Raw genomic sequence first — 57671 nt, 5'->3', positions numbered from 1 at the left:
TAGGCCCACCACAGCACGTCCACGCGCTCGGTGTCGGGCACGGAGAGCCGGGCGCGCCCCGCGGCCGGGTACGACAGCCGCCCGTCGAGCGAGGACTCCAGGCCGGGGCCGAGTCCGTCGTACGCCACGTAGGCCCCGTAGGGGCCGGTGTCCTCGCCTCCGGGCAGGGCGCCGGAGACGGGCAGCAGATCGACGGCGGGCCGGCCGAGCGCGTCCTCCCTGGGGATGCCGAATAACCTTCGCGCACCCCGGCTCCAGTGCGAGACCAGCCCCTCGCGGTCCACCACGACCACGGCCAGCGGGATACGGCCGGCCGTGGCGTACTCCACCGCGCCGTGCCCGGCCGAGGCGCCCGTCTCGGTGCCATGGTCCATGGCCCAGGCCCTTTCTCCCCGCTTGCAAGATCTGTGCCGCCACCAACACGGTAGGGCCCCGGCTGGTTGGGATGTGCAGCATTACGCGAATTGGTCCCATGGGGGCGCAGAGGCGCGCCCCGAGGGGCGCGGGGCGGTGACATTCCACGGCTCCGCCGCGCGGGCCCGACCGGCCACGAACAGCCCGCAGCCGACGGACCTGTGAGCCGCCGGCCCCTCAGTCCTCATGCCCCAACTGCAGGTCACGCTCGGTCCGACCGCCCCCGGCTACCTGCAACACCGTGGCCACCGGCGGGTACCCGGCCGCGATCACCGTGTACTCTCCCGACGACAGATCGACGAATCGATAGGTCCCGTCGGCCCCGGTGGTCAGCGTGTCGACGACGTTGCCCGCGGCGTCCAGCAGTGTCACCCGCGCGTCCTCGACCGGCCGTCCGTCCCCCGCACGGACAGTGCCCCGCAGCACCGCACCGCCCGCGAGTTCGACGTCCTGCCGGGTCTCGCGCGAGGCCTGCACGGTGACGGGGAGCGCGGCAGGGCGGAATGCGGGGGCGCTGGCGGCGAGGGTGTACTCACCGGCCACCAACTCGGAGATGACGTAGCTCCCCTCGCGCCCGCTGCGGGTGGTCGCGACCACCTCCCCGTGCACGTTGGTGAGCGTGACGGCGGCGTCGCGCACCGGGGTGCCGTCGGCCGTGACCACGCTGCCCGCCAGCCGCCCGCGCCGCCGAGCACGACGTCCAGTTCGACCGGGCGCTCCCCGACGGTCACCGAGACGGCCTGCGGCTGGTGGCCGCCGGCCGCGGCGATGAGGACGTAGGACCCGGAGCCGGGCGTGGACAGCGCGTACCGCCCGTCCTCGCCGCTGGCGCCCCGCCCGATCTGCACGCCCGCGACGTCGATGAGGGTGAGCGCCGCACGGGGGACGACGGTGCCGTCGGGGTGCTGGACCGTGCCGCAGACGGGCACGCCGGCGGCGTACGGCGCGCGTGCCTGCGGGACCTGGGCGGAGGGCGGGCAGTCGGCTGGGGCGTTGTGGGACACCAGTGGTTTCTCCTTGAGGAAGAAGGCGATGAGCAGGCCGAGGACGATGACCGGGACGAGGTAGAGAAAGATCCGCGGCATGGCCTCGGCGTACGCCTCGATGTACGCGTTCCGCAGCGTCGGCGGCAGTGCGTGGACGAGTTGCGGCGTGATGGACTCGGGGTCGGGCAGACGGGCGCCCGCGCTCGCCGGGAGGCGTTCGCGCAGAGCGTCCGAGAGCCGGTGGGCGAACAGGGTCCCGAAGACGGCGGCGCCGACGCTGCCGCCGATCTGCCGGAAGTAGTTGTTGGCGCTGGTCGCGGTGCCGAGGTCGGCCGGGCGGACGGAGTTCTGCACGGCGAGGATCAGCACCGGCATCACCAAGCCGATACCTGCGCCGAGGACGGCCATCCAGACGCTGTACTCCAGCCGGGGCGTGTCCACGTCGAGCCTGGACAGCAGCCACATGCCGATCGCGGCGAGGACGCTGCCGAGGAGCGGGAAGGCCTTGTAGCGGCCGGTGTGGCTGATGAGCTGGCCGCTGATGATCGAGGCGCCGACGATTCCGGCCATCATCGGCAGCATCAGCAGCCCGGACTCGGTGGCGCTCGCGCCGTCGACCATCTGCAGGAAGGTGGGCAGGTAGCTGGCGGCGCCGAACAGGGCGACGCCGATGACGAGACCCACGAGGGCGGTGACGTTGAAGACGGGGTCCCTCAGCAGCCGCAGCGGGATGAGGGGTTCGACGGCGAACCGCTCGACGACCAGGAAGAGGACGCATCCGAGGGCCGCACCCGCGCCGAGCCCCAGGATGACCCGCGAGTCCCAGGCGTACTCGGTGCCGCCCCAACTGGTCAGCAGCACCAGGCAGGTCGACGTCGCGGCCAGCAGCAGGGTGCCGAGGACGTCGAGGCGGGCCTTGACGGTGGGCTTCGGCAGTTTCAGCACCGCCGTGACGACGGCGAAGGTGACCAGGCCGAAGGGCACGTTGACGTAGAAGCACCACCGCCAGGAGAGGTGGTCCGTGAAGTAGCCGCCCAGCAGGGGCCCGGCGACGGAGGCGAGACCGAAGGCGGCGCCGATGATGCCCATGTAGCGGCCGCGTTCACGGGGCGGGACGATGTCCGCGATGATCGCCTGCACACCGATCATGAGGCCGCCGGCGCCGATGCCCTGGATCGCGCGGAAGGCGATCAGCTGGTCCATGGTCGACGCCCGGCCCGCGAGCGCCGAGCCGACGACGAAGACGCCGATCGCGAACTGGAAGACGCCCTTGCGGCCGAAGAGGTCACCGCACTTGCCGTAGACCGGAAGGCCGACGGTGGAGGTCAGCAGGTAGGCGGTGATCGCCCAGGACATCCGGTCCAGGCCGTGCAGCTCGCCGACGACTTTCGGGAGCGCGGTGGCCACGATCATCTGGTCGAGGGCGGCGAGCAGCAGCGCCAGCATGAGCCCGACGAACACCAGCCGGATCCGGCGGGGGCCGAGCGCCACGGGCGGTTCGGGCGGCTCGACGCCGACCGGCTCCCTGTGCGTGTCCGGGACCACGGACAGCACGGCCCGCTCGTCGTCCACGTCCACCGCAGTCGTCCCGCCCACGTACCGCTCCCCTCGTCGCGTCTGCGTCGCACATTTCTCGCATTGCGCGACAACGGGGATCAAGCGCGACGAGTCGCCCGTGAAACGGACCGCGGAAGGTATGCGCCGGTCGGAGCGCTACGGCGCACCACCGCGCCCCGCGGAAAACCACTCGAAACGGTGAGCGCGAGAATCAGCCCGTCGACTGACGGCGCGCGCCCCGGGGAGCGGAACACCGGTTCCGAGCCCCCGGAGCGCACAGGGAGTCATGGCGGCGCGAACGGACTCCCGCCGCTCGCGCCCGACGTCGTACGCCCCGTCACTTCTCCACGTCGGCGGCGAGCTTCGCGAGGATCGCGTCGTAGATCCGGGCGAGGCCCTTGGGCGCGAAGGTCTTCTCGAAGAAGCCGCCGATGCCGCCGGCGCCCTTCCAGGTGGTGGTCACGACGACCCGGGACCTGCCCTCGCCGGCCGGGGTGACCCGCCAGGTGGTGACCATGGAGGAGTTGCGGTCCTTCTCGACGAGTTCGCCGTCGGTCGGCTCGCTGACCTCCAGCAGGCAGTCACGGACGCGCTTGCTGGTGGCCTGGAGCTTCCAGTGCACGAGGGTGCCCTCGCCGTCGCCTCCCTCGCGCACCTCGTACTCGCTGAACTGTTCGGGCAGCAGCCGCGCGCGGGTGCCGCTGTAGTCGGCGAGCGCGTCGAACACCGTCTCCGCGTCCGCCGCGATGGTCCGCTCCGTGGTGGCCTCGACCTGCGCCATGACCTTCCTCTTCCTGTACGTGTGATGGGGTGTGCGCCATCCCATCACACCCGGGGTGCGGCCCCGGACCGCACCCGTGCCGTCAACTGCCGCTCATCCTCTGCGGACACCGACAGGCGCTCTTCGAAGAACGCGAGCGCGCGCAGGTGGTACGCGCGCGCCGCCCAGCCCAGGCTGATGTTGTGGCCCGCCGCGGGCTGGCGTTCGACGCGGACCATCGGCGCCGCGGCGAGGCGCGCGGTGAGGTCGGCGAGGTCCCGTTCCCCGTGCAGCCACCACGCCTCGTGCTCGGCGAAGGTCAGCCTCACAGGGATCCGGACCCGCGGCGCCAGGTCCTCGAACAGCGCGGGCCAGCGGGCGACTTCAGCGGCCTCGCGGGCCGGCATGGGTGCGATGAGCGAGCCGATCGAGCGGAACGTCCCCGGCGGATACAGCCACAGGGGACCCCAGTTGCGCCCCCGGTGCGCGCCGCGCCCGATCTCGAGCAGTTCGGCGGGCTCGACGCCGTAGCGGTGGCCGCAGCCGGAGACGTCCAGTGCGAGCAGCCCGTCGGCGCGCGCGGCCGTCACGAAGGCGAGTTTGCCGCCGTAGGAGTGCGCGAGCAGGAAGAAGCCCGCTCCGGTGGCATACCGCGCCGCGAACGCCTCCAGGGCGGCCTGGAGCACCTCGGCCTGCTCTGCGAGGGTCTGCCCGTCGGGCAGCCGGCCGGCGGACAGCGCGTAGCCGGGCCGGTCCACCGCGAGCACCGTGAAGCCGAGGCGCGCGCCGAGGGTGAGGAGGGACAGGTCGGGGTGGGCCTGCCCGTCGAAGTAGCCCGCCGTCATGCCGCCGCCGTGCAGGGCGACCACGGTGGCGCGCGGCTCGCCGTCCGGCACCTCGGCGAGCAGGCAGGACAGGGTGACGCCCGCGGCTTCCAGGGTGAGGTGACGTACGCCCCTGGAGAGGCTCCCCGGCGGTCTCGACTGCTGCATCTCTCTGTTATGACGCAGACAGGGCCGCGGGGGTGAGGGGCGCGCCGACGTGGCACGCGCCGACGCGCGACTGTCTGCCCCGGAAAGCCGCAGGTCGGGGGTGACCTCCCCTTAATTCGAACCTGCGACCGAATCCACATCGCGATCAAGGGAACGCGTGTTCTATTCTGTGGCGCAGTGCTATCGAGGAGGCGCCCATGCGCTGGGATCATCTGGCCGAGAACCCCGCCGCGGCCCGGGGCGCCGCGCTGTTCGACGCGGACGCGGTGACCACCCGCACCTTCGACACCCCGGAGTTCCGCGGCATCACCTTCCACGAGGTGCGGGGGCGTTCGATCGTGAACCGGGTGCCGGGCGCCTCCCGCATGCCCTTCGAGTGGACGGTCAACCCCTACCGGGGGTGCACGCACGCGTGCGTGTACTGCTTCGCCCGCAAGACGCACAGCTACCTCGACCTCGACACGGGGCTCGGCTTCGACACCCAGATCGTGGTGAAGGTCAACGCCCCCGAACTGCTGCGGGCCCACCTCGGCTCCCCCCGCTGGCACGGCGAGCACATCGCGATGGGCACCAACGTCGACTGCTACCAGCGGGCCGAGGGCCGCTACCGGTTGATGCCGGGCATCATCGCGGCACTACGCGACCACGCGAACCCCTTCTCGATCCTCACCAAGGGCACCCTGATCCTGCGCGACCTCGACCTGCTGAAGCAGGCCGCCGAGGTCACCGACGTCGGCATCTCCGTCTCCGTCGGCTTCACCGACCAGGAGCTGTGGCGCACCGTCGAACCGGGCACCCCCGCCCCGGAACGTCGGCTGGACGTCGTGCGCACGCTCGGCGAGCACGGCATCGGCTGCGGTGTCCTGATGGCCCCCGTGATCCCCTTCCTGAGCGACCACCCGGCCCAGCTCCGCGCCACCGTACGGGCGATCGCCGCCTCCGGGGCGACCTCGGTGACCCCGCTGGTGCTGCATCTGCGTCCGGGCGCGCGCGAATGGTTCATGGCCTGGCTGGAGCGCCGGCATCCGTACCTCGTACGCCGTTACGAGCGGCTGTACGCGGACGGCGCCTACGCCCCGAAGTGGTACCAGCGCCGGATCACCGGCCAGGTGCACGAACTGGCCCAGGAGTACGGCATCGGCCCGACGCGACCCGGGATGCCGCGCAGGATCCGCCGGCCCGAGCCCGAACCGGTTGCGGCGGAGCCGACGGTGACGGGGCCGACGCAGCTCTCGCTCCTGTGATCGACGCGGATACGAGCGCCTCTTGATTCATACCGGTCCGGCGAACTTTTCGGGGCCCGTTCCCGGCGCCGCGTGGCGCCGGGAACGGGCCCCGTCCGACGTGCGTCACGTCAGTGCAGGTTCTGCACCGCCGGGTCGGTGAAGCCGACGGCGAAGACCGTGCGCAGGGACGAGGTCGTCGAGCCGTTGTAGCCGTAGCAGGCGTCCAGCGTGCTCGTCGGCGTGTGCTCGTCGTACCTCGGGTCGCTCGGGCTGTAGCAGATGCCCTCGGTCAGCCCCCACAGCTCGTCGACCTGGGTCGCATCGAGCTTCGGCCAGTAGCTCAGGGCCTGCGGCGGCCCGGCCGCCCAGTTGCCGCCGGCCGCGCAGGTCGTTCCGGCCCGGGTGTCGCCGATCCACGTGTGGGAGTACACGCCGGGCTGGGTGCCGCAGCCCTTGTGGAAGGCGAAGTTCAGCACACCCTGGTCGTCGGTCCAGGTCATGCCGCCCTGGAGGCCCCGGTAGCGGGAGGCTGCGTAGGCGTCCTGGATGACGGTCTTGCCGCCGGACATGTTGAGGAGCCCGGGGTAGGTCGAGGAACTCGACGGGTTGAGCTGGTAGCGCACCACACGGCCGCCGTCGACCCCGCCGTACCACTCGCCGGTGACCAGCTTGTACGGGCTGCCGCCGGTCTTGTCGAGGGAGAGCCACGAGTAGCAGAGGTGGTCGGGGTCAAGGGTGCCGGCGTTCGCGTCGGAGTCGCACGCGGTGGGTGTGCCCGACTGCTGGTAGTAGTGCACCTCGGGCAGCACGTACGGGTAGCCGCACGCGCTGGAGCGGCCGCCGTTGATGCCGTAGGTGCTGACGCCGGAGCCGTAGTCGTCGACCTTGGCGAGCTTGTTGATGTCGAACACCCGGATGCCGTGCGCGGTGTCCGTGACGTAGATGTAGTTCGAGTACCAGACGATGCCACCGCCATGGCCCGTGACGAACTTGAAGTTCGACGCGCTCGACGACGTGCTGGTCGGCTCGGCGAGCAGGACGTGGCGGTACTTGCCCGTGTCGCGGTCGATGAGGGTGAGTTTCAGCAGGTTGTCCGTCTTGCAGCCGCTGGAGGTCTCCCCGGACAGCGTCTCGTAGTGCCAGGAGACCGCGGCGACGTGGTCGCCCTGGATCGCGCCGTCGCCGCCGTCGGCCGTTCCGGTGGTGCTCAGGCCCTGCGGGTACCAGTGCTGGGTGGTGTCGTCGCCGTGCGCCGACGACCAGCACCAGGCGACCTTGGTGGTCACCGACGGCAGCGCCTTGGTCTCGTTGCCCGAGCAGGTCCGCATCGAGCGCAGGTTCAGCCAGGAGTCGGTGGCACCCGACGAGTTCGTGGTGTAGTTCGTGGTGATGACGTCCGTCAGACTGGCGTGGTCCGTCAGGTAGTTGTTGTAAAGGTTGTTCGTCGCAGCGACGTAACTGGTGTCCGTCATCTTGAACTGGTCGCCGCTGAGCGTCAGCGGGGTCACCGTGGGTGTGTCCGCCGCCGTCGCCGGCTGTCCCGCCAGTCCGGCGAACAGGGCTGCCGCGGCCGCGACCACGGCCAGCTGTCTGAATCTTCCTATGGGCGCCACGCGCACCTTCCGTGAAGCGAACCGAGGCATGTCTCGTCTGGGGCATGCCAAACATGCAAAGCGCATAGAGCATAGGCGAGGCGACCGGAAGAGCACGGCACGCATGGGGCATTGAACTCGGAATCGGTGGTGGCTCACCGGAGCCCGCGGTATGGCCTGTTTGACACTCGTTGCACTCACATCACTTCCCCTATACCTCGTCATGACCAATGACCAGAAGGGGGAACACTCATGAAATCGATCAATACGACTGGGAGAGTCGGCAGGATCCGCGCGGCGACAGCCGTACTGGCGGCGACGGGGGCGCTGTTGGCGGGCGGAACCGTCACAGCTCGGGCAGCGGATCAGAGTGCCATGGCGACCTGCTCCTACCCGTACGTCTGCTTCATCAAGAACGGAACCGTCATCGGCCGGTTCAAGGACGTGACGTCGGGGTGGCAGGCCCTGCCGTCGAAGCCGAGTGCACCGCTCAGCGTGGTGAACACCCGTCATGACGACGTGGCGTACATCCGCTGGGTGGGCGGCACCACCGCGTGCCTCCCGCCGCAGAGCACGTTCAGCGTCTCCGGCGGACAGCTCGACGCCGTCCGCATCTCCAGCTCGGCGACCTGCTGACGGACTTGGGGCCGGGGCAGCATGCCGTCTGCCCTGGGCCCTTGGCGGTCGGGTGAGCTGCCGGGTCGGCCCGAGCCCGTGCCGGGGGACCCCACGGTGACCGGTCCGCCGCAGCTGTCGCTCCTGTGATCGACGCGCATACGAGCGGCTTGCACGGCCCAATCGGGTCAACCGCGGCCTGAACAGCGCTCTTCCGGACGGCCTTTCCGGGACGATGCGGCGAGGACCCGGCACTCGCGGTCCGAACCCCTCCGTCCTGGGAGGTCCGACATGACACACCGCGCAGCCGTGCTGTGCGGCGCCGCCCTGGTGGTGGCCGGGATGCTCACCACGGTCCCGGCCGACGCGAGCACACCGCGCACCACGGACACCGCACCGGCGGCGCCCCTCACCTGGAAGAAGTGCGGCACCACCAAGTATCCGACGCTCCAGTGCGCGACCGTCACGGTGCCGCTGGACCACGCCACCCCCCGCGGACAGCAGATCACACTGGCGCTGTCCCGCGTCCCCCACACCGCGAAGACGTATCAGGGACCGCTGCTGGTCAACCCCGGCGGGCCCGGAGGCAGCGGTCTGGCCCTCGCCGGATACGTCGCCTCCTCGCTGCCCAAGGCGGTGGCGGCGCAGTACGACGTCATCGGCTTCGACCCGCGGGGCGTGGGAAAGAGCAAGCCGGCCCTGAACTGCACGCCCGGCTACTTCACCCCGGTCCGCCCGGACACGATTCCCCTCACCCCTTCCCGGGAGAAGGAGAACCTGGCCCGCGTCGCCTCGTTCGCCCGGGCGTGCGCCACCAAGTACGCGGACGTACTGCCGTACATCGACACGGTGAGCACCGCGCGCGACCTGGACGCGATCCGGCAGGCGCTGGGGGCCGAGAAGATCAGCTACTTCGGCTACTCGTACGGGACCTACCTGGGCGCCGTCTACGCGAAGCTCTTCCCCCAACGGGTGCGCCGTCTGGTGCTCGACTCCATTGTCGACCCCGAGGGGGTTTGGTATGAGAACAACATCCGGCAGGACTACGCCTTCAACGACCGTCACCGGGCGTTCCTGGCGTGGGTGGCGCGACACGACGAGGTGTACGGGCTCGGCACCGATCCGGTCGTCGTCGAAGTCAAGTGGAAGGCGATGCGGTCGGCGCTGGCCATGAATCCGGCCGAGCAGAAGGTGGGTGCCTCGGAGTTGGAGGACACCTTCATGCCGGGCGGCTACTACGACGGCTACTGGCCGCACCTGGCCGAGGCGTTCGCGGCCTACGTGAACGACAAGGACCCCCGTCCGCTGGTCGAGGCGTACAAACGCTACGGCGCGGTCAACGCCTCCGGGGACAACAACTACTCCGTCTATGCCGCGGTGCAGTGCCGTGACGCCTCCTGGCCGCGCGACTGGTCGCGGTGGCGCGCGGACACATGGGCGGTGTACGCCAAGGCGCCGTTCATGAGCTGGAGCAACGCCTGGTACAACGCGCCGTGCGCGTTCTGGCCGACGGGATCACTGCGGCCGGTGGACGTGTCCAACGACGCGCTGCCGCCGACGCTGCTGTTCCAGGCGACCGACGACGCCGCGACGCCGTACCAGGGTGGGCTGACGGTGCATCACCTGCTGCGCGACTCCCGCCTGGTGGTCGAACAGGGCGGCGGCAACCACGGCGTCACCCTGAGCGGGAACACCTGCCTCGACAGATATCTGGCGGCTTACCTCGCCACCGGTGCGGTGCCGCGCGGCACCGGCGGCATCGACGCGGTGTGCCAGAAGCTCCCCGACCCCAAGCCGCTGACCGGCAAGTCCGCGTCCCCGGAGGCGTCCGGCGCGGGGCACGGTTCGACGCTGCACGGGCTGCTGGGCTTCCACGGCTGAGCGGCCGGGGGGTCGGCGCCCGTCGGGGACGTTGGAGGTCACTGTCAGACCCGTGGTCCACCATGGGACCCATGAGCGAGCTGACCAGGATTCCCGCGCCCGACGGGGTCGCCCCCGCGGCCCCCTACTCCCACGTCGTCATGGGCACCGGACGCTTCGTCGCGATCTCCGGCCAACTGGCCCTGGACGAGGGCGGCAGGCCCGTCGGCGAGGGCGACCCGGCGGCACAGGCCCGGCAGGTCTTCGAGAACCTGCGCCGCTGCCTGGCGTCCGCCGGAGCCACCTTCGACGACGTCGTCAAACTCACCTGTTTCGTCACCGACATGGCATACATGCCTGCGATCCGCGAGGCCCGCGCCGCGCACATACCCGACGACCGGCTGCCCGCGTCGTCGGCGGTGCAGGTGGCGGCCCTGGTGCGCCCGGAGTTCCTGATGGAGATCGAGGCGTACGCGATCGTGCCGGATTGATCCGTGGCCGGTGATCCCGCGCGGTGGTCACCGCCCGCCGGGGATGCGGGCCAGGGCGTGGACCGCCGCCTCCGCCAGGACCGGATGGGCGAGGGCCTCGTTCAGAACGGGCTTGGCGCGGGGGTCGCCGAGCGCGCCCAGCCCCTCCACACAGGCGAGCGCCACCTTGCGGTAGGGATCGTGCGGGCGGAGCCGGCGCTGCAACGTGGTGATCAGCGCGGGCACGGCCTCGGGGGCGGCCAGCTCGACGAGCAGGCGTACCGGGTGGAGGGCGTAGGCGACGCGCAGCTCGTTGGTGGCGAGGGCGGCCGCCGCGCGGGCGGTGCGCGGGTCGCCGAGCCGGGCCAGGGCGTGGGCGGCCGACGCGCAGCGCTGCGGGTCGCGGTGGTTGAGCAGCAGGACCAGCGTCTCGAAGGACCGCCGGTCGCCCATGACGCCGAGCCGGAAGGCGGCCAGTTCCCGGGCCCACAGCGGCTGCCCAGGCTCGGTCAGCACGGCGGCCAGCTCGTCCGGATCACCGGTCGCCACCAGCCGCTCGCAGGCCGGGGACCCGCCGCTCTCGGCCCGCACACGCTCCGTGAGTGATCGCAACGCTTCGTCCATGCTCCCGAGCCTAGGGGCGCGGCCGGTGCGGCGGGACCCAGATCACAAACCCGAGGGCTGGCGCGCTCGTTACCCGCGGGTTAAGCTCAGACGAGCGAGTTACCCACTCGCGAGACTCGCGGCGGCCTGGTGACGCAGCCGTCGTGAGTGCTGGTCGGTTCGGTACATCACGTACCTCAGTACGACCCGGCTCCGGGACAGGGCCGGTCGGTTTCGCCGTACCGGGCGTGTGCACGTCCGTGACACGGCTCCGGGCGTGTGCGCTCGTCAGCCCGGCAAGCACCCGCACTCTCCGCCCTGCGGTGCGCCCTCGGCGCACCCAGGAGCGCTCCCTCAGTCGTCACCCTCATCTGGAGTCCCGCGATGGCCACTCCCTTCTCCGACACCCCTCTGTCCCCGCTCAAGACCGTTGCCGTCGTCGGCCTCGGCACCATGGGCACCGGCATCGCCGAGGTGCTCACCCGGGCCGGCCGCGAGGTCGTCGGCATCGACATCGACGAGGCCGCAGCCTCGAAGGCCGTCGCCACCCTGGAGACCGCCACCGCCCGCGCCGTCAGCCGCGGCCGCATGACCGAGCGGGAACGCGAGGACGCCCTCGCCCGCTTCCGCACCTTCACCGACCTGCGTGCCGCCGCCGACGCCGACCTGGTGATCGAGGTGGTCCCGGAGTCGTACGAGATCAAGCAGCAGGTCCTCCGCGCCCTCGACGACATCGTGCGCCCGGACACCATCCTCGCCACCGGCACCAACGCCCTCTCCGTGACCCGGCTCGCCGCCGACTCGGCCCGCCCCGAGCGCGTCCTCGGGCTGCACTTCTTCAACCCGGCCCCGGCGATGCGGCTGGTGGAGATCGTCTCGTCCGTGCTGACCGCGCCCGCGGTCGTCACCGCGGTCACCAACCTCGCCCTCGACCTCGGCAAGGAGCCCGTCGCGGTGGGCGACCGGCCCGGTTTCGTCGCCGACGGCCTGCTGTTCGGCTATCTGAACCAGGCCGCCGCGATGTACGAGTCCAAGTACGCCTCGCGCGAGGACATCGACGCCGCGATGAAGCTGGGCTGCGGGCTGCCCATGGGCCCGCTCGCCCTGCTCGACCTGATCGGCATCGACACCGCCCGCACGGTCCTGGAGGCCATGTACGCCGCCTCCCACGACCGTCTGCACGCGCCCGCGCCGATCCTCAAGCAGCTCAGCGAGGCTGGCCTGACCGGCCGCAAGGCCGGACGCGGCTTCTACACCTACGAGGCGCCGAACAGCCCGGTCGTCGTCCGCGACGCGCTGACCCCGCTGGAGGGCGACTCCCTCGCGCCGGGTCGCACGGTGCGCTCGGTCGGTGTCGCGGGCTCGGGCACGATGGCGTCCGGGATCGCCGAGGTCTTCGCCAAGGCCGGGTACGAGGTCGTGCTCGCGGCCCGCACCGAGGAGAAGGCCCGGGCCGCGAAGGCCCGCATCGGCAAGTCGCTGGCGCGCTCGGTCGACAAGGGCCGGATGACCACGGAGGCGGCCGCGCAGACGCTGGACCGGATCCGGCCGGCGGGCTCCTACGACGACTTCGCGGACGTCGACCTGGCCCTGGAGGCCGTCGCCGAGGACCTGGAGGTCAAGCGGCAGCTGTTCGCCACGTTCGACAAGGTCTGCAAGCCCGGCGCGATCCTCGCCACCACCACCTCCTCGCTGCCCGTCGTCGCCTGTGCCCGCGCCACCTCGCGCCCGCAGGACGTGATCGGCATGCACTTCTTCAACCCGGCGCCGGCCATGAAGCTGGTCGAGGTCGTCCGCACGGTCCTGACGGCGGAAGACGTCCACGCGACGGTGCGCGCGCTGTGCGGCTCGATCAGGAAGCACCCGGTCGACTGCGGCGACCGCGCCGGATTCATCGTCAACGCGCTGCTGTTCCCGTATCTGAACAACGCCGTGAAGATGGTGCAGGAGCACTACGCGTCCCTGGACGACATCGACGCGGCGATGAAGCTGGGCGGCGGCTACCCGATGGGCCCGTTCGAACTGCTGGACGTGGTCGGACTGGACGTCTCGCTCGCCATCGAGAAGGTGCTGCACCGGGAGTTCCGCGACCCCGGCCTGGCCCCCGCGCCGCTTCTGGAACACCTGGTGGCCGCGGGCTGCCTCGGCCGCAAGACCGGCCGCGGCTTCCGCGAATATGCCAAGCGCTGACCGGCGCGGCGACCGGCTCCACGGCGGCGCCGACTGGGGCGGACTGCTCGACCCGGCCGGTCACCCCCGCCCGCGCGGGGCGGGGGGAACCCGGGACATGCGCACCATCCTGCGCAGATGCAGTACGTTCGGGTCATGCCCCAGCCCGCCAAGTCCTCACGTACACCAGCTACGCCCGACGCGCCGGAGAGTGCCGCAGGCTCTCGCGCCGCCGCCCAGCGGCTCAAGATGCGCCGGGAACTGGCGGCCGCGGCGATGGAGCTGTTCGCCACCAAGGGGTACGAAGCGACCACCGTCGACGAGATCGCGGCAGCCGCGGGGGTCGCCCGGCGCACCTTCTTCCGCCACTTCCGCTCCAAGGAAGAGGCGATCTTCCCGGACCACGACGACACCCTGATCCGGGCGGAGGCGGTGCTCAACGCCGCGCCCGCGCACGAGCACCCGCTCGACACCGTGTGCCGCGGCATCAAGGAAGTCATGAAGATGTACGCGGCCCGGCCGGAGATCTCCGTGCAGCGCTACAAGCTGACGCGCGAGGTGCCGACGCTGCGCGAGGCGGAGATCGCCTCGGTCGCCCGCTACGAGCGCCTCTTCACCCGCTACCTCCTCGGCCACTTCGACGAGCACGCGCACGACGACGACGCGAACGACGACCCGCTGCTCGCCGAGGTCGCCGCCTCGGCGGTGGTCACCGCGCACAACCACGTCCTGCGGCGCTGGCTGCGGGCGGGCGGCCAGGGAGACGTGGAGGCACAGCTGGACCACGCCTTCGCGATCGTCCGCAAGACGTTCGGAACGGGGATCGGGGCCGGCCGGGACACCGCCCCCCGGACTGCGAAGGCCTCGACGACCACGCACGGGGAGGTGCTGGTCACGGTGGCCAGGACGGACGCGCCCCTGGACGAGGTCATGCGCACCATCGAGCAGGCGCTCAAGGAGCGCTCGTAGTCCCAGCTCAGTCCATGGGCCGGCCGCGACGCCCGGCCCCGACGCCCGGCCCCACGCCCGGCCGCGACGCAGCGAACGGCTCGGAGCGAAGCGCGCCGCCGACTCGGGTCCGGTCCCCCGGTCGCCGTCTGCACCACCGGGCGCCCTGTCGCCGGGCCCGGCACGTCGTGCCCCGCTGGGGACGTCAGGAGCCACCGGGGCACGGGTCCGTCCACTCCTGCTCCTTCTCGTCCCGGGGCTGCGCCCCAGACCCCGGCTGTCCGCCTGACGGCCTCGTCCTCGAACTGCCGGGGCCCGGCCCTCGGACGCCGTCCGGGGGCCGGGCCCCGCGAGCGGCGCACGGACGCAACCCCCACTGAGGGCCCGGCGAGGAGCCGGCGATCCCAGTAGGCCCCGGCGGACACGCGTCTACTCGGCGGTAGCTTTGATCGATCATCGCTCATTTGTTACGTAAAGATTTCATCTGAGTGGACTTTCTGGCACCCAGTGCCTTGCGGGGTGACACGGGGTGCCATACGGTGATGGTGTCCGGGCGGCCGGCGTGCAGAGACCTTTCGTACGTCGGCTGTCCCCGCAAGCCCTTGGGCGAGCGCGCCCGGACGCCTGCGTCACAGGCAACTTCCGCGCCACAAAGCGCTGCCCAGCACCACCTCCGCCGAACCGACGGCACCCCTCTCACCAGCAGCAGCACACCGACGTAACCCTCAGCGTCTCCCCTCAAGACGCCATTCGCCGGAGGCACCACCGTGAAGGACATCCTGGACGCCATTCAGTCGGGGACCGCCACGTCCGCCGACTTCGCCGCCCTCCCCCTCCCCGAGTCCTACCGCGCGGTCACCGTGCACAAGGACGAGACGGAGATGTTCGCGGGCATGCCCACCCGCGACAAGGACCCCCGCAAGTCACTGCACGTGGACGAGGTCCCGCTGCCCGAGCTCGGCCCGGGCGAGGCCCTGGTGGCCGTCATGGCCTCCTCGGTCAACTACAACTCGGTGTGGACCTCGATCTTCGAGCCGCTGTCGACGTTCGGCTTCCTCGAGCGCTACGGCAAGCTCTCGCCGCTGACCAAGCGGCACGACCTGCCGTACCACATCATCGGCTCCGACCTCGCGGGCGTCGTCCTGCGCACCGGCCCCGGCGTGAACGCCTGGAAGCCCGGTGACGAGGTCGTCGCGCACTGCCTGAGCGTCGAGCTGGAGTCGCCCGACGGGCACGACGACACCATGCTCGACCCGGAGCAGCGCATCTGGGGCTTCGAGACGAACTTCGGCGGCCTCGCGGAGATCGCCCTGGTCAAGTCCAACCAGCTGATGCCGAAGCCGGACCACCTGAGCTGGGAGGAGGCCGCGGCCCCCGGCCTGGTCAACTCCACCGCGTACCGGCAGCTGGTCTCCCGCAACGGCGCCCAGATGAAGCAGGGCGACAACGTCCTGATCTGGGGCGCGAGCGGCGGCCTGGGCTCCTACGCCACGCAGTTCGCGCTCGCGGGCGGCGCCACCCCGATCTGCGTCGTCTCCTCGCCGCAGAAGGCGGAGATCTGCCGCAAGATGGGCGCCGAGCTGATCATCGACCGCAACGCCGAGGACTACCGGTTCTGGAAGGACGAGAACACCCAGGACCCCAAGGAGTGGAAGCGCTTCGGCAAGCGCATCCGTGAGCTCACGGGTGGCGAGGACGTCGACATCGTCTTCGAACACCCCGGCCGCGAGACCTTCGGCGCCTCGGTGTACGTCACCCGCAAGGGCGGCACGATCGTCACCTGCGCCTCCACGTCCGGCTACATGCACCAGTACGACAACCGCTACCTGTGGATGTCGTTGAAGCGGATCGTCGGCTCGCACTTCGCCAACTACCGCGAGGCGTACGAGGCCAACCGGCTCATCGCCAAGGGCAAGATCCACCCGACGCTGTCGAAGGTGTACTCCCTGGAGGACACCGGCCAGGCCGCCTACGACGTGCACCGCAACCTCCACCAGGGCAAGGTCGGCGTCCTGTGCCTGGCGCCCGAGGAGGGCCTGGGCGTGCGCGACCACGAGCTGCGCGCCAAGCACATCGACGCGATCAACCGCTTCCGGAACGTCTGAGGCGAGCGGAGGTCATCCATGACTGAGCGTCAGCCCGCCGACGGCAGGCGAGAGAAGGACCGGCCGTGGCTCATGCGCACGTACGCCGGTCACTCCACGGCCGAGGCGTCCAACGAGCTGTACCGGCGCAACCTCGCCAAGGGGCAGACGGGTCTGTCGGTGGCGTTCGACCTGCCGACGCAGACCGGCTACGACCCCGACCACATCCTCGCCCGTGGCGAGGTCGGCCGGGTCGGGGTCCCCGTCTCGCACCTCGGTGACATGCGCCGGCTGTTCCAGGACATCCCCCTGGAGCAGATGAACACCTCGATGACCATCAACGCCACGGCCATGTGGCTGCTGGCGCTCTACCAGGTCGTCGCGGAGGAGCAGGGCGCGGACATCACCAAGCTCCAGGGGACGACCCAGAACGACATCGTCAAGGAGTACCTGTCCCGCGGGACGCACGTCTTCCCGCCGGGACCGTCCCTCCGCCTGACGACGGACATGATCGCGTACACGGTCTCCCACATCCCGAAGTGGAACCCGATCAACATCTGCAGCTACCACCTGCAGGAGGCGGGCGCCACGCCGGTCCAGGAGATCGCGTACGCGATGTCCACCGCGATCGCCGTCCTCGACGCGGTGCGCGACAGCGGCCAGGTGCCGCAGGAGCACATGGGCGACGTCGTCGGCCGTATCTCCTTCTTCGTGAACGCTGGCGTCCGCTTCATCGAGGAGATGTGCAAGATGCGGGCGTTCGGCCGCATCTGGGACAGGATCACGCGCGAACGGTACGGCATCGAGGACCCCAAGCACCGCCGCTTCCGCTACGGCGTCCAGGTCAACTCGCTCGGACTGACCGAGGCGCAGCCGGAGAACAACGTCCAGCGGATCGTGCTGGAGATGCTGGCCGTCACCCTCTCCAAGGACGCACGCGCGCGTGCCGTGCAGCTTCCCGCCTGGAACGAGGCGCTGGGCCTGCCCCGCCCCTGGGACCAGCAGTGGTCGCTGCGCATCCAGCAGGTGCTCGCCTACGAGAGCGACCTGCTGGAGTACGACGACATCTTCGAGGGCTCGAAGGTGATCGAGGCGAAGGTGGACGAGCTGGTCGAGGCGGCGCTCGCCGAGATCGAGCACATCCAGGAGATGGGCGGCGCGATGGCCGCCGTCGAGTCCGGCTACCTCAAGTCGCAGCTGGTCGCCTCGCACGCGGCACGCCGGGCCCGTATCGAGTCGGGCCAGGAGAAGATCGTCGGCGTCAACATATTCGAGGGGACCGAGCCGAACCCCCTGACCGCCGACCTGGACACCGCGATCCAGACGGTCGACCCGGCGGTGGAGGCACGCGTCGTCGAGTCCCTCCAGCGCTGGCGCGACACCCGCTACCAGCCGCCCTTCAACCACCCGCGCCCCTGCAAGGCGCTGGAGCGGCTGAAGGAGGCCGCCAAGGGCACCGACAACCTCATGGAGGCCACCCTGGAGTGCGCCCGCGCCGGGGTCACGACCGGCGAGTGGGCCGGGGCCCTGCGCGAGGTGTTCGGCGAGTTCCGGGCCCCGACCGGCGTCTCGTCCGCGCCCGTCGCGGTGGCCGCCGAGGACGGCACCAAGCTGGCGGAGGTCCGCCGCAGGGTGGACGCCACCGCCCGCGACCTCGGCGTCGGCAAGCTCCGCTTCCTCGTCGGCAAGCCGGGCCTGGACGGGCACTCCAACGGCGCCGAGCAGATCGCCGTGCGGGCCCGTGACGCCGGGTTCGAGGTGGTCTACCAGGGCATCCGGCTGACGCCCGAGCAGATCGTGGACGCGGCCCTCGCCGAGGACGTGCACGCGGTCGGCCTGTCCATCCTGTCCGGATCGCACGCCCAGCTGGTGCCCGACGTGCTGGAGCGGCTGCGCGAGGCCGGCGCGGCCGACATCCCGGTGATCGCCGGCGGGATCATCCCGAACGGCGACGCCGAGCAGCTCAGGGCCGCTGGAGTGGCCGCGGTCTTCACCCCGAAGGACTTCGACATCACCGGGATCATCGGCCGTATCGTCGACGAGATCCGGAAAGCGAACAAGCTCGACCCCCTGGAGGTCCCCGCATGACCACCCCCGTCAACCGCCTTCGCCCCCGGCGCTCCTGCCTGGCGGTACCGGGCTCGAACCCCCGCTTCCTGGAGAAGGCGCAGGGCCTCCCCGCCGACCAGGTCTTCCTGGACCTGGAGGACGCGTGCGCACCGCTCGCCAAGCCGGAGGCGCGGCACACCATCGTCAAGTTCCTCAACGAGGGCGACTGGACGGGCAAGACCAGGGTGGTCCGGGTCAACGACTGGACGACCGAGTGGACGTACCGGGACGTCGTGACCGTGGTCGAGGGCGCGGGGCCGAACCTCGACTGCATCATGCTGCCGAAGGTGCAGAGCGCCGAGCAGATCGTCGCCCTGGACCTGCTGCTTACGCAGATCGAGAAGACCATGGGCTTCGAGGTCGGCCGGATCGGCATCGAGGCGCAGATCGAGAACGCCCAGGGCCTCAACAACGTCAACGCCATCGCGCAGGCGTCCCCGCGCATCGAGACGATCATCTTCGGCCCGGCCGACTTCATGGCGTCGATCAACATGAAGTCGCTGGTCGTGGGCGAGCAGCCGCCCGGCTACCCGGCGGACGCCTACCACTACATCCTGATGAAGATCCTGATGGCCGCCCGCGCCAACAACCTCCAGGCGATCGACGGTCCCTACCTCCAGATCCGCAACGTCGACGGCTTCCGTGAGGTCGCCGGCCGCGCCGCCGCCCTCGGCTTCGACGGCAAGTGGGTGCTCCACCCGGGTCAGGTGGACGCCGCCAACGAGGTGTTCTCGCCGTCCCAGGAGGACTACGACCACGCCGAGCTGATCCTGGACGCGTACGAGTACTACACGTCGGAGGCGGGCGGCAAGAAGGGCTCCGCGATGCTCGGCGACGAGATGATCGACGAGGCCAGCCGCAAGATGGCGCTGGTCGTCGCGGGCAAGGGACGCGCCGCCGGCATGCAGCGCACCAGCAAGTTCGACATCCCGGAGGCGTGAGCGGCATGCAGTTCGGACGGACCTACGAGGAGTTCGAGGTCGGGGCGACGTACAAGCACTGGCCGGGCAAGACGGTCACGGAGTACGACGACCACCTGTTCTGTCTCCTCACCATGAACCACCACCCGCTCCACATGGACACGAACTATGCGGAGAAGACGACGGACTTCGGCAGGAACGTCGTCGTGGGCAACTACATCTACTCGCTGCTGCTCGGCATGTCCGTCCCGGACATCTCCGGCAAGGCGATCGCCAACCTGGAGATCGAGTCGCTCAAGCACGTGGCGCCGACCTTCCACGGCGACACGATCTACGGCGAGACGACCGTGCTCGACAAGTGGCCCTCGAAGTCGAAGAACGACCGCGGCATCGTCCACGTCGAGACGAAGGGCTACAAGCAGGACGGCACCCTCGTGTGCGTGTTCCGCCGCAAGGTGATGGTGCCGACCGAGACGTACATCAAGGAGCGCGGCGGCGAGCAGCCGGGCCGCCCGACAGCGTCCAATTAACTACGTGAAGCAGCAGGAGAAGTAGGCCATGGCCCGACTCGCCCAGACCGCCGGTCTGACGGACATCCAGCAGGAGATCCTCTCCACCGTCCGGGACTTTGTCGACAAAGAGATCATTCCGGTCGCGACCGAGCTCGAGCACCGCGACGAGTACCCGCAGCAGATCGTCGACGGCCTCAAGGAGCTGGGCCTGTTCGGTCTGATGATCCCCGAGGAGTACGGGGGTCTGGGCGAGTCGCTCCTGACCTACGCGCTGTGCGTGGAGGAGATCGCCCGCGGCTGGATGTCGGTGTCCGGCATCATCAACACGCACTTCATCGTGGCGTACATGCTCAAGCAGCACGGCACGCAGGAGCAGAAGGACTACTTCCTGCCGAAGATGGCGCTCGGCGAGATCCGGGGCGCCTTCTCGATGTCGGAGCCGGGACTGGGCTCCGATGTGTCCGCGATCACGTCGAAGGCGGTCAAGGACGGCGACGAGTACGTCCTGACCGGCCAGAAGATGTGGCTGACCAACGGCGGCACGTCCTCGCTCGTCGCCGTCCTCGTACGAAGTGATGAAGGACACCCCGAGGGCACCGCGCCCCACAAGTCGATGACGACCTTCCTGGTGGAGAAGGAGCCCGGCTTCGGCGAGGTCCGCCCCGGCCTCACCATCCCCGGGAAGATCGACAAGATGGGCTACAAGGGGGTCGACACCACCGAGCTCATCATGGACGGCCTGCGCATTCCGGCCAATCGGGTGCTCGGCGGGGTCACCGGCCGGGGCTTCTACCAGATGATGGACGGCGTCGAGGTCGGCCGGGTGAACGTAGCGGCCCGTGGCTGCGGGGTCGCTCAGCGTGCCTTCGAGCTCGGCGTGTCGTACGCGCAGCAGCGGCACACCTTCGGCAAGCCGATCGCCCAGCACCAGGCCATCCAGTTCAAACTGGCGGAAATGGCCACCAAGGTCGAGGCGGCGCATGCCATGATGGTGAACGCGGCACGCAAAAAGGACTCCGGTGAACGAAACGACCTCGAAGCGGGGATGGCGAAGTACCTCGCCTCCGAGTACTGCAAGGAGGTCGTGGAGGACGCCTTCCGGATCCACGGCGGCTACGGCTTCTCCAAGGAGTACGAGATCGAGCGCCTCTACCGCGAGGCCCCGATGCTGCTGATCGGTGAAGGTACCGCCGAAATCCAGAAAATGATCATCGGTCGCCGACTGCTCGAAGAGTATCGACTCCAGGGTTAGATATGCCGATACGGGGTGTTTTCTTCGCGAAGAAGATCACACCCCGTCAACACTCTTCGGCCGTCGACTCGGCCTTCTGGCTTGCCCAGTTGTGGTCCGTGACCGGTACGATCGGCCGGAAAGCCGCCGTCCCCCATTGAAGCGCGGCATCACTCGCTACGAAGGTCATCCATGCCCCACAGCCAAACCTCTGCACCACGCGGCCGGGTCCGCCTCGCGCGCGGAGCATCGCCGTGGCTTCTCCCGACCGTTGCCACCGCAGCCCTCAGCCTGGCCCGCGCGCGCCGCCCGGCGCCGCGAAGGCCGTGGCCGTGCCCGCCACCGCACTCGCGGCGGGCATGCTGTGGTTCTTCCGCGACCCGGAGCGCGAGATCACCCAGGGCCGGGTCATCTCGCCCGCCGACGGTGTGGTGCAGAGCATCATGCCGTGGAAGGACGGCCGCACCCGCGTCGCGATCTTCATGAGCCCCCTGAACGTCCACGTCAACCGTGCGCCGCTGGCCGGCACGGTGACGTCGGTCGAGCACATCCCGGGCGGTTTCGTTCCCGCTTTCAACAAGGAGAGCGAGAACAACGAGCGCGTCGTCTGGCACTTCGACACCGAACTCGGTGACATCGAGATGATCCAGATCGCCGGCGCGGTGGCCCGCCGCATCGTCCCCTACCTCCCCCAGGGCACGAAGGTGGAGCAGGGCGACCGTATCGGCCTGATCCGTTTCGGCTCGCGTGTCGACATCTACCTCCCCGAGGGTGTCGAGATCGCGGTGGAGGTCGGCCAGAAGACCGTGGCTGGGGTGACGCGCCTTGACCGTGATTGATCCCGATACCCAGTCCGGCTGGGTGCCGGAGGCCGCCGAGGTGGACGACGAGGAGGAGATGCCCCTCTCGCTCCGCCTCTCAATAGCGGACACGCTCACCCTCGGCAACGCCACGTGCGGGTTCATGGCGGTGTACTTCACCACCACCGGGATCCTCATCCCGCACCTGACGGGCAACGACGAGTCGGCGGGCATGGCCCGGCACAGCGCGGCCACGGCGGTCATCCTGATGCTGTGCGCGGCGGTCTTCGACCTGTTCGACGGCCTGGTGGCGAGGAAGCTGCGGTCGTCGCCGATGGGCGCCGAGCTGGACAACCTCTCGGACCTGATCAGCTTCGGCCTGGCGCCGGCGTACTTCGTGCTGGTCTACGGCATGGTGGCGGACGACGCGCACCAGAGGGTGGCCGCGGTCGGTGCGATCGTGGTGCTGCTGGCGGTGGTGCTTCGCCTTGCGCGCTTCTCGTGCGTGACGATGAAGGACGGGATGTTCCAGGGGATGCCGTCGCCGTTCGGCGCGCTGACGGTCGTCTCGATCGTCCTGCTGGAGCTGCCGTTCTTCGCCACGCTGCTGGCGATCCTGGGGACGGCGTGGCTGATGGTGAGCCGGGTGGAGTACCCGAAGCCGCGGGGCCGGCTCGCGGTGGCGATGCTGTCGTGGATCGTCCTGTCGATGGGACTGCTGGCGGCGTGGGCCTTCGACGCGCCGAGCGGTCAGCTGCTGCTTCAGACGGGCTGCGCGCTGCAGCTGGTCATGGGCGCGGTGATCCCGCTGTTCGCCACGGCACGCCGGGTGAACAACTTCCGTGGCAATCGCCGGGAGGCGCGGGCGGCGCAGTTGCCGTAGCGGTCGCGTACGCAAGCAAGGGAAGGGCCCCGAACCCGGTTGGGTTCGGGGCCCTTCCCTTTGGTGCCGGACACCGGTGCCGCTACCGTCCGCGCTCCTCCCACGCCCCGGTATCGGCCTGGCGAAAAACCCCGCGCACGACTCTTGACCAACCATACCTACCGGTCAGTACGCTCACGTCACCCCTCGACGACACCGGTGTCCTCCCCCATGCGGCTGCGGCGAGCGTCCCCTCCGCGCGCCCCCCGCGTGCCCTCAGTACGGCTCCCGAGACCCGGGAAACGCCCAGCGCAGTCCCCGTCAGAACGCGCCGTCGAGCGCATCTCCCCTCATTGTGAGGCTCCCCCGTGAAGAGACCCCTCGTGGCCGCGGCAGTCGCCGCGGCCGGTGTCCTCCTCGCCGTCCAGGCGTCGGGTCCCGCCCAGGCGTCAAGCAGTTCCACCTTCGACTCCACCAGCGATCCCATCCTCTTCGTGCACGGCTACACCGGTGACGGCAGCAACTGGAACACGATGGCCGGCCGCTTCAACGCGGACGGCTGGCCGTCCTCCTACCTCGACCAGTGGTCCTATGACTGGCACCAGTCGAACTCCACGACCGCCCAGCAGCTGTCCACCGAGGTCGACCGTCTCCTCGCGGCAACCGGCGCCACCAAGGTCGACATCGTCAGCCACTCCATGGGAGGGCTCTCCTCGCGCTACTACCTGAAGAACCTCGGCGGGACCTCGAAGGTCGACGCCTGGGTGTCACTGGGCGGCCCTAACCACGGGACGGACACCGCCAACAGCTGCTTCGACACCTCTTGCACCGAGATGCGCATCGGCTCCAGCTTCCTCACCGCCCTGAACTCCGGCGACGAGACACCGGGCTCGCCCCGTTACGCAACCTGGTGGTCGCCCTGCGACACGGTGATCAACCCGGACAGTTCCGTGTCCCTGTCCGGCGCGGCCAACAGCGAGACCGCCTGCCTCAGCCACACCGACCTGCTCACAGACACCACGGTCTACGCCCAGACCCGGGACATGATCAACCGCTGACCGCCCCGAGCAGCCGGCAGGGACCGCCCACCAGCCGCCACCGCGGTCCCTGCCGGCACCGCAGCCGCACAGCCCCTGCCACCAGCGAGGAGCCCTGCCTCAGCCCAGGTGGTCCCGGGCGATCCGTTCCGCCACACGTTCCAGGATCGGGCCCGCCTCAGCGATGCACTTCGCCACGTCCGGTTCCGCCTCCGTCAGCGGGTACGCCCGGCGGATGCCGACCTGGGCCAAGGCCTCCCCCGGCAGGGCCAGGCGGCCGCAGACCGCCACGACCTCCTTGCCCGCCGCGCGCGCGCGCCGCCGCGACCCCGGCCGGGGCCTTCCCGTGCAGCGTCTGCTCGTCCAGCGAGCCCTCGCCCGTGATCACCAGCGAGGCCCGCTCGAGCGCCGGTGCGAAGCCCAGGACGTCCAGCATCACCTCGATGCCGGGGCGGAACCGCGCCCCGAGGAGCAGGGCCCCGTACCCGATGCCGCCCGCGGCCCCGGCCCCCGGCGCCACCGCGTACTCCGCTGCTCGCGCCCCGATCGCCTCCTCCAGTACCTTCGCGAAGTGCGCGAGCGCCGCGTCCAGCGTCGCCACGTCGTCCGGCGAAGCCCCCTTCTGCGGTCCGTACACCGCCGGGGCACCCTTCGGCCCCGTCAGCGGATTGTCCACATCGCTCGCGAGGACCAGGTCGACCGAGGCCAGCCGCGGGTCCAGGCCGGACAGGTCGGCACGGGCCAGCTCCGCCAGTCCCCCGCCCCCGGGCGTCACCGGCTCGCCCTCCGCGTCCAGGAACCGCGCCCCGAGCGCCGTCAGCATCCCCGCGCCCCCGTCCGTCGTCGCGCTCCCGCCGACCCCGAACACGATCGTCCGCGCCCCCGCGTCCAGCGCGGCCCGCAGCAGCTCACCGGACCCGTACGTGGACGCCGTCAGCGGTGCGAAGACCCCGGCGGGCAGCCGCTGCAGCCCGCTCGCCTCCGCCATCTCCACGACCGCCGTGTCGCCGCGCAGCGCGAACGCCGCCGTCACCTCGTGCCCGAGCGGCCCCGCGACCCGCACCTCACGTCGTTCGAACCCGGCCGCGACCGCCGCGGCCACCGTCCCGTCGCCCCCGTCGGCCACGGGCAGCGCCTCCACCTCGAGGTCCGGCACGACTCTGCGCAGCCCCGCGGTCACCCGCTCCGCGACCTGGACGGCCGTCAGCGACCCCTTGAACTTGTCCGCGGCGATGAGCACCCGCTGTACCGTTCGCGTGTCGTTCACTGCAGCGTCCGCCACCTGCAATCCCCTCGCTCTCCGAGCCCCGCACACATCGAACACGGCAGGGCAGCCGCGCCGCTGTGACCCTAACCGCACCGCACCTGCGCCGTCATGCCCCGTCCGGCCCCCGGAACCCGCGCGAGCGCGCCCGGAATCGGGTAGACCTTCAGCCATGACCCCTGTGGGCACCGATCTCGCGGACCGCGTCCTCGGCGGCTGGCTGGGCCGGATCGCCGGCAACATGCTCGGCAAGCCGGTCGAGCGGGGCGATGTGTGGACGAGGGAGCGCATCGACCGCTATCTGCGGCAGGCCTCGGCACTGCCGCTCACCGACTACCTGCCCGAGCCCGCCACCGAGAGCGACGCCCTCGACCTGCGCCCCGAGTGGCGTCAGTGCGTACGCGGTCGCATCCACGGCAGCTGCCGCGACGACGACGTCGACTACGCCGTCCTGGGCCTGGACCTGCTGGAGACGCACGGCTTCGGCTTCAGCACCGAGCAGGTCGGCGACCAGTGGCTGCTCAGGCTGCCGTATCTGCAGACGTTCACGGCCGAGCGGGCCGCCTACCGCAATCTCGCGGGCGGCCTCAAACCCCCGCTGACGGCCACCTACGACAACCCCTACCAGGAGTGGATCGGCGCCCTGATCCGCGCCGACGTCTACGGCTGGACCAGCCCGGGCGTCCCGCGCCGCGCCGCCTCGCTGGCCCGCCGGGACGCGGTCCTGTCGCACACCGGGAACGGGGTGTACGGGGCGATGTGGGCGGCCGCGCTGATCTCGGCGGCGTTCACCGCGCCCACCGTCCGGCACGCGCTCGACACCGCGCTGACGGTGATCCCCGCGAGCAGCCGCCTCGCCCGCACCGTACGCCGGGTGATCTCGCTCCACGAGACCCGGCTGAGCTGGGAGGAGACGCTGGACGCGGTCTCGGAGGAGACCGCCGGGCTCGGCTGGATCCACACCGTTCCGAACGCGGGTGTCATCACGGCCGGGCTGTTGTACGGCGACGGCGACTTCACCCGCACGATCGCGCTGACTGTGCGCGGCGGCCTGGACACCGACTCCAACGGCGCGACCGCGGGCTCGGTCGCGGGCGTCCTCACCGGCGCGGAAGCGATCCCCGCGCGGTGGAAGGACCCCTTGGAGGACACGGTCCGCAGCGCCGTCTTCGGCTTCGACGGTGTCCGCATCAGCGAGCTGGCGGAACGGACCCTGCGGCTCGCGGAAGCCGAGGCCGCCTGAGCGAGTCGGAGCCCGTCCGAAAAACGTTCGACTTCCGCGCGACGGACGGCCCCCACTTCCCCGTAGAGCAGACGAAGGCACCACCCGTACCGCCCCGCACCACCGCCCTTCGTCCGACTCGCGAACCCTCGAGGTACTTGTGGCTCTCTTCTCCGTGCTCCGTCGTCACCGCCACCCGCGGTCGCGGTGGTCTGTCGCCGTAGGGTTGGTGGCTCTCGTGGCCGGCGCCCTGCCCGGTGTGTCGGCCGACGCCGCCACTCCAGCCTCCGGATCGGTCAGCGACACCGCGCCCACCACCACATGGAGCGGCGGACCCTTCGCCGTCCCGAACGTCTCCGGCACCACGGGCACCGTCAGCTGCGGCGACCCGCAACTGTGCGACGACTATGCGCTGAAGGTGACGGTGCCCACCGGCTACGACACCGGTCACAGCCTGCGCATCGACATCAAGTGGCCTGACAGCGCCGCCGACTTCGACCTGTACGTCCTCGACTCCAGCGGTCACGTCGTGGCCGCCTCGGCCTCCAGCAGCGACCCCGAGACCGTGCTGCTCCCGGCGGTGACGGCGTCGTACACCGTGCGCGTGGTGCCGTACGCACCGCTCGGCGACGGCTTCACCGGCACCGCGGGCCTGGTCACCGACCCGGCCGATCCGCCGCCGAGTACGGCGACCCCGCCGACGTACGCCGACTCCTCGGCACCGGACAGCATCGCGGACGCGCACAACGCCGGTGAACCCTCGATCGGTGTCGACCGCGCGACCGGCGCCGCGATGTTCCAGGCCTACACCTCGACGCTCAAGGTCACCTACGACGGCGCGGGCACCGCCACCTGGCAGGACAAGAGCGCGAACGCGGCGGGCGGCTGCCCCCAGGGCAGCCTCACCAGCCTCGACCCGATCCTGTTCACCGACCCGGCCACCCATCGCACCTTCGAGTCGCAGCTCGCCGGGAAGACCGCCCTGACCTGCTACACCGACGACGACGGCGAGACGTGGACACCGACGGGCGGCTCGGGCATCAACTCGGGAGTCGACCACCAGACGATCGGCGGCGGCCCCTTCGCGCCGGGCGGTCCTGGTGCCCTCACCTCCTACCCCGACGCCGTCTACTACTGCTCCCAGGACATCGCCGACGCCTCCTGCGCGGTCAGCCGGGACGGCGGTCTGACGTACGGGCCGGCCGTCCCGATGTACTCCCTGCTGGACTGCGGCGGACTGCACGGGCATGTGAAGGTCGCCCCGGACGGCACGGTCTACGTGCCCAACAAGGGCTGCGGCGGCAACCAGGCCGTGGCCGTGTCCGAGGACAACGGGCTGACGTGGACCGTCCGCAAGAACCCCTCCAGCACCCCCGGTGACTCCGACCCGAGCGTGGGGGTCGGCGCCGGCGGGACCGTCTACATGGGCTACCAGAGCAGCGACGGCACCGCGCGGATCGCCGTCAGCCACGACAAGGGCAGGACGTGGCTGTACGACCAGAACGTCGGCGCGGCCCTCGGCATCAAGAACATCGTCTTCCCGGCCGTGACCGCGGGTGACGACAACCGCGCCGCCTTCGCCTTCCTGGGCACCACCACCGGGGGCGACTACCAGGACACGGCCGGCTTCAAGGGCGTCTGGCACCTGTACGTGGCCACCACCTATGACGGCGGGCAGTCCTGGGTCACCGTCGACGCCACCCCCACCGACCCGGTCCAGAGGGGGTCCATCTGCACCGGCGGCACCACCTGCGGCCAGGACCGCAACCTTCTGGACTTCATCGACGTCACCCTCGACGCCCAGGGCCGCGTGCTCGTCGCCTACGCCGACGGCTGCACCGGTGCCTGCGCCACCGGGGGCGCGCAGAACTACGACGCGCTGGCCTCCATCGCCCGCCAGTCCTCCGGCAACACGCTGTACGGCGCGTACGACGCCATGGTCGCCGGCAAGCACAAGAAGACCGAGGGAGGCCGATAGGTGAAGCCGTTCCCGCCCGCCGCCGCGCTGGCCGGCTGCGTCCTCACCCTGGCGGCCGTCACCGGGTGCTCGGCCGCGAGTGAGCCGTCGGAGCGGCCGGCCGTGGAGGCCGCCTCCGCACCGCCGCCCGGCGGCTGCCCCACCGCCGCCTCACTTCCGCTGCCCAAGGACTTCCCGGCCGACCTGCCGGTGCCCGAGGGCGCGGTCGTGACCTCGGTGGAGCACCGCACCGGCGACCGGCTGGTCGTGTCCACCGTCGTCCGCGGCGGCTTCGACTCAGCGCTCGCCTTCCTGCAGAAACACCTCCCCAAGGCCGGATACGCGCTGAAGGAGGGCGAGGTGGAGGAGGACGACGCCGAGTCGAACTTCTCCTCCCGGACGGTGGAAGGCCGCTGGACTCTTCGGACGATGCCCGACTGCGCGGGAGGTGTGTACCTGACGTACCTGACGTCCGCCGTCTCCTGACCCGGCAGTGGTTACCCTTCCTGGATGACGACTCCAGACTTCGCTGCGTACATCGCGTCCCTCCCCCGTGTCCTGTCGGGCGCGGCCGCCCTCTTCCGCGACGCCGAAGGCCGGGTGCTGCTCGTCGAGCCGAACTACCGTGAGGGCTGGGCGCTCCCGGGCGGCACCATCGAGTCGGACGACGGCGAGACCCCGCGTCAGGGTGCGCGCCGCGAGACGCTGGAGGAGATCGGCCTCGACCGCGAGCTGGGCCGGCTGCTCGCGGTCGACTGGGTGCACGGGGCGGGACGCCCGCCCCTGGTCGCCTACCTGTACGACGGCGGGATCCTCGGTAAGGACGACCTCAAGGCGATCCGGCTGCAGGAGGAGGAACTGCTCTCCTGGCGTCTGGTGCCCCGCGAGGAGCTCACCGACCACCTGCCCGGCTCCCTCGGCCGCCGCGTGCTCGCCGCCCTCGACGTGCTCGCGGACGGCGCGGGCACGGCGGAGCTGGAGAACGGCCACCGGGTCGGCTGACGCCGGCCGCGTCATCCGTTCGCCCCACCGAGATCAGCCGTCCTACTCTCGGTGACATGACCAGGCCTCTCGTCGCCGTCCTCAGCGGCGCCGGTATCTCCACCGACTCCGGCATCCCCGACTATCGCGGACCGAACGGGCTGTGGCGACGGGACCCCGAGGCCGAGAAGCTCGTGACGTACGCGTCCTACATGAGCGATCCGGAGATCCGGCGGCGCTCGTGGCAGATGCGGCGGCAGAACCAGGCCCTGAACGCCGAGCCGAACGCCGCGCACCGGGCCGTGGCCGGGCTGGAGCGGTCCGGGGTGCCCGTGCGGGTGATCACGCAGAACGTGGACGGGCTGCACCAGCTCGCCGGGATGCCCGCCCGCAAGGTGCTCGAACTGCACGGCACCGCCCGCAGCGTGGTCTGCACGCGGTGCCATGCACGCGGCCCGATGGAGGACGCGCTGGCCCGGGTCGAGGCCCGGGAGGACGACCCGCCGTGCCTGGAGTGCGGCGGGATCCTGAAGTCGGCGACCGTGATGTTCGGCGAGCGGCTGGACCCGGAGGTGCTGGGCGAGGCCGTCGCGATCACCAAGGTGTGCACGGTGTTCATCGCGGTCGGCAGCAGCCTCCAGGTCCATCCCGCCGCCGCTCTCGCCGGCCTGGCCGCCGACCACGGGGCCCGGCTGATCATCGTCAACGCCGAGCCGACGCCGTACGACGACCGGGCCGACGAGGTCGTACGGGAGCCGATCGGCACCGCACTCCCCAAGCTGCTGGGCTTGTTCAGTGAGCAGTGGGGCGCTGCCCCGGGGTGATGCTGCCGAGGGTGTCCCCGGGCTGCACCGTGGAGGTGCCGGTCCGCTTGCCGGTGGGCGGATCGGCTGCCGTGATCCGGTAGGTGCAGGGGGTGGGGGTGACTGAGGAGGGTCGCGTCGGGACGGGGGTGAGCGGTGTGCAGACCGGGGTGGCGAGTCCGATCAGTTCCACCAGCCCTGTGCCGCCGGCGGGTGGGAGGATGTGCGACCAGTTGTCGGCCAGCCAGACGTTGCCGGACTGATCGATCTGGACTGCGGTGAGGTGCTGCATCGCCTTGTTCCTGAAGCCCTGCGAGGGTGACAGGACGGTGCCGGTGGTGCTGCCGGGTGGACAGGCACTGGTGGTGGCGCCGCACAGCGTCCACACCCCCGGGGTGAGGAAGCCGGCGACCCACACGCGGTCGGATCCGTCGACGGCTACCGACCAGGGAAGAGTCGTCTCGGGCAGTTTGTACACGCCTGCGACGCTCCCGTCGGGCGCGAGTCGGGTGACCGCGTTGCTCAAGTAGCTGTTGAGCCAGGCGTTGTTCTTGGAATCGATGGCGATGCCGAGGGGCCACTTGAATGAGCTGCTCTCGATGGGCGAGGTCGTCGTGGGCTTGAAGTCAGGCCCGATCACGGTGACGCTGCCGCCGAACTTGCCGATGAGAGGCGCCAGGGGCGTGTTCACCAGCCGGGCGCCGCCGAGGCCGGCATTGCTGACCCAGGCCCGCCCGAAGCCGTCGATCTGAACGGCGAAGGGGTGGTTGAGACCGCCGCCGGTGATCTTGATCGCCTTGGACGGGTCACCGTGCGGGTAGACGACCACGTCGCCCTGGCCCGGTGCGGTTTCCAGGCCGTAGTTGTTCGCGATCCACACATTGCCCCGCTGGTCCACCGCGATTCCCTGCGGGTGGATGAGACCGCCGTTACTCCACCCCGCGGCAGGCGACAGCGGCTTGCCGGTGGCCGAGTAATGCGCCACCGAGTTGCCTCCATAGCTGCTCATCCAGACGGTGCCGTCGGGGGCGACCGCGGCACCCCAGTCACCGCCCTTCATGCCGCCACCTTGGATCGGGCTGCCCAGGACCGGGCGACCCGTCGGGTCGAGCACGCTGACATAAGGGCTCGGCTTCCGGGTGCCGGGCAGCCAGTTGTTGGACGCCCAGACGTTGCCCTTGGCGTCGAAGGCGATACGACCGGGGGCGTACAGGTCGGTGTCGGTGTAGCGCAGCGCCAGTATCCAGGCCGTGGGCGGCGCGGTGAGCGCCGGGGCGTAATGGTTCACGGCACGCGCCAGGTCGTAGAGCCCTGTCGGGGACAGTGTGGGGTTGCGGACCAGGTTCAGCACCGCCTGTGCGGTGTCCGGGGGAGCCGCGCCGCCGGGGGGTGTCGCCAGCCGGAGCAGGCTCTCGCACCGCGTCGTTTCCGACGCGCAGAGGGAGACCAGGTTGGCGAGCGTGTTGAGTGTGGCCAGGGTTTCGTTGGTGTTGCCGTTGTTGGCGTCCGTGACCACCCCGCCGGGCTTGCCGGTGACCGGGTCGACGAGGTTGAACGTTGTCGCTGCGGCGTTCTGCAGCCCTGGGCTTGGCCCGTCGATACCGTGTGGGCCGGTGAACTGGGCCAGGGCGTAGGTGGCGGCGACCGTGGTGAGTTCGTTGACCCGTATCCGGCTCGCCGTCCGTGCGGGAACTCCACCGCCCTCACCGACCGCTACCACGGAGCGTAGTCGTAGGCGCCGTGCATGGGCCGGTGTGGCCTCCACGTACAACACCCCGGCAGCGGGTCGAGCGTACGGGACCTCGAAGGAACCGGCGGCGTCGGTCGTCGCACGGCCCAACTCCCTGACCCCTGACCGGGAGCCGGCGAAGAGTGTGACCTGGGCGCCCTGAAGCGGCTTGCCCGCGCCTGTGACGGTGCCGTGCAACGGGCCGGGACCGGCACTCGGTGCCGCCGGCGGGACGTTCGCCGCGCCCAGAAGCATGGCCGCCGAGGCTGCTGCAGCGGCTGAAGCCCTCAGCGATGGCCCCTTCCTCCTTCGCCTCCGGCGGAAGCGACCTGCGGGCGCTGGTCTGCGGACGGACATGCCAGAAGAGCTCATCGCTGGTGAACCTTTCACTGGAGTGGTCGGCTCGGACGGCCGGGCGAAGGGCAGGGTCCACGTCCGCGAAGCTCCTCCCGAGGCCGCCTCCAAGGCCGGCTCGCCGCCACCTTTCGAGGCGGGCGCGGACAAGTCGGGTACGGGGCGGGCCCACCGCTGCGGCTACCCGGCTGCGGCTCCCCCGGCCCCCGGAAGTGTGCGGTCGACCTCCGGCACCCTGAGGGCGAACCAGCCGACCCTGAGCCCGAACAGCCAGACCACACCGAGGTACAGCCCCTGGCCGACCTGGCGCATCTCGTCGCGTACCCCGCGGGCGACGAGGGACATCCTGGAGTAGTCGATGACGATGCACTCCTGCTCGTCCATCAGGCTCGGCCCCTTGTAGACCTGAGCCACCACGGCGAGCACGTCGAACGGGGTCATCCGGTTACTCAGGTAGCCCTCAGAGACGAAGACCTTGCCTCGCCATACGGCCATGCGCACCAGCCAGGCCAGGGGACGTGCGAGCCAACCGCCTCCCCACCGCACGATGCCGGTGCCCTGCAGCGGACCCTTGGGAATGTCACCCGCCGGGCTCGCACCGAACACTTCCACGAGGCGGTCGTCACCGGCGTCGAGCAGATCACTCTCAGTGAGTGCCACCATGGTCCTCCTCGCGGTCGCGCGAGCCGTTGCGTGTGCCGAACTGTGGCCGTATCGCCCGGGCGTGAATCCGGTGTTCGTACGACGCGGGCTGCGGTGCACAGGCCCGGGTGAGGTCACGACGAGGCCGCGGCCGCCGGGATGCCGGTGGGCAAACCCACCGAGTTCCATGCCCACAAACCGTGGGGTCGCTATACGAGCTTGGACGCAGTCGGCTGCACATCACCATCGCTGCTAGGCCAACGGGGTACCGATCTGCCGACGCCCTCGGCCTCTCCTACAAGCAGGATGTCTCACATCCACGTACGCCTTGCGACGCACGCAGTGCCCTGCACGTGGCCCGATGGAGGACGCGTCGGCCCGCGTCGACGCCGGGGACGACGACCCGCCGTGCCTGGAGTGCGGCGGGATCCTGAAGTCGGCGACCGTGATGTCCGGCGAGCGGCTGGACCCGGAGGTGCTGGACAAAGCCGTGGCGGAGAGTCTCCGGGAAGGGTGGGCAGTTCTAGAACAACGCCGATCCCCGTTCGAACTCCAGCAGTCGGCGCTTGCGGTCCAGTCCGCCGCCGTAGCCCGTCAGGCCGCCGCTCGCACCGATGACCCGGTGGCAGGGGACGATGATGCCGATGGGGTTCCTGCCGTTGGCCAGGCCCACCGCGCGGGAGGCGCCGGGCTTGCCGAGGGCGTCGGCCAGTTGGCCGTAGGAGCGGGTCTCGCCGTAGGGGATGCGGCGCAGCTGCTCCCAGACGTCGCGCTGGAACGGGGTGCCGTTCATGCGCAGTTCGAGGGTGAAGTCCTTCAACTCGCCTGAGAAGTAGGCCTCCAGCTGCTCCTCCGCTTCGGCGAAGGCACCCTCCTTCCGCTCACCGAAGGTCTCCTCCGATGGGCGGTGGCGCTGGTCGGTCATGTAGAGGCCGCACAGGACGCCGTCGTCGGCGACCAGGGTGAGGGGGCCGTAGGGGCTGTCGATGATCGTGTGCTGCTTCACTGTGTGTCCTTATACCGGAAGGAAGTTGATCGGGTGGCTGTCCGTCGCCCACAGGTACTGGACCGCGTACGCCCGCCACGGCCGCCAGGCCGCCGCGCGTGCGGTGAGTGCCGCCGGGGTCGACGGCAGGCCGAGTTCCTGTGCGGCGCGCCTGATGCCGAGGTCGGTGGGCAGGAAGGCGTCGGGGTCGCCGAGGGCGCGCATGGCGATCACGTCGACCGTCCAGGGGCCGAAGCCGGGCAGTGCGAGAAGCCGGGCGCGGGTCTCCTCCCAGTCGCTCTCGACGCCCAGGTGGATGGATCGCTCGGCGAGTTGACGGACGAGGGTCGTGAAGGTCGTCCGGCGGGTGCGGGGCATCGCCAGTGACTCGGGGTCGAGTGCGGCGAGGGCCTCCGGTGCCGGGAAGAGGTGGGTGAGGCCGCCTTCGGGGTCCTCGACGGCCTCACCGTGCGCGGTGACCAGGCGGGCCGCGTGGGTGCGTGCGGCGGCCGTGGAGACTTGCTGGCCGAGGACGGCCCGTACGGCGAACTCGGCCTCGTCGACGGTGCGCGGCACCCTGCGGCCGGGGGCCTTGTCGACGAGGGGCGCCAGCACCGGGTCCGTGCGCAGCTGGTCGTCGACGGCGACCGGGTCGGCGTCCAGGTCGAGCATGCGGCGGCAACGGCTGATGGCGACGGCCAGGTCGCGCATGTCGCTGAGGCTGAGGCGGCAGGCGATGTGGTCGGGCCGCGGGGTCAGCGCCACGATGCCGTGTCCGTACGGCAGCCGGAGCGTGCGCCGGTAGGCGCCGTCGCGCCATTCCTCCACGCCGGGTATGGCGGTGGCGGCGAGGTGGCCGAAGAGGTTGTCGGGATTGAGCGGGGCGCGGAACGGCAGCCTGAGGCTGAGGACGCCCGGTGCGGCCACCGTCTGCCGGGGCAGACGGGCGCGCAACTCGCTCGGGGAGAGCGCGAAGACCTCGCGAACGGTGTCGTTGAAGGTGCGGATCGAGGAGAACCCGGCCGCGAACGCGATATCCGCCATCGGCAGCCCGGTCGTCTCGATGAGCAGCCGGGCGGTCTGGGCGCGCTGTGCCCGGGCGAGCGCGAGCGGTCCGGCGCCGAGCTCGGCGAGGAGCTGGCGCTCGATCTGGCGGGTGCTGTAGCCGAGGCGGGCGGCGAGGCCGGGCACGCCCTCGCGGTCCACGACGCCGTCGCCGATCAGCCGCATGGCGCGGGCGACGAGGTCGGCGCGCTGGTTCCACTCCGGGGAGCCGGGGCTGGTGTCCGGGCGGCACCGCTTGCAGGCCCGGAACCCGGCCTGCTGGCAGGCGGCGGCGCTCGGGTAGAACGTCATGTTCTCCGGCTTGGGCGGTACCGCCGGGCAGCTGGGGCGGCAGTAGATCCGCGTGGTCAGGACCGCTGTGTAGAACCAGCCGTCGAAGCGCGCGTCCTTGGACTGGACGGCGCGCACACAGCGCTCCCGGTCGGTGTGCATCGCGTTCCGCATGTCTCAAGCATCGGGCACCGGAGCGCGCCGGGCTGGCGGAAATCCGACATGTGGTTGGGGCGACCTGCCGTTACCCCGATCGCCGGTGCCGCTGCCGCGATCGTCTCCGAGGCCGTCCCCGCAGAGCGCCGGCTCGAGGCCTTTGTGTCAGTGGGGGCGCTCGGGGTGGCGTCCGGGCGGCTGCGAAGGCTGCGGCAAGGGGGGCGACGGTTTCACCGGACGGGTCTGCGCGGCGTCGCCGGCCACGGTCAGCGGCTCCCCGTAGTGCCTGATCCGGACCGATTCCCCCTTCACGAGCGTGTACGTGGCCCGGGAGTCGGTGATCTCCACCCGGAGGCACTGGCCGCGAACGTGGACCGAGAAGGCCAGCCGGCTGAGACCCTCGGGCAGCCGGGGCGCGAAGTACAGCGTTCCGGAGTGGTAGCGCATGCCGCCGAAGCCGGCGACCAGCGCGATCCAGGAGCCCGCCAGGGACGCGATGTGCAGGCCGTCGCGGGTGTTGTTCTCCAGGTCGTCCAAGTCCATCAGCGCCGCCTCGCCGAGGTAGTCGTAGGCCAGGCGCAGGTGGCCGACCTCGGCTGCGATGACGGCCTGCACGCTCGCCGACAAGGAGGAGTCACGGACGGTGAGCGGTTCGTAGTAGGCGAAGTTCCGTGCCTTCTCGCCCTCGTCGAAGGCGTCGCCGCGCAGGTACATCGCCAGCACGAGGTCCGCCTGTTTGACCACCTGCTTCCGGTAGATCTGGAGGTAGGGGTAGTGCAGCAGCAGCGGGTAGTCCTCCGGCCGGGTGCGGGAGAAGTCCCAGACCTGGTGGCGGGTGAAGTCCGCCGACTGCTCGTGGATGCCGAGGGCGCTGTTGTAGGGGACGGTCATCGCCTTTGCGGCGGTGCGCCATGCGGCCGTCTCGTCCTCGGTCACACCGAGCGCGGCGGCCTGCTCGGGGTGGCGTTCCGCGGCATCGGCGGCGGCACGCAGGTTCTCCTGGGCCATCAGATTGGTGTAGGTGTTGTCGTCCGCGACCGCGCTGTACTCGTCGGGGCCGGTGACGCCGTCGATGTGGAAGCGGCCCTGGGAGTCGTGGTGACCGAGGGAGCGCCACAACCGGGCGGTCTCCACCAGGAGTTCCACGCCGGTGTCCCGTTCGAAGTCCTCGTCGCCGGAGACCGAGACGTAGCGCAGGACGGCATGGGCGATGTCGGCGTTGATGTGGAAGGCCGCGGCACCGGCCGGCCAGTAACCGGAGCATTCCGCGCCGTCGATGGTGCGCCATGGGAAGGCCGCCCCCTCGAGACCCAGTTGCCGGGCACGGGCACGGGCCGCGGGCAGGGTGTCCTGGCGCCAGCGCAGCGCCGCGGTGACGCTGCGCGGGTGGGCGAAGATGAGCACCGGCAGGACGTAGGTCTCCGTGTCCCAGAAGGCGTGCCCGTCATAACCGGAACCCGTCAGGCCCTTGGCGGGGATGGCCCGCTGCTCGGCCCGGGCGGCGGCCTGCAGCACATGGAAGAGCGCGAAGCGGACGGCTTGCTGGATCTCCGCGTCGCCGTCCACCTCCACGTCGGCGTGGGCCCAGAAGTCGTCCAGCACCGCGCGCTGCTCGTTGGCCAGGCCGTGCCAGCCCGTGCTGCGCGCCTCGGCGAGCGCGGCCTCCGCCTGGTCCCTCAGGGACGGCAGTGAGCGCAGCGAGGACCAGGCGTAGGAGACCAGCTTCTCCAGGCGGAGCTTCTCGCCCGGTCTGAGGTCGGCGATGACGGTGAACCGGGCGACGTCGTGCGCGCTCTCTGCGGCTGTCTGCGTGGATGCCGGCCCCTGCACGATGTGGTCGGCGGCGGCCGCGACCCGCAGTCCGCTCCGCTCGGTGCGGTGGATCAGGCGCAGCCGGGCCCCTTCGGCGTGGTGCTCCTCGGGCCGTAGCGGCGATTCCAGGGCGGCGGCGACCCTCGGATCGTCGCTGGGCTGCGGCATGGGCTCATTGGCGACGAGTTCGGACTGGATGACGACGCGCACCTCGTCGTCCAGCGGCTCCACCTCGTAGGCGATCGCGGCGACGGCCCGGTGGGTGAAGGACACCAGGCGGGTGGAGCGGACACGGACGGCCTTTCCCACCGGCGAGACCCATTCGCAGACGCGGTGCAGTACTCCGGCCCGCAGATCGAGGACCCGTTCGTGCGAGAGGAGACGCCCGTAGCGCAGGTCGACCTGCTCGTCGTCGACCAGGAGGCGGATGAGCTTGCCGTCGGTGACGTTGATGACCGTCTGGCCGGATTCCGGGAAGCCGTATCCGGCCTCGGCGTAGGGCAGCGGATGTACTTCGTGGACGCCGTTGAGGTAGCAGCCGGGCAGTCCGTGCGGCTCCCCCTCCTCGAGGTTGCCTCGCCAGCCGATGTGTCCGTTGGACAGGGCGAAGACCGATTCGCTCTGTGCCAGGACGTCCAGGTCGAGCCCGGTCTCGCGGATGCACCAGGGATCGCACCCATAGGCGGGATGAGTGATCACGGTGCGTCCTCCGGTGAACATGTCCGGAATGCCTGATATGCCATGCTTTCTATCTGCCCGCTCAGGAGTCACTCCACCCCCAAGGGCCCCGGAAAGGACAGCGCGGCCTCGGCGGGGTCGCGTGAACGAGCGGCCGATCAGGGGAGCTGCGCCGCGAACGCCTCGTACGCCCGCTCGTCGAAGAGGACGAACCTGACCTCCTCGACCGCCGTCTCCGTGGCCCTGACCGTCTCCACCGCGATGCGGGCGGCGTCGTCGATCGGCCACCCGTAGATGCCGGCGGACACGGCCGGGAACGCCACCGTGCGGGCGCCGAGTTCGTCGGCGACGCGCAGCGACTCCCGGTAGCAGGAGGCCAGCAGCTCCGACCGGTCCTCCTGGGGGCTGAAGCGGGGACCGACCGTGTGGATCACCCAGCGTGCGTCCAGTTCGCCCGCCGTGGTGGCGACCGCCCGGCCCGTGCGCAGTCCCTTGCCGTACCTCGAGGCGCGCAGCGCACGGCACTCCTCGAGGATCGCCGGGCCACCCCGCCGGTGGATCGCGCCGTCCACCCCTCCCCCGCCGAGCAGCGACGAATTGGCCGCGTTGACGATCGCGTCGGCGCTCTGCCGGGTGATGTCGCCCTTGACCAGCGTGATCGCGGTCATCGCTGCCTCAGCCTCCGCCAGACCGCCTTCGCCGCGTTGTGTCCCGACATGCCGTGCACGCCCGGGCCCGGTGGGGTGGCCGAGGAGCAGATGAAGACGGCCGGGTGCGGGGTGCTGTACGGGGACAGGGACGCCTTGGGGCGCAGCAGGAGCTGGAGGCCGGACGCCGCGCCGGAGGCGATGTCGCCGCCGACGTAGTTGGCGTTGCGTGCGGCCAGTTCGGGCGGGCCGGCGGTGGCGCGGGCGAGGACGCGGTCGCGGAACCCCGGGGCGTAGCGCTCCAGTTGGCGTTCCATGGCGTCGGTGAGGTCTCCGCGCCAGCCGTTGGGCACATGGCCGTAGACCCAGAAGACCTGCTTGCCCGCCGGGGCCCGGGTGGGGTCGGCGACGCCGGGCTGCACGGCGATGAGGAACGGCCGGTCGGGCGCTCGGCCCTCCCGGGACGCGGCGCGCAGGGCGGTGCCGATCTCCGCGCTGTCGGCGCCGATCTGCACGGTGCCGGCGACGCGCGGTTCCTTCGCGGTCCACGGGACCGGGCCGTCCAGCGCGTAGTCGATCTTGAAGACGCCGGCGCCGTAGCGGTAGCCGTCGTAGTAGCGTCCGAGGCCGGCGATACGGGCCAGCGCCGTGGGCGAGGTGTCGAAGACGTAGGCGCGCGCCGGGGGCAGGTCGTCGAGGCGCTTGACCTCGTAGTCGGTGTGGACGGTGCCGCCCAGGTCCTTCAGGTACGCGGCGAGGGCGTCGGAGATCGACTGGGAGCCGCCGCGGGCGACCGGCCAGCCGCGGGCGTGCGCGGCGAGGGCGAAGACCAGGCCGATCGCGCCGGTGGCGAAACCGCCGAGCGGGGCGATCACGTGGGCGACGAGCCCGGCGAACAGGGTCTTCGCGCGCTCGTCGTGGAAGCGGCGCATCAGCCAGGTGGACGGGGGCAGCCCCACGATGCCGAAGCGGGCGAGGGTGACCGGGTCCCGGGGCAGCGCGGTCCGGGGCAGGGACATGAAGTCCCGGGCCAGGGTGTCCCAGCGGCTCAGGAACGGCGCGACGAGCCGGCGGTACGCTCCCGCGTCGCGCGGGCCGAACGAGGCGGCCGTCTCGGCCACCGAGCGGGACAGCACCGCGGCCGTGCCGTCGGGGAAGGGGTGCGCCATCGGCAGCTCGGCGTGCAGCCATTGAAGGCCGTACCGCTCGAGGGGCATGGCGCGGAACGCGGGCGAGTTGATGCCGAGGGGGTGAGCGGCCGAGCACGGGTCGTGCCGGAAACCGGGCAGCGTCAGCTCCTCGGTGCGGGCGCCGCCGCCGACGGTGTCGCGCGCCTCGAAGACGGCCACGGAGAAACCGCGACGGGCCAGCTCCACGGCAGCCGTCAGCCCATTGGGCCCCGCCCCCACCACGACCGCATCGAGCATCGACGGCACCTTCGGACTCCTTCGTCAGCCGACGGCCACAGGAGATCAGGATATGCCGGAGGTCTGACACGCCTCGGGTACACGGGAAGGTCAGGCGGCGCCGGACAGCAGCTTGACCACCCGGCGCGCCGTGGTCTCGTCCCGTGCCGCGGTGAACGGCAGCGCGTTGCCGCCGGTGATCCGGAACGGTTCGCCTGTCAGGGTGAGGGTGGCGCCGCCCGCCTCCTCGACCAGCAGCAGCCCGGCCGCGTGATCCCACGCCGCTTCCCAGGAAAAAGCGGTGCCGTCGAGGACGCCCCGGGCGATGTTGAGGTACTCGAGGCCCGCCGAGCCGCACGGGCGCGGGCGGACGCCGTCCGTCCACAGTCCGAGCAGCGCGCGCTTCTCCTCGTCCGTGGTGTAGTCGGGGTGCGACGTGGCCACCTCCAGGTCGCGGCCCGCCGCGGGAGAGCCCGCTCGCAGGCGCTCGCCGTCGAGGAACGCGCCCTTCCCCCGTATCGCCGTGGCGAGCCGGTCCAGGGCCGGGGCGTACGTCCACGAGGCGCGTACGACACCGCCCTGGGCGAGCGCGACCAGCGTGCAGAACCCGGGGTCGCCGTGCACGAACTGGCGGGTGCCGTCGACCGGGTCGACGATCCAGACGGGGGCCTCGCCCCGGATGGCCTCGTAGGTCACCGGGTTGGCGTGCACCGCCTCCTCGCCCACCACGACCGAGCCGGGCAGCAGCCTCGGGAGCACCTCGGTGAGGTGGGCCTCGGCGTTGCGGTCGGCGTCCGTGACCAGGTCGTGCGGTCCGTTCTTCTCGTCGATCTCGTGCGCGGCGAGCCGGCAGAAGCGGGGCATGATCTCGGTGGCGGCCGCCTTGCGCACGGCCTCCTCGACGTCTGCCGTGCCGTGCGCGAGAAACCCGTCGATGGTTTCGTAGTCGTCGATCATGCCCTCCATGAGAGCACGCGTCGCTGACAATCCTCACCGGCCCGGTGTACTCCGGCTGGAATCGGTATGAATTCGGCGCTTCTCGGAATTTCGGCGCTTGTCCCCGGGCCGGCTGGTTCAGCGGCCCACCGCGTACCCCTGCATGCCCCGCGGATTGGCAGCGGCCGAGAGCACGCCCGTCCCCGGGTCCCGGGCGACCGCGCACAGCCGCCCCTCCGACCAGGCCTCGCCGACGGTGACGTCATGGCCGCGCCGGCGCAGCTCAGCGACGACCTCCGGGTCCATGCGGGACTCGACCGTGACGCTGCCGGGACGCATGCCGCGCGGGTAGAAGGAGCCGGGGAAGCTGTCGTTGTGCCAGTTCGGGGCGTCGATGGCGCCTTGCAGGTCGAGGCTGCCACGGATGTGCGGGCGCAGGGCGGCCGCCAGGAAGAAGTGGAGCTGCCACTGGTCCTGCTGGTCGCCGCCGGGCGTGCCGAACGCCAGCACCGGCACCCCGTCGCGCAGGGCGATCGAGGGGGTGAGGGTGGTACGGGGGCGGCGCCCCGGCGTGAGGGAGTTCGGCAGGCCCTCGTCGAGCCAGGTCATCTGCAGCCGGGTGCCGAGTGGAAAGCCCAGCTCGGGCACGACCGGGTTGGACTGGAGCCAGCCGCCGCTGGGCGTGGCCGCGATCATGTTGCCCCAGCGGTCGACGACGTCGAGGTGGCAGGTGTCGCCACGGGTGGCGCCGTCGGCGGTGACGTCCGGCTCACCGGGCACGGGCGACGTCGGGCTCTTCGCCACGGTCGGCTCGCCGACGCCCATGGGGTCGAAGTTCGGATCGTCGGCGGCCACCACGCGCGCGTACTCGCTCAGGCGCGGCACGCGGCCTCCGGGGGCGCCGGGGCGCAGCTCGTACGACGCCTTGTCGCCGATCAGGGCGCGCCGCTCGGCGTTGTAGGCGTCCGACAGCAGGTCACCGAGCGGGACCTCGGCCGCGTCGCCGTACCAGGCCTCGCGGTCGGCCATGGCGAGCTTGCACCCCTCGATCAGCAGGTGGACGTAGTCCGCGGAGCCGTACCGGGGCAGCTCGGGCGGGAGCAGGGCGAGCTGCTGGAGGAGGACGGGGCCCTGGCTCCAGGGGCCCGCCTTGCACACGGTCCAGCCGTTCCAGTCGTAGGTCGCCGGGGTCTCGTAGGCGGCCGACCAGGAGGTCAGGTCGTCGGCCGTCAGGGTGCCGCGGTGGCGTTCGCCGCTGGTGTCCATGGTGGGCCGCTCCGCCTGCCGCACCAGGGCCTCGGCGATGAACCCGCAGCGCCACACCCGGCGCGCGGCCTCGATCTGTGCCTCCCGGTCGCCGGCCCCCGCCACCTCGGCGAGCAGCCGCTTCCAGGTGGCGGCCAGCGCCGGGTTGCGCAGCGGCTCGCCGGGGCGCGGCGGCCTCCCGCCGGGCAGGTACACCTCGGCCGAGGAGGTCCACTCGGTCTCGAACATCTTTCGCACGGTCTCGACCGTCTGGCCTACGCGCTCCACGGGCGGGTGCCCGTGCTCGGCGTAGCCGATGGCGTACTTCAGGACGTCGGCGAGGGTCTTGGTGCCGTGGTCGCGCAGCAGCAGCATCCAGGCGTCGAAGGCTCCCGGGACGGCGGCGGCGAGGGGCCCGGTGCCGGGGACGAGATCCAGACCGAGTGCCCTGTAGTGGGCGACGGTGGCCCCAGCGGGCGCGACGCCCTGCCCGCACAGCACCCGCACCCCGCCGCCCGCCGGGGCGAGCAGGATCGGGACCTCGCCGGCGGGACCGTTGAGGTGCGGTTCCACGACGTGCAGCACGAACGCGCCCGCCACGGCCGCGTCGAACGCGTTGCCGCCGTCCTCCAGTACGGCCATCGCCGACTGGGAGGCCAGCCAGTGGGTGGAGGACACCATGCCGAACGTGCCCTGGAGGGTGGGGCGTGTGGTGAACATATGGCCTCTCAGCTCGCTGTTGACGCGCATCGGTCGGTCCTGTGAGCGCTCGGGACACATACCCACGGCCCACAGCAACCGACACGCGGGGCCCCGCGAACCCGTGCCACACGTGGCGACAGAAATCGGATTTTCCCTATCCGTTTTTTCTACCAGCAACAACGCCGCGGCCGACCCCCACACCGGCACCGCAGGGCCGAGCCGCCGCCGGCCCGCCCAGCCGTCCGGGGTGCACGCCGCCTTGTGCGGCTCAGGGCGTGCCGGGCACGGGGCGGGCGAGTCGGATCATGGCGCGGTAGAGGGCGCGGGGAGCAGGGGCCGGAGGCAGGGGCGGGAGCTCGGTTCCGGGGGTGGCGTAGGCGCGGAGCATCTGGCCGACCAGGCGGCGCCAGGTGTCGGGGGCCGCATCGCCGGTGGCGGCGACGACGCCGGCGTTGGCCATCAGCAGGACGACCAAGTCCTCCGGGGTGAAGTCGTCGCGCAGGTGTCCGCTGTTCCGGGCACGGGTGATGACTTCGACGAATCCGTTGTACGCCTCGGCGCGCCGGGCTTCGAGCGCTTTGGCCGCGGGGAAGGTCATGGTCAGGACATCGGCGAACCCCCGGTCGGCGGCCTGCATCGCGCAGACGGCCTCGATGTAGCGGATGAAGCCGTGCCAGGGATCGGGGTCGGCGAGTGCCTCGCTGACTGCGTCGGCGTAGGCGTCCATCCGGTCGGCGAAGACCGCGGTGACAAGCTCTTCCCGGCTGGCGAAGCGGCGGGAGAGGGTGGCCTTGCCCACGCCTGCCTCGCGGGCGATGGAGGCCATGGAAACACCGAGCCCTTCGGTGGCGTAGAGGCGGCGGGCTGCGGCGAGGATGCGGTCACGATTGCGCTCGGCATCGGCGCGCAGACCCTGCTCGGGCTGCCGGCCTGGGACTTCGGCGGGATCTGCGAATGCGGTCATGGCCCCATCCTACCGAACTGGAACACCCGGTCCACTTATGGCATGCTGGGGCCATGGAAGCGGGAAGGCCGTTTCACTTAATGGGCGAGATCGCCGTCACTGCCTCCTGACGCGCTCCCCACCCACCCCAGGAAAGAGACCTCAGCGTGCCCACCATCGCCATCATCGGCGCCGGCCCCGGCATGGGCCTGGCCATCGCCCGCACATTCGGCAGCCGCGGCTTCGACGTCGCCCTGATCGCGCGCACCAAGGAGAAGCTTCAGACGCTGGTCGACCAGCTCGGCCAGGAAGGCATCACGGCCGCTGCGTTCCCCGCCGACGTCCTCGACCGCGCCTCCCTCACCGACGCCCTTGACGCCGCCAAGGCCCACTTCGGCGGCATCGACGTACTGGAGTACTCCTCGGCCCCGCACTCCCCGGTACCCGGCTTCACCATGGCAGCCCCCTCCCAGGCAACGGTGGACAATCTGCAGCCGCAGATCGAGTACAGCTTCTACGGCGCCGTCGCCGCCGCCCAGGCGGTGCTGCCCGCCATGCGTGAGGCCGACGCCGGAACCCTGCTGTTCACCACCGGCGCCGGCTCGGTCGACCCCAACCCCGTGATGGGCAACGTCAACGCGGCCGCGGCAGCCCTGCGCAACTGGGCCGTCAACCTGAACAAGGAGCTGGCAGGCACCGGCGTGTACGCCGCCCATGTCGCGATCGGTGTCTGGATCGGCGGGGGCGGCCCGGAGGGCGCCCCGACGGCCACCGCCGAGCAGATCGCCCCCCTGTACTGGGAGCTGTACGAGAGCCGCGACCGCGCCGAGGCCGTCTTCACGGCCTGACCCCCGCCCCACCTCGGCATACGGTTCGCCACCAACGGTCGGCGAACCGTATGCCTTCCTCCCTCGCCGCCCCAGCCGGAAGGACCCTCCGCCCCATGAACGTCTTCCTGTGGATTCTGCAGGCCGTCCTCGCCGCCATGTTCGGCATGGCCGGTGTCATGAAGTCCGCCCAGACCATGGACAAGCTGGCCGAGAAGCTCGCCTGGGTGAAGGACTTCTCGCCGGCCACCGTCCGCTTCATCGGCGTCGTGGAGTTCGCCGCCGCTGTCGGTCTGATCCTGCCCGCGGCCACCGGCATCGCCCCCGTGCTCACCCCGCTGGCCGCGACCGGCCTGGTGATCACGATGCTCCTCGCCGCCATGACCCACGCCCGCCGCAAGGAACCCCAGGCGATCGCCTTCAACGCCGTCCTGCTGATCCTGGCCGCCCTGGTCGCCTGGGGCCGCTTCGGCCCCTACGCCTTCTGACTGCTCCTCCAGGATCGATGCCGGCGCCGAGGTCATCCGTCGTCTCCTCGGCGGGCCGGCGTGACGCGGCACGTCCCTGCCCCCTGTCGCAGCGCTTCCACCGCGTTTCCCGGTGTGATCGACGGGGACCCGGTCGGCATGGTGTCCCTCGCGGCGGAGCAGCGCGTCCGCCTGCCGGCCCTGGCGGCAGGATGGCTGACGCAGACCTTCGTGCACTGGCCCTTCCGCACCGACCAGGTGCAGCGCCTGCTGCCGGAGGGCCTGACCGTGGACGAGTACGAGGGCGCGGCCTGGGTCAGCTTCACGCCGTTCCTGATGGCCGACGTACGGCCTGCGGTCCTGCCCGGCGCGACGCCCGGCCTCCCCACGTTTCCGGAGACCAACCTGCGCACCTACGTCCGGGGCCCCGACGGGCGCGACGGGCTGTGGTTCCTGTCCATCGAGGTGGGCAACCCCCTCATGCTGGCGGCCCGCGCGGTGGGCGCACCGTACAACCCGGGCCGGCTGAGTCTGACCCATGACGGAGACGTGGTGCGCTACTCGGGTGCACGCCGGGGCGGCTCACCCTCGTACGAGGTGGCCGTCCGGCCCGGCCGACCGCTGACGCCGACGCAGCGGGACGTCTGGCTGACCTCGCGGTGGCGCGCGTACACACGACGGCTGGGGATGCTCTGGGAAACGCCCGTCGAGCACGAGCCCTGGTCACTGCGCGCCGCGGTCCTCGAGCGCTTCGAGGAGACCGTGACCCGGGCCGCGGGACTTCCCCCACCCGAAGCCGAGCCGGTGGTCCACTTCTCCGAGGGGGTACGCCAGGTGCGCATGGGCGCCTCCCGCCCGCTGTCGCCCTCACGCCCAGCCCACTGACGAGGCCTTGCGCGCACGGCAGCGGCCGCCCCGTTCGTCCGCTTGTGTCCGCGTGGAGCCCTGCCGGGCGGGTACTCGGCGGCCATGAACCAGATGAACCGGGACAGCGGAACAGGGGGGACGCGGAACCGTCAGTACGGTTCTTCCGACCCCGAGCCGTCGCAGACCCCGGGGGTGGAACCGGGCGGGGTGCCTCCGGGAGAGACTCCGCCGGGTGAGAGCAGCACTGCGGAGGTCACTCATCGGGACGACTACGACCGGACGCGGGGCTGGGCGAAGGGACCGCTGATCGCCATCATCGCGCTCGTGGTGCTGGTGGCCGGGTTCTTCCTCGCGTACGCGATATCGCTGATGCGGTGAGCGCGCCCGCGGCGGCCGGGCGGCCTGGCGGTCGTTCGGAAGCGGGGACGGTGGCAATCCGACCGCCCTGGACCCCGTCTCGGGGGACGTCCACCGGAAGCCGCACGGCTCCCGGCCGGCTCCGGCCCGGTTCCCGCCGGGGCCCCCGACAGGCTGGTTCGCGTCCGGCACGGGTCCGGTTGCGGGCATAAGGGGACACACGGTCCAGTGGGCGGTCGGCCTGCGTCATCGCGCGGGTACAGAGCGAGTTGGCCCCTTCCGCCTCACAGACAGTCATGTGAAACTGTGGTCCCAGTCCGCAGTGTGGACCACCCTCACACGTCCGTCCCCCATGAGAAGTGCGCCCGTGCGTGATCTTCCCCTGCCACTCGCCCTCACGGCGCGGCTGAGCCCGGTCCTAGTGCTCGCCTGTGCGGGCTGGGCGCTGACCTCCGGTCCGGCCGCCTCCTCGGCCACCGAGCACAAGTCGGCCCAGCGGAGCCAGGACGCCCAGAGCCCCCAGGACGCGGGGACCGCCTCCGCTCCCGGCCAGTCGGCCGCGGCGAAGACGTACACCACCGCGCCCGAACCGTGCGCGGCCCTGGCCGGGAAGACGATCACGTCCCTGGTCCCGGGCGCCAAGACGGCGGGCAAGGAGATCCCCTCCACGGACCGGACGGTCCGCCGCACCTGCTCCTGGAACGCGCTCAAGGGCTACGACTACCGCTGGCTCGACGTCACCTTCGAGATCATGGACTCGCAGGCGCAGGTGCAGAAGTCGTACACCGAGCGGACCGCGGACAAGAGCGGCGGCGGCGCGGTCCCCGGTCTCGGCGACGCCGCCTACTCGGTCGTGAACCTCACCACCGAGGACAAGCAGCAGACCCGTGAGGGCCTGGTACTGGTCCGCGTGTCCAACGCGCTGGTCTCCGTGGACTACAACGGCAGCGACTTCGAGACGAAAAAGGCGCCCGGTACGGACGAGATCAACAAGGGGGCCATCAAGGCCGCCAGAGAAGCGGTGGCCGCGCTGGAGGACGGCCGGCAGAAGAGCTGACCGTCCTCTGCCGACCGTCCTCAGGGCCCCGGCGGAGGTCAGGACATGGCGTCGTCCCGGCCTCGCGCGAGCATCAGCAGCAGGTACAGCACCATCGACGTGCCGAGGCCGACCGCCCAGCCGTAGTCGGCGAGCGGCTTCAGGGCGGGAACGGGGCGGCCGTCGATCAGCGGATGGAAGTCCGCGCCGCCGATCGCCAGCACCCCGCCGACGACGAAGGCCAGCACGGCCCGCCAGTTCCAGCCGCCCCCGTACCAGTAGCGGCCACCTGAGCGGTACAGGTCGGTGAGGTCGAGCCGGGTGCGTCGCAGGACCCAGTAGTCGGCGATGAGGATGCCGGCCACCGTGCCGAGCAGGCCGCCGACCAGGCCGAGCCAGGTGAAGATGTAGCCCTGCGGGTCGGAGTACAGCTTCCACGGGAAGATCAGCACCGCGAGGACCGAGGTGATCAGGGCACCGGTGCGGAAACTCACCCTGCGCGGCGCGATGTTGGAGAAGTCGAACGCCGGGGAGACCAGGTTGGCCGCGATGTTCACCGACAGGGTCGCCACCAGCACGGTCACCAGGGCGTAGAGCAGCCCGACCACGTTGTCCGTCTTCGCCGCCAGTTGCACCGGGTCCCAGACCGGCTTGCCGTACACCGCCTGCGAACCCGAGGTGACCAGCACCGACAGGAACGCGAACAGCGTCATGGTGGTCGGCAGGCCGAGCGCCTGGCCCCACGTCTGGGCCTTCTGGCTGCGGCCGTACCGGGTGAAGTCCGGGATGTTCAGCGACAGCGTGGACCAGAAGCCGATCATGCCCATGAGGGAGGGCGCGAACAGCTTCCAGAAGTCCGCTCCCCAGCCCAGCTTGGAGGGCTGGTCGAACAGCGGGCCGAAACCGCCCGCCTTGCTGCTCATCCACCACAGCATCACCAGGGCGCCGACGATCACGAAGGGCGCCGCCCAGTTCTCGAAGCGGCGGATCGTCTCCATGCCCCGGTAGATGATGGCGACCTGGAGCACCCAGAAGATCGCGAACGACAGCCACATGGTCCAGGCGTAGCCGCCGACGTGGGAGGCGTTGGACCAGCTGTCGCCGATGAGCTTCCCGGCGAGGAAGTAGATCGCCTCGCCGCCGATCCAGGTCTGGATACCGAACCAGCCGCACGCCACCAGCGCTCGCACGACCGCGGGGAGGTTGGCGCCGCGCACGCCGAAGGAGGCCCGGGCGAAGACCGGGAAGGGGATGCCGTACTTGGGTCCCGCGTGCCCGGTGAGCAGCATAGGGATCAGCACGATCACATTGGCCAGGGCGATGGTGAACACCGCCTGCTTCCAGTCCATGCCGACCGCGATCAGGCCGGAGGCCAGGGTCCAGGACGCCGTGTTGTGGGCCATGCCGACCCACAGCGCGGAGAAGTTGTACGTGGTCCAGGTGCGCTTGGCGACGGGGACCGGCAGCAGGTCCTCGTTGGCGTACGCACCGCTCGGCTGCGGGGAGCCCGGGGCGATCTCCACGCGCCCGTCGGGGAGGGTGACTTGGGCGGACGGCGGTATGGCCGTGGGAGCGGTGTCGGTCATGGGGCAGGCCAATCAGGAGGTGGGACGGGAGAGGCCGTGCGGGTGCGGCGCCGATGGGGGGTGCGCCCGGTGGACGGATCGACCGGAGCGTCCTGAGCCCCCTTCCCGGGAGAGCGGGAAGGGGACGAGCGGGGAGAGGCGGGGTCCGGGGACCCGGTGGGGATCAGCCGTTGACGGCCGGGATGACCTGGCTCCCGTACGCGTCGATGACGGCTTCCTGTGCGTCGTGCATGTCGTAGACGGCGAACTGGTCGACGCCCAGCTCGCGCAGTGCCTTCAGCTTCTCGATGTGCTTCTCGACCGGGCCGATGACGCAGAACCGGTCGACGATCTCGTCGGGCACGAACTGGGTGTCGGGGTTTCCGCTGCGCCCGTGGTGGGCGTAGTCGTAACTTTGGCGGGCCTTGATGTAGTCGGTGAGCTCCTCGGGGACGGCCGAGGAGTGCTCGCCGTACTTGGCGACGAGGTCGGCTACGTGGTTCCCGACCATGCCGCCGAACCAGCGGCACTGCTCACGGGCGTGCGCCAGCGCCTCGGGCGAGTCGTCCTCGGTGACGTAGGCGGGGGCGGCGACGCAGATCCTCACCTCGGACGGGTCGCGCCCGGCGGCCGCTGCCGCGTCCTTGACCGCCTTGACCATGTACTCGGTCAGATACAGGTCGGCCAGCTGGAGAATGAACCCGTCGGCCTCCTCTCCGGTCATCTTGAGGGCCTTGGGGCCGTACGCCGCCATCCACACGGGAAGCCTGGCGCCCGGTCTGATCCAGGGGAACTTGACGACGGTGCCGCCGCCGAGGTCGGCCTCCCGGCCGCTGCCCAGCGCCCGGATGACCTTCATGGCCTCGCTGATGCGGGCCAGGGTGTTGGGTTTGCGGCCCGCGACGCGCATCGCCGAGTCGCCGCGACCGATGCCGCAGACCGTGCGGTTGCCGAACATGTCGTTGAGGGTGGCGAACGTGGAAGCGGTGACCTCCCAGGTGCGGGTGCCCGGGTTCGTCACCATCGGGCCGACCGTCAGCTTCTGGGTGTTGGCCAGGATCTGGCTGTAGATCACGAACGGCTCCTGCCACAGCACGGCGGAGTCGAAGGTCCAGCCGTAGCGGAAGCCGTTGCGCTCGGCTCTCTTCATCAGGCTGACGACCCGCGAGGCCGGCGGGTCGGTCTGCAGGACGAGTCCGAAGTCCATGGGGCGCCACTCCTAGTTGAGGTACTGACAGGTGGAGCGGGGGGTGTAGACGCCGTGTCCCGCGCGTCCGGTGAACTCCCGCTCGGTGATGACGGGTTCGCCGCGCGAGAGGACGGTCTCGACCCGGCCGGTGGTGCGCTTGCCCTCGTACGCCGAGTAGTCGACGTTCATGTGGTGCGTCTGGGCGGACATGACCTGCTCGGCGTGCGGGTCGTAGATGACGACGTCGGCGTCCGCGCCGGGGGCGATGGTGCCCTTCTTCGGGTAGAGGCCGAACATCCGGGCGGGGGTGGCGCAGGCGATCTCGATCCAGCGGCGGCGTGAGATGTGTCCGTCGACGACCCCCTGGTGCAGCAGGTCCATGCGGTTCTCGACGCCCGGGAGACCGTTGGGGATCTTCGAGAAGTCGCCCCTGCCCAGCTCCTTCTGGCCCACGAAGCAGAAGGGGCAGTGGTCGGTGGAGACCACCTGGAGGTCGTTGGTGCGCAGGCCCTTCCACAGGGCCGCCTGGTGCTCCCTGGGCCGCAGCGGGGTCGAGCACACGTACTTCGCGCCCTCGAAGTCGGGCTCGGCGAGGTTGTCCGTGGACAGGAACAGGTACTGCGGGCAGGTCTCGCCGAAGACGTTCAGCCCCTCGTCACGGGCGCGGGCCAGCTCGGCGACCGCCTCCATCGCCGAGACGTGCACCACGTACAGCGGGGCCCCGGCGACCTGGGCGAGCTTGATGGCGCGGTGGGTGGCCTCGGCCTCCAGCAGGGCCTTGCGGACCTCGCCGTGATACCTCGGATCCGTCTCGCCGCGGGCCAGCGCCTGCTCCACCAGCACGTCGATCGCGATGCCGTTCTCGGCGTGCATCATGATCAGCCCGCCGTTCTCGGCGGAGCGCTGCATGGCGCGCAGGATCTGGCCGTCGTCCGAGTAGAACACTCCTGGATAGGCCATGAACTGCTTGAACGAGGTCACGCCCTCCTCGACCAGGAGATCCATCTCCTTGAGCGTCTCCTGGTTCACATCGGAGACGATCATGTGGAAGCCGTAGTCGACGGCGCAGTTGCCCTCGGCCTTGGCGTGCCAGGCGTCCAGCCCCTCGCGCAGCGAGTGGCCCACGCTCTGCACCGCGAAGTCGATGATCGTGGTCGTTCCGCCCCAGGCCGCGGCCCGGGTGCCGGTCTCGAAGGTGTCGGAGGCGAAGGTGCCGCCGAACGGCAGCTCCATGTGGGTGTGGGCGTCGACACCGCCCGGGATCACGTACTTGCCGGTGGCGTCGATGGCCCGCTCGGCCGTGAAGGCCTCGGCGGCCGGGGTGCCGGACGCGGCGAGGGCGGCGATGCGGCCGTCCTCGATCAGGACGTCGGCGTGGATCTCGTCGGACGCGGTGATGACGAGACCACCGCGGATGACGGTACGGGTCATGCTCCCTCTCCTCCGTAACTGCCTCGCCTGGGTGCGATCAGACAGTGCGGGTTGTATGTGGCTGGTCGAGCCCACGCGGCGGTGGCCGCATATCGAGCGCAGCCCCGCGCCCCTTACGGGGCGCGGGTGCCTCCGCCCGTTGTCACGGAGCCGTCAGCGGGCCGTACGCGTCGGGACGGCGGTCCCGGTAGAACTGCCAGCGGTCGCGGACTTCGCGCAGCTTGGCCAGGTCCAGGTCGCGGACGACCAGTTCGGTCTCCTTGTCGCTGGCCACCTCGCCGACGAACTGGGCCTCCGGGTCCACGAAGTACGAGGTCCCGTAGAAGTCGTTGTCGCCGAGCTCCTCGGTACCGACCCGGTTGATGGCGCCGACGAAGTACTCGTTGGCGACGGCCGCCGCCGGCTGCTCCAGCTGCCACAGGTAGGCGGACAGACCCCGCGAGGTGGCCGACGGGTTGAAGACGATCTCGGCGCCTTCCAGACCCAGCGCGCGCCAGCCCTCCGGGAAGTGGCGGTCGTAGCAGATGTAGACGCCGATCCTGCCGACGGCGGTCTCGAAGACCGGCCAGCCGACGTTCCCGGGACGGAAGTAGAACTTCTCCCAGAAGCCCTTGACCTGCGGGATGTGGTGCTTGCGGTACTTGCCGAGGTACGAGCCGTCCGCATCGATCACCGCTGCGGTGTTGTACAGGACCCCGGGCTGCTCCTCCTCGTACATGGGCAGGACGAGGACGATGCCCAGCTCCTCGGCGAGGGCCTGGAAGCGCCCCACGATCGGGCCGTCCGGGATCCGCTCGGCGTACTCGTAGAACGCGGGGTCCTGGACCTGGCAGAAGTACGGCCCGTAGAACAGCTCCTGGAAGCACAGGACCTGGGCACCTTGCGCGGCCGCGTCGCGGGCCGCCTGCTCGTGGACCTGGATCATCGATTCCTTGTCGCCCGTCCAGGCGGTCTGGAAGACGGCGGCACGGATCACTCTGCTCATCGGGACCTCCGGTCGCTCGGTGTGCGGCAAGGCTAGGAAGTCCGGCCATACGGTTTGAGTTGCACCGTGTCACGTCTGCGGGCGTCCGGCGTTGCACCGTGTCATACCGGCCCGTACGCACCTGTTTCCCGCTCATTTCCATGGCGTCTCACTCTTGTTGGGCGTCGTGCGCGAGGAGCGCGATGTGTACCGAGGCAGCCTGTTCGAAGTCGTCGAGGTCGACCCCGAGGCGGGCCTGTATGGCCTCCAGCCTGCGGTAGAGGGCAGGTCGGCTGACGTGGTGGAGCTGGGCGGTGCGGGACTTGTTGCGGCCGGTGGCGAGGTAGGTGCGCAGCACCGGCAGCAACTCGTGTTCGGCGTCGCGCCCGCACAGCAGCCCGTCCAGCTCCCGCTCGGCGAAGGCCTGCACGTGCGCGTCGTCGCGCAGCAGCCGGATCAGGCCGCGCAGATGGACGTCCCTGAGGCGTACGACGGCCGGTAGGTCCTGCGCGGCGGAGTGGCCGGCCACGGCGTCCGCGACGTGCTGGGCCTCGCGCAGTCCGGCGGGCACGTCCTCCCAGGCGGTACGCGGGTCGGCGGCGGCGATGGCCGTCCCGCGCACCGCCGGGGACTCCGTGCGCAGCCGGGTGGCGAAGTGCGCGGTCAGCGCTTCCGCGTCCTGGTCGCGGGCGAGGCTGAGCAGTACGGCGGTGGCCCCGTCGGCCAGTTCGGCGGCGAGCCCGGGCAGGCCCAGTAGTCGCAGGACGCGATCGAGCTGTGCGGGATCGCCGTCGCGTACGACCAGGGGGACGAAGGTGCGGCGGTTGACGGGCAGCCCGGCCGCCCGCGCCCGGGGCAGCAGCCGGCCGGCCGGGACGGCCCCGGAGACCAGGTCGGTCAGCAGGCTCTGCGCGGACTGCTCCTCCCAGGTGTGCACGGAGCCGTGGAGCATCCGGTGCAGGACCAGGGCCTCGGCGGCGCGCTCGGCCAGCAGGCGCCCGATGGGGCTGTCCCCGCGGTAGCCGCACAGCACGATCCGGCCCCAGCGCTCGCCTCGCCCGCCCAGCTCGGCGCGGACCCAGCCGTCGCCCTCACTGCCGCCCGCCTGCCGGGCGATGCGCTCCCAGTCGCGCAGCACGTCGTCGACCGCGGGCCGCTCCCCCGCCGTGGCGAGCACACGGTGGGCGAGGTTGGTGAGGACGACCGGGCAGCCCGCGTGCACGGCGATCTCGTCGAGCAGCCGCTGCAGCGGGGCCTCCGTGGTGATGAGCCCGGTCAGGGCCGTGCGGACGGACTCCGACAGGCTCACCGCCGCGAACTTGCGCCGCACGAGGCGGGACTGGACCTCCTCGGTCAGTTCGGCGAACGGGAAGGGCCGATGCAGGACCACCATGGGCAGCCCGCAGCGCTCGGCGGCCCGGCGCATCACGTCCGGGGGCGCCGGGAAGGCCCGGCCCAGTCCGAGGACGACGGCCGCGGCCTCCGCGCGGTGCAGGGACCGGATGTACTCGGCCTGCTTCTCCACGTCACCGGCGAGCAGCACCCCCGTGGTGAGGACCATCTCGCCGCCGCTGAGCATCACCCCGACATCGGGCGCCTCCGCGACGTGCACCCACCGCACCGGCCGGTCAAGGTGCCCGGCGCCGGCCACCACCTCGGGCTCTCCGGCGAGCACCCGGTCCAGGGTGAGGACCTGGCGTACCGACAGGGCGGGTTCCAAGGCGGTGCGCATGGCGTCACTTCCCTTTTTTGTGGCTCGCTTCGCCTCCGGGGCGCTGGATGCGGGTGTCGAGAGCCCGACCGTGCTCAGCGCTTCGCGCCTCCGCGCTCCCCCAAGCTCTCGGCTTCGCTCGAGCAGGGGGCACCCCCATGCTCTCTCGACACCGGCGCGCCCCTTCGGCTCACTCGCCCGCTCACTTGCTGCCTGCTACTGGACATCCCTCAGGGCCTGCTCGAGGATCGCGGCGCCCTCCTCGGCCTCCGCAACGGTGAGCGAGAGCGGCGGGGCGATGCGCAGCACGCTGGTGTTGTGCCCGCCGCCCTTGCCGATCAGCAGCCCGCCGTCGCGGGCAGCCTCGAGCACGGCGGCCGCAGCGTCCGGGTCGGCCTCGTCGGTGCCGGGCCGCACCAGCTCGACGCCGATCATCAGGCCGCGCCCGCGCACCTCCCGTACGCCCGGGAGCTGGGCGCCGACCGCCCGCAGCCGCTCCATGAGCAGTCCGCCGACGCGCCGGGCGTTGCCCTGGAGGTCGTGCTCCAGCAGGTAGGTGAGGTTGGCGAGCCCGGCCGCCATCGTGATCTGCGTGCCGCCGAAGGTCGAGATGCTGTTGGCGTCGAGGCAGTTCATGATCTCGGCGCGGGCGACGACGCCGCCGATGGACATGCCGTTGCCGATGCCCTTGGCGAAGGTGAGGATGTCCGGCGGGCCGCTTCGGCCGTGCGCCTGCCAGCCCCAGAAGTTGTCGCCGGTGCGGCCCCAGCCGGTCTGCACCTCGTCCGCGATCCACAGGATGCCGCGCTCCTGGAGTACGTCGCGGAAGTCCGCGTAGAGCCCGTCGGGCGGCGAGGTGAAGCCGCCGACGCCCTGGATCGGCTCGGCGATCAGCGCGGCGGGCGGGCGGGTGTGCCCGAGCAGGTCCCTCAGGTCCTCGACGCACGCCGCGATGAAGTCGGCGTCGCTCAGGTGGGCGAACGGGCCGCGGGTGCGGACCCCGCCGTGGACGTAGAGCGTCTGGAGCGGGGACAGGGAGGTCGGGGACCAGCCGCGGTTGCCGGTGATGCCGATCGCGCTGAACGAGCGGCCGTGGTAGCTGTTGCGCATCGCGAGGATCTGGTTGCTGCGCCGGTACGTCGTGGCGAGCAGCAGCGCGGTGTCGTTGGCCTCGGTGCCGGACGTGGTGAAGAAGACGCGGGCGTCCGGGATGCCGCTCAGCTGGGCGATGCGCTCGGCGAGTTCGACCATCGGCCGGTTGAGGTAGAGCGTGGACGAGTGGATGATCCGCCCGGCCTGCTCGCTGACCGCCTTGGTCACCTCGGGCAGCGCGTGCGCGGTCATCGTGGTCAGGATGCCGCCGAAGAAGTCCAGGTACTTCTTCCCGTGGGCGTCCCAGACGTGCCGGCCCTCGCCGTGGGTGATCTCCAGGGGGTCCTTGTAGTAGAGGGCCAGCCACTCGGGCAGGACGGCCTTGTGGCGGTCGTACAGGTCACTCACGGCTTCACCAGTCCTTCGTACGCGTCGGGGCGGCGGTCGCGGTAGAACGCCCACAGCTGCCGCACTTCTTCGATGAGGTCGAAGTCGAGGTCCCGCACGACGAGCTCCTCCTCCTTGTCGCTCGCGACCTCGCCCACAAACTGCCCACGGGGGTCCACGAAGTAGCTCGTCCCGTAGAAGTCGTTGTCGCCGTACTCCTCCCGGCCGACGCGGTTGATCGCGGCGACGAAGTACTCGTTGGCGACGGCCGCCGCGGGCTGCTCGAGCTGCCAGAGGTAGGAGGACAGGCCGCGGTGGGTGGCGGAGGGGTTGTAGACCAGCTGGGCGCCGTTCAGGCCGAGCTGCCGCCAGCCCTCCGGGAAGTGGCGGTCGTAGCAGATGTAGACGCCGACCTTGCCGACCGCGGTGTCGAAGACGGGCCAGCCGAGGTTGCCGGGTTTGAAGTAGTACTTCTCCCAGAAGCCCTTGACCTGGGGGATGTGGTGCTTGCGGTACTTGCCGAGGTAGGTGCCGTCGGCGTCGATCACGGCGGCGGTGTTGTAGTAGAAGCCGGACTGCTCGACCTCGAATACGGGGACGACGATCACCATGCCGGTCTCGCGCGCGAGGTCCCGCATACGGCGCACCGTCGGCCCGTCCGGCACCGGCTCGGCCCAGCGGTAGTGCTCGGGCTCCTGGACCTGGCAGAAGTAGGGGGCGTTGAAGACTTCCTGGAAGCCGATGACCTTCGCGCCCTGCCGGGCCGCCTCACGGGCGTGCTCCACATGCTTGGCGATCATGGATTCGGTGTCACCGGTCCAGGTCGCCTGGACCAGTGCGGCGCGTACGACGTGGGCCATGGTGCCGCTCCTTTGCCTGATGGTCCGCGAGGGACGTCAGAGAGCCTCTACGCCCGTAGAGCCGGGCCGTAGAGGGTCGAACGTAAGCCTCCGCGGCGGCCTTGCCAAGACCATCGTCGTGAACCCGCTGAGTCGATCACGTTTGGCACTCCTGCGGGTGAGTGGTCGCACGGAAGCCGGGCCGGTCAGGCGGTGAATCCGGCGACCCTCAGAGCATGGACGAGGTCCCAGTGACGCTCGGCGGAGACACCCCGGGCGGCCTCCAGGAGCAACGGTACGAGCAGCTGCGGGTCGGCGGCGACACTGCGGGCGGCCTCCTGAGGCGTACGCACGCGTACGTACGCGTCGAGGAGGGCGCCGACCTCGCGGTGCCGGCCGTCGGCGTGGAGCCCGAGGACGGCCTCGCCGATCTCCTTCGCGGGCCGTGCGACGCCCTGCCGCAGCATCTCCTCGCCGTCCGCGCCGCGGCCGGCCGCGGTGAGGGCGTCCGCGGCGGCGACGAGGCGGTCGGCGGGCAGCGAGGCGGCCTCCCACAGCAGGGTGGCCCAGTCGGCGCCGAGGCCGGCACGGTGCAGTTCGGCGGCCAGGAGGGGGTAGCGGTCGGCGGGCCAGTGGGCGGCCTCGACGAGCAGCGCGTGCGCCTCGCCGCTGCGGCCCTCGGCGCGCAGCCGGACGAGCGCGGCGACGGTGTCGGCGGTGAGCTGCCGATCGGCCTCGTCGAGGGGCTGGGTACGCGGCTGAGGGCCCGGTCCCTCGGGCGTCTCGGCACCGGCGGCCCCGGCGAACCGGGCGCCACGGGGGACCCGACGCCCCGGCGCGGGGGCCGCCACGGGCGCAACGGGACCTGTGGGCTGCTCCTGCACGTCCATCACTCCGGCGAAACGGGCGCTGCCGCGCGGGCGGCGTTTGGAGCGCTGTTCGGCGGGGGCGTCCACGGCGGCGGGAGCGGGGCCGGACTCGCGGCTCACGGGTTCCCGGGACGAACCGACCGGCCCCTCGGAACCGGGTTCGGGGGCGCCTTGGCCCCGGGCACGGTGCCAGACGGCAGCGTCGTCGGCCGGTCCCGTGTCCGGGGTCTGCGAGCCGCCGTACGGCCGTCCGGACGTCGTGTTCGGGCGACCGCCGCGAGGCCGTTCGGACGGCGCGTCCGGGGCCTGCGGCCACCCCTCGCGGCGCGCGCCGGGGCACCTCCGCCGGCCGGCTCTCCGCGTGGCCGCCCGGCAGGGCCGCTGTTCCCCCGCCGGCCGTCTCCCCGGGGGCGCGGGCCTCCGTGGCCGCTTCCCCCGGGCGGAACACGTCCCCCGCCCAGGCCGCCCCGGAGGACCGCGCGCCCTGTGCGGGCAGGGCGCGGTGATCGAGGGCCTCCATCCGGCG

Annotated in this window: 46 protein-coding genes and 4 pseudogenes (1 of these 50 only partly in view); 25 read left to right on the top strand and 25 right to left on the bottom strand. The window is 71.0% G+C overall.

Annotated elements, in window-relative coordinates; translation table 11 throughout:
* The 4 genes and pseudogenes from N8I84_RS32240 to N8I84_RS32225 all read right to left on the bottom strand — a co-directional run.
* Positions 1-374 carry the 5' portion of an ATP-binding SpoIIE family protein phosphatase gene (locus tag N8I84_RS32240; RefSeq protein WP_263232922.1) on the bottom strand. The gene continues 2077 nt to the left of window position 1, outside the view, so 374 of the gene's 2451 nt are visible here — the first part of the coding sequence; it begins with the start codon at positions 372-374; its stop codon lies beyond the left edge, outside the window.
* A 217-nt stretch (positions 375-591) separates the two neighbouring features.
* Positions 592-2846, bottom strand: a pseudogene (locus tag N8I84_RS32235) (MFS transporter).
* Positions 2847-3294: 448 nt separating this feature from the next.
* Positions 3295-3738, bottom strand: coding sequence for an SRPBCC family protein (locus tag N8I84_RS32230; protein ID WP_200418015.1), 444 nt, complete (start codon positions 3736-3738; stop codon positions 3295-3297).
* A gap of 44 nt (positions 3739-3782) precedes the next feature.
* A complete protein-coding gene (locus tag N8I84_RS32225; protein WP_263232921.1) occupies positions 3783-4709 on the bottom strand; it encodes an alpha/beta hydrolase in 927 nt (308 codons plus the stop codon).
* 197 nt (positions 4710-4906) lie between these two features.
* On the opposite strand from N8I84_RS32225, the gene N8I84_RS32220 reads away from it, so the two are divergent.
* The gene (locus N8I84_RS32220) at positions 4907-5953 is read left to right on the top strand and encodes an Rv2578c family radical SAM protein (RefSeq protein WP_263232920.1); all 1047 of its coding nucleotides are present in this window, start codon (positions 4907-4909) and stop codon (positions 5951-5953) included.
* Between the two features lie 110 nt (positions 5954-6063).
* Here N8I84_RS32220 and N8I84_RS32215 read toward each other — a convergent pair whose 3' ends face one another.
* Positions 6064-7548, bottom strand: coding sequence for a hypothetical protein (locus N8I84_RS32215; RefSeq protein ID WP_263232919.1), 1485 nt, complete (start codon positions 7546-7548; stop codon positions 6064-6066).
* Positions 7549-7902: 354 nt separating this feature from the next.
* Between N8I84_RS32215 and N8I84_RS32210 the strand changes: the two genes are divergently transcribed.
* The 3 genes from N8I84_RS32210 (at position 7903) to N8I84_RS32200 (ending at position 10493) form a co-directional block, all read left to right on the top strand.
* A complete protein-coding gene (locus N8I84_RS32210) occupies positions 7903-8163 on the top strand; it encodes a hypothetical protein (protein WP_263232918.1) in 261 nt (86 codons plus the stop codon).
* A 270-nt stretch (positions 8164-8433) separates the two neighbouring features.
* Complete coding sequence (locus N8I84_RS32205) at positions 8434-10023, top strand: alpha/beta hydrolase (protein WP_263232917.1); 1590 nt, start codon at positions 8434-8436, stop codon at positions 10021-10023.
* 71 nt (positions 10024-10094) lie between these two features.
* Complete coding sequence (locus tag N8I84_RS32200) at positions 10095-10493, top strand: RidA family protein (protein ID WP_263232916.1); 399 nt, start codon at positions 10095-10097, stop codon at positions 10491-10493.
* Positions 10494-10520: 27 nt separating this feature from the next.
* Here the strand turns inward: N8I84_RS32200 and N8I84_RS32195 are convergent, their stop codons facing one another.
* Entirely contained in the window at positions 10521-11096 is a 576-nt protein-coding gene (locus N8I84_RS32195) for an adenylosuccinate lyase (RefSeq protein WP_263232915.1), read from the bottom strand.
* A gap of 363 nt (positions 11097-11459) precedes the next feature.
* Here N8I84_RS32195 and N8I84_RS32190 point away from each other — a divergent pair, with 363 nt between their 5' ends.
* The 10 genes and pseudogenes from N8I84_RS32190 to N8I84_RS32145 all read left to right on the top strand — a co-directional run bounded on the left by N8I84_RS32190 (position 11460) and on the right by N8I84_RS32145 (position 23768).
* The gene (locus tag N8I84_RS32190) at positions 11460-13265 is read left to right on the top strand and encodes a 3-hydroxyacyl-CoA dehydrogenase family protein (RefSeq protein WP_263232914.1); all 1806 of its coding nucleotides are present in this window, start codon (positions 11460-11462) and stop codon (positions 13263-13265) included.
* Between the two features lie 135 nt (positions 13266-13400).
* Complete coding sequence (locus N8I84_RS32185; protein ID WP_263232913.1) at positions 13401-14213, top strand: TetR family transcriptional regulator; 813 nt, start codon at positions 13401-13403, stop codon at positions 14211-14213.
* Between the two features lie 746 nt (positions 14214-14959).
* Entirely contained in the window at positions 14960-16297 is a 1338-nt protein-coding gene (ccrA, locus tag N8I84_RS32180; protein WP_263232912.1) for a crotonyl-CoA carboxylase/reductase, read from the top strand.
* 18 nt (positions 16298-16315) lie between these two features.
* Positions 16316-18364, top strand: coding sequence for a protein meaA (locus N8I84_RS32175; RefSeq protein WP_263232911.1), 2049 nt, complete (start codon positions 16316-16318; stop codon positions 18362-18364).
* The gene (locus N8I84_RS32170) at positions 18361-19326 is read left to right on the top strand and encodes an HpcH/HpaI aldolase/citrate lyase family protein (RefSeq protein WP_263232910.1); all 966 of its coding nucleotides are present in this window, start codon (positions 18361-18363) and stop codon (positions 19324-19326) included. The genes N8I84_RS32175 and N8I84_RS32170 overlap by 4 nt, the downstream gene beginning before the upstream one ends.
* A 5-nt stretch (positions 19327-19331) precedes the next feature.
* Positions 19332-19835, top strand: a complete 504-nt coding sequence (locus tag N8I84_RS32165) for a MaoC family dehydratase (RefSeq protein ID WP_263232908.1) — start codon at positions 19332-19334, stop codon at positions 19833-19835.
* A 28-nt stretch (positions 19836-19863) separates the two neighbouring features.
* A complete protein-coding gene (locus tag N8I84_RS32160; RefSeq protein ID WP_263232906.1) occupies positions 19864-21069 on the top strand; it encodes an acyl-CoA dehydrogenase family protein in 1206 nt (401 codons plus the stop codon).
* Between the two features lie 171 nt (positions 21070-21240).
* Positions 21241-21887 (top strand): annotated as a pseudogene (locus N8I84_RS32155) (phosphatidylserine decarboxylase).
* Between the two features lie 22 nt (positions 21888-21909).
* Positions 21910-22731: a CDP-diacylglycerol--serine O-phosphatidyltransferase gene (pssA, locus tag N8I84_RS32150; protein WP_200418615.1), complete on the top strand. Its 822-nt coding sequence runs from the start codon at positions 21910-21912 to the stop codon at positions 22729-22731.
* Between the two features lie 347 nt (positions 22732-23078).
* Positions 23079-23768 carry an esterase/lipase family protein gene (locus N8I84_RS32145; protein WP_449334047.1) on the top strand — a complete coding sequence of 230 codons (690 nt, stop codon included), beginning with the start codon at positions 23079-23081 and terminating at the stop codon, positions 23766-23768.
* A 99-nt stretch (positions 23769-23867) separates the two neighbouring features.
* Here the strand turns inward: N8I84_RS32145 and N8I84_RS32140 are convergent.
* A pseudogene (locus N8I84_RS32140) lies at positions 23868-24987 on the bottom strand (glycerate kinase).
* 196 nt (positions 24988-25183) lie between these two features.
* Here N8I84_RS32140 and N8I84_RS32135 point away from each other — a divergent pair.
* From N8I84_RS32135 to N8I84_RS32115, 5 genes are all read left to right on the top strand, one after another.
* Positions 25184-26254 carry an ADP-ribosylglycohydrolase family protein gene (locus tag N8I84_RS32135; RefSeq protein ID WP_263232904.1) on the top strand — a complete coding sequence of 357 codons (1071 nt, stop codon included), beginning with the start codon at positions 25184-25186 and terminating at the stop codon, positions 26252-26254.
* 208 nt (positions 26255-26462) lie between these two features.
* The gene (locus N8I84_RS32130) at positions 26463-28211 is read left to right on the top strand and encodes a sialidase family protein (protein WP_263232903.1); all 1749 of its coding nucleotides are present in this window, start codon (positions 26463-26465) and stop codon (positions 28209-28211) included.
* Positions 28212-28676 (top strand): flagellar basal body-associated FliL family protein, encoded by a 465-nt coding sequence (locus N8I84_RS32125; protein WP_263232901.1) that lies wholly within the window; start codon positions 28212-28214, stop codon positions 28674-28676.
* 24 nt (positions 28677-28700) lie between these two features.
* Positions 28701-29192 (top strand): NUDIX domain-containing protein, encoded by a 492-nt coding sequence (locus tag N8I84_RS32120; protein WP_263232900.1) that lies wholly within the window; start codon positions 28701-28703, stop codon positions 29190-29192.
* Between the two features lie 56 nt (positions 29193-29248).
* Positions 29249-29995: an SIR2 family NAD-dependent protein deacylase gene (locus N8I84_RS32115; RefSeq protein WP_263232898.1), complete on the top strand. Its 747-nt coding sequence runs from the start codon at positions 29249-29251 to the stop codon at positions 29993-29995.
* Here the strand turns inward: N8I84_RS32115 and N8I84_RS32110 are convergent.
* Both N8I84_RS32110 and N8I84_RS32105 read right to left on the bottom strand, forming a co-directional pair.
* Complete coding sequence (locus tag N8I84_RS32110) at positions 29964-31958, bottom strand: hypothetical protein (protein WP_263232897.1); 1995 nt, start codon at positions 31956-31958, stop codon at positions 29964-29966. The genes N8I84_RS32115 and N8I84_RS32110 overlap by 32 nt on opposite strands.
* A gap of 279 nt (positions 31959-32237) precedes the next feature.
* On the bottom strand, positions 32238-32720 hold the full coding sequence (locus N8I84_RS32105) for a hypothetical protein (RefSeq protein ID WP_263232896.1): 483 nt from the start codon (positions 32718-32720) through the stop codon (positions 32238-32240).
* A gap of 316 nt (positions 32721-33036) precedes the next feature.
* On the opposite strand from N8I84_RS32105, the pseudogene N8I84_RS32100 reads away from it, so the two are divergent.
* Positions 33037-33195 (top strand): annotated as a pseudogene (locus N8I84_RS32100) (NAD-dependent deacetylase); the annotation flags it as partial.
* A gap of 27 nt (positions 33196-33222) precedes the next feature.
* Here the strand turns inward: N8I84_RS32100 and N8I84_RS32095 are convergent.
* The 8 genes from N8I84_RS32095 to N8I84_RS32060 all read right to left on the bottom strand — a co-directional run bounded on the left by N8I84_RS32095 (position 33223) and on the right by N8I84_RS32060 (position 43565).
* Entirely contained in the window at positions 33223-33705 is a 483-nt protein-coding gene (locus N8I84_RS32095) for a methylated-DNA--[protein]-cysteine S-methyltransferase (protein WP_313884308.1), read from the bottom strand.
* 9 nt (positions 33706-33714) lie between these two features.
* On the bottom strand, positions 33715-35181 hold the full coding sequence (locus tag N8I84_RS32090; protein ID WP_263234949.1) for an AlkA N-terminal domain-containing protein: 1467 nt from the start codon (positions 35179-35181) through the stop codon (positions 33715-33717).
* A 159-nt stretch (positions 35182-35340) separates the two neighbouring features.
* Positions 35341-37686, bottom strand: a complete 2346-nt coding sequence (locus N8I84_RS32085; protein ID WP_263232895.1) for a glycoside hydrolase family 65 protein — start codon at positions 37684-37686, stop codon at positions 35341-35343.
* Between the two features lie 137 nt (positions 37687-37823).
* A complete protein-coding gene (locus N8I84_RS32080) occupies positions 37824-38333 on the bottom strand; it encodes an O-acetyl-ADP-ribose deacetylase (protein ID WP_263232894.1) in 510 nt (169 codons plus the stop codon).
* A complete protein-coding gene (locus N8I84_RS32075; protein WP_263232893.1) occupies positions 38330-39739 on the bottom strand; it encodes a phytoene desaturase family protein in 1410 nt (469 codons plus the stop codon). Before N8I84_RS32075 ends, N8I84_RS32080 begins: the two co-directional genes overlap by 4 nt.
* 90 nt (positions 39740-39829) lie before the next feature.
* The gene (locus tag N8I84_RS32070) at positions 39830-40675 is read right to left on the bottom strand and encodes an inositol monophosphatase family protein (protein WP_263232892.1); all 846 of its coding nucleotides are present in this window, start codon (positions 40673-40675) and stop codon (positions 39830-39832) included.
* A 117-nt stretch (positions 40676-40792) separates the two neighbouring features.
* The gene (locus N8I84_RS32065; protein WP_263234948.1) at positions 40793-42619 is read right to left on the bottom strand and encodes a gamma-glutamyltransferase family protein; all 1827 of its coding nucleotides are present in this window, start codon (positions 42617-42619) and stop codon (positions 40793-40795) included.
* A 250-nt stretch (positions 42620-42869) separates the two neighbouring features.
* The gene (locus N8I84_RS32060) at positions 42870-43565 is read right to left on the bottom strand and encodes a TetR/AcrR family transcriptional regulator (RefSeq protein ID WP_263232891.1); all 696 of its coding nucleotides are present in this window, start codon (positions 43563-43565) and stop codon (positions 42870-42872) included.
* A gap of 146 nt (positions 43566-43711) precedes the next feature.
* On the opposite strand from N8I84_RS32060, the gene N8I84_RS32055 reads away from it, so the two are divergent.
* The 5 genes from N8I84_RS32055 to N8I84_RS32035 all read left to right on the top strand — a co-directional run bounded on the left by N8I84_RS32055 (position 43712) and on the right by N8I84_RS32035 (position 47119).
* Complete coding sequence (locus tag N8I84_RS32055) at positions 43712-44392, top strand: SDR family NAD(P)-dependent oxidoreductase (protein ID WP_263232890.1); 681 nt, start codon at positions 43712-43714, stop codon at positions 44390-44392.
* Between the two features lie 95 nt (positions 44393-44487).
* Positions 44488-44859, top strand: coding sequence for a DoxX family protein (locus N8I84_RS32050; RefSeq protein WP_263232889.1), 372 nt, complete (start codon positions 44488-44490; stop codon positions 44857-44859).
* 114 nt (positions 44860-44973) lie between these two features.
* Positions 44974-45723, top strand: coding sequence for a YqjF family protein (locus tag N8I84_RS32045; protein ID WP_390898969.1), 750 nt, complete (start codon positions 44974-44976; stop codon positions 45721-45723).
* Between the two features lie 93 nt (positions 45724-45816).
* The gene (locus N8I84_RS32040) at positions 45817-46083 is read left to right on the top strand and encodes a DUF6480 family protein (RefSeq protein WP_390899067.1); all 267 of its coding nucleotides are present in this window, start codon (positions 45817-45819) and stop codon (positions 46081-46083) included.
* 346 nt (positions 46084-46429) lie between these two features.
* Entirely contained in the window at positions 46430-47119 is a 690-nt protein-coding gene (locus N8I84_RS32035) for a hypothetical protein (RefSeq protein WP_263232886.1), read from the top strand.
* 38 nt (positions 47120-47157) lie between these two features.
* On the opposite strand, the gene N8I84_RS32030 is transcribed toward N8I84_RS32035, so the two are convergent.
* The 8 genes from N8I84_RS32030 to N8I84_RS43200 all read right to left on the bottom strand — a co-directional run bounded on the left by N8I84_RS32030 (position 47158) and on the right by N8I84_RS43200 (position 57265).
* Positions 47158-48684, bottom strand: a complete 1527-nt coding sequence (locus N8I84_RS32030) for an NCS1 family nucleobase:cation symporter-1 (protein ID WP_263232885.1) — start codon at positions 48682-48684, stop codon at positions 47158-47160.
* A 163-nt stretch (positions 48685-48847) separates the two neighbouring features.
* Positions 48848-49870: a TIGR03842 family LLM class F420-dependent oxidoreductase gene (locus N8I84_RS32025; protein ID WP_263232884.1), complete on the bottom strand. Its 1023-nt coding sequence runs from the start codon at positions 49868-49870 to the stop codon at positions 48848-48850.
* Between the two features lie 12 nt (positions 49871-49882).
* Positions 49883-51283: a dihydropyrimidinase gene (gene hydA / locus N8I84_RS32020; RefSeq protein WP_263232883.1), complete on the bottom strand. Its 1401-nt coding sequence runs from the start codon at positions 51281-51283 to the stop codon at positions 49883-49885.
* Positions 51284-51425: 142 nt separating this feature from the next.
* Positions 51426-52268: a nitrilase-related carbon-nitrogen hydrolase gene (locus N8I84_RS32015; RefSeq protein ID WP_263232882.1), complete on the bottom strand. Its 843-nt coding sequence runs from the start codon at positions 52266-52268 to the stop codon at positions 51426-51428.
* Positions 52269-52416: 148 nt separating this feature from the next.
* Positions 52417-53979: a PucR family transcriptional regulator gene (locus tag N8I84_RS32010; RefSeq protein WP_263232881.1), complete on the bottom strand. Its 1563-nt coding sequence runs from the start codon at positions 53977-53979 to the stop codon at positions 52417-52419.
* A 195-nt stretch (positions 53980-54174) separates the two neighbouring features.
* On the bottom strand, positions 54175-55458 hold the full coding sequence (locus tag N8I84_RS32005) for an aspartate aminotransferase family protein (RefSeq protein ID WP_263232880.1): 1284 nt from the start codon (positions 55456-55458) through the stop codon (positions 54175-54177).
* The gene (locus N8I84_RS32000; protein WP_263232878.1) at positions 55455-56297 is read right to left on the bottom strand and encodes a nitrilase-related carbon-nitrogen hydrolase; all 843 of its coding nucleotides are present in this window, start codon (positions 56295-56297) and stop codon (positions 55455-55457) included. The genes N8I84_RS32005 and N8I84_RS32000 overlap by 4 nt, the downstream gene beginning before the upstream one ends.
* Positions 56298-56482: 185 nt before the next feature.
* Entirely contained in the window at positions 56483-57265 is a 783-nt protein-coding gene (locus N8I84_RS43200) for a hypothetical protein (protein ID WP_390898968.1), read from the bottom strand.
* Between the last annotated feature and the right edge of the window lie 406 nt (positions 57266-57671).

The sequence above is a fragment of the Streptomyces cynarae genome (assembly GCF_025642135.1).
GTDB lineage: Bacteria > Actinomycetota > Actinomycetes > Streptomycetales > Streptomycetaceae > Streptomyces > Streptomyces cynarae.
Note: the sequence above shows the minus strand (reverse complement) of the source record. Positions and strands in the feature narration are given on the sequence as shown.

Excerpts from the sequence above, each read along its gene's own strand:
- N8I84_RS32075 (WP_263232893.1), bottom strand. The coding sequence starts at position 39,739 with ATGCTCGATGCGGTCGTGGTGGGGGCGGGGCCCAATGGGCTGACGGCT.
- N8I84_RS32060 (WP_263232891.1), bottom strand. The coding sequence starts at position 43,565 with ATGACCGCATTCGCAGATCCCGCCGAAGTCCCAGGCCGGCAGCCCGAG.
- N8I84_RS32030 (WP_263232885.1), bottom strand. The coding sequence starts at position 48,684 with ATGACCGACACCGCTCCCACGGCCATACCGCCGTCCGCCCAAGTCACC.
- N8I84_RS32170 (WP_263232910.1), top strand. The coding sequence starts at position 18,361 with ATGACCACCCCCGTCAACCGCCTTCGCCCCCGGCGCTCCTGCCTGGCG.
- N8I84_RS32070 (WP_263232892.1), bottom strand. The coding sequence starts at position 40,675 with ATGATCGACGACTACGAAACCATCGACGGGTTTCTCGCGCACGGCACG.
- N8I84_RS32160 (WP_263232906.1), top strand. The coding sequence starts at position 19,864 with ATGGCCCGACTCGCCCAGACCGCCGGTCTGACGGACATCCAGCAGGAG.
- N8I84_RS32225 (WP_263232921.1), bottom strand. The coding sequence starts at position 4,709 with ATGCAGCAGTCGAGACCGCCGGGGAGCCTCTCCAGGGGCGTACGTCAC.
- N8I84_RS32230 (WP_200418015.1), bottom strand. The coding sequence starts at position 3,738 with ATGGCGCAGGTCGAGGCCACCACGGAGCGGACCATCGCGGCGGACGCG.
- N8I84_RS32050 (WP_263232889.1), top strand. The coding sequence starts at position 44,488 with ATGAACGTCTTCCTGTGGATTCTGCAGGCCGTCCTCGCCGCCATGTTC.
- N8I84_RS32010 (WP_263232881.1), bottom strand. The coding sequence starts at position 53,979 with ATGCGCACCGCCTTGGAACCCGCCCTGTCGGTACGCCAGGTCCTCACC.
- N8I84_RS32040 (WP_390899067.1), top strand. The coding sequence starts at position 45,817 with ATGAACCGGGACAGCGGAACAGGGGGGACGCGGAACCGTCAGTACGGT.
- hydA (WP_263232883.1), bottom strand. The coding sequence starts at position 51,283 with ATGACCCGTACCGTCATCCGCGGTGGTCTCGTCATCACCGCGTCCGAC.
- N8I84_RS32175 (WP_263232911.1), top strand. The coding sequence starts at position 16,316 with ATGACTGAGCGTCAGCCCGCCGACGGCAGGCGAGAGAAGGACCGGCCG.
- N8I84_RS32165 (WP_263232908.1), top strand. The coding sequence starts at position 19,332 with ATGCAGTTCGGACGGACCTACGAGGAGTTCGAGGTCGGGGCGACGTAC.
- N8I84_RS32185 (WP_263232913.1), top strand. The coding sequence starts at position 13,401 with ATGCCCCAGCCCGCCAAGTCCTCACGTACACCAGCTACGCCCGACGCG.
- N8I84_RS32110 (WP_263232897.1), bottom strand. The coding sequence starts at position 31,958 with ATGCTTCTGGGCGCGGCGAACGTCCCGCCGGCGGCACCGAGTGCCGGT.
- N8I84_RS32080 (WP_263232894.1), bottom strand. The coding sequence starts at position 38,333 with ATGACCGCGATCACGCTGGTCAAGGGCGACATCACCCGGCAGAGCGCC.
- N8I84_RS32135 (WP_263232904.1), top strand. The coding sequence starts at position 25,184 with ATGACCCCTGTGGGCACCGATCTCGCGGACCGCGTCCTCGGCGGCTGG.
- N8I84_RS32115 (WP_263232898.1), top strand. The coding sequence starts at position 29,249 with ATGACCAGGCCTCTCGTCGCCGTCCTCAGCGGCGCCGGTATCTCCACC.
- N8I84_RS32220 (WP_263232920.1), top strand. The coding sequence starts at position 4,907 with ATGCGCTGGGATCATCTGGCCGAGAACCCCGCCGCGGCCCGGGGCGCC.
- N8I84_RS32210 (WP_263232918.1), top strand. The coding sequence starts at position 7,903 with ATGGCGACCTGCTCCTACCCGTACGTCTGCTTCATCAAGAACGGAACC.
- N8I84_RS32190 (WP_263232914.1), top strand. The coding sequence starts at position 11,460 with ATGGCCACTCCCTTCTCCGACACCCCTCTGTCCCCGCTCAAGACCGTT.
- N8I84_RS32120 (WP_263232900.1), top strand. The coding sequence starts at position 28,701 with ATGACGACTCCAGACTTCGCTGCGTACATCGCGTCCCTCCCCCGTGTC.
- N8I84_RS32000 (WP_263232878.1), bottom strand. The coding sequence starts at position 56,297 with ATGGCCCACGTCGTACGCGCCGCACTGGTCCAGGCGACCTGGACCGGT.
- N8I84_RS32065 (WP_263234948.1), bottom strand. The coding sequence starts at position 42,619 with ATGTTCACCACACGCCCCACCCTCCAGGGCACGTTCGGCATGGTGTCC.
- N8I84_RS32205 (WP_263232917.1), top strand. The coding sequence starts at position 8,434 with ATGACACACCGCGCAGCCGTGCTGTGCGGCGCCGCCCTGGTGGTGGCC.
- N8I84_RS32195 (WP_263232915.1), bottom strand. The coding sequence starts at position 11,096 with ATGGACGAAGCGTTGCGATCACTCACGGAGCGTGTGCGGGCCGAGAGC.
- N8I84_RS32200 (WP_263232916.1), top strand. The coding sequence starts at position 10,095 with ATGAGCGAGCTGACCAGGATTCCCGCGCCCGACGGGGTCGCCCCCGCG.
- N8I84_RS32105 (WP_263232896.1), bottom strand. The coding sequence starts at position 32,720 with ATGGTGGCACTCACTGAGAGTGATCTGCTCGACGCCGGTGACGACCGC.
- N8I84_RS32090 (WP_263234949.1), bottom strand. The coding sequence starts at position 35,181 with ATGCACACCGACCGGGAGCGCTGTGTGCGCGCCGTCCAGTCCAAGGAC.
- N8I84_RS32015 (WP_263232882.1), bottom strand. The coding sequence starts at position 52,268 with ATGAGCAGAGTGATCCGTGCCGCCGTCTTCCAGACCGCCTGGACGGGC.
- N8I84_RS32025 (WP_263232884.1), bottom strand. The coding sequence starts at position 49,870 with ATGGACTTCGGACTCGTCCTGCAGACCGACCCGCCGGCCTCGCGGGTC.